The following is a 56922-nucleotide window of genomic DNA, read 5'->3' as shown; positions in this document are numbered from 1 at the left end:
CACGGTAGCGGTCGGTGTAGGGCACAGGCGAAGGGATTGAGCCGACGGTGGCAGGACCAGCGTGATCTGCCGGGCCCACCGTCCGGGTTCGAACCGTTCGGCCCGTCGACGGCGGGCCACTTCCGGCGGTACTCACAGTTTCCCCAACTGCCGTTCGACAAAGGCCCGTGAGTCACGTGCGTTGTGGGCCTGTGACCGGAGGATCCCGAAGCGCAGCTCAAGGAGGCTGATTTCTTGGGGCTTTGAGACTGGACGCCCGTTGAAGAGGCTTTCGGAACGGCCAGTTGCGGTTCCGTCGGCGAACTTCATCACCTGGAGGAGTCCCGAGGTGCCGGCGTGTTCCTCGACGTCGGTCGGCATCACCTGGAAGGACACGTTGCGCTGTTCGGACAGGTGAAGAATGTGTTTGAGCTGACGCTTCATCACTTCTCGCCCTCCATAAGGGCGTTCCAGCGTCACCTGTTCCTGGATGATGCTGAACGTCGGCGCGGGGTCTTTGCGGAAGACCTCCTGGCGGTCCAGACGGTAGGCGACCTCATGGTCGATCACGCTGTCGCTCAGGGGTGGCTTGCGCATCTCGAACAGCGTCCGGACGTACTCCGGGGTCTGCAACAACCCGTGGATGTTGTGGGTGCAGTAGATGAGGAACTCGACCGCCCGCCCTTCCACCTCCTTCAGCCGCCCCCTGGCCCCCTTCCGGTACCGCGCTCTCCTCATGGGCTCCATGAAGACCCGCAGATGTCCCTGCGCGCCGAGTTCGGTGTCGGCCTTGTCCAGAAAGCCGGGCCGGGGAATCCGCCGCCCGCCCTCCAGCTTGCGGATCATGTCCTCGCCGTACCTCATGACGCCCGCGAACTCGACGACACTCATCCCCGCGCTCTCCCGGCAGAACTTCAGCAGCAACCCCACTGCCTGCACCATGGGTTCAACCTCGTCACCCACCTCGACGAACCAACCGGCCTCGTCGAAATCCTCGTTGCACTCGTAACTCTGGTCGCTCATGTCAGCCTCCGAGGCCCACCCCTACCCGCGCGAACCCGTCAACAGCCGGGCCCCGACGGGACAAAACCCGGACAGCGCCCCGACTCCGCAGACCCCGGACCACCCTCGACGCTCTCAGCCGAGCATCACCGCCGTCCACATCACCACCCCGACCGGCACGGGAAGAGCAAGCAGCCCCAACACCAACATCCGCACGGGGAGGGCGAGTCGACGGAGCGGCGGGATGAGGGCGAGGCCCGCCAGGACCGCGACGCCGGCGGCGAAGTACGCCACGTACGAAAGACCGTCCACCACTCCCATCAGCACCCCCAGCCCCACCACAAGGGTCATCCAGGCCACCGAGACCAGAGTGGGCATCCACACCGCGAACGCCGCCAGAGCCATGCCGGAGTACCCCGGCTCAGGGCGGGATGGACGCCAGGGCCCGTAAAGCCTCGCGTACGTCTCCGGCTGCACAGCAACTCCTGCGGGTAGGACCCAAATTCGCGGCACTGTCGATCTTCGGCGCCTTCAACCCCGTACACATGAGCGCTCGTACTCAGACCGACCGAGCCACCCGGAACCCCACATCGTCCACCGCATACGTCGGATGGCTCCGCCGCCGCGCCGACGCCCGGCAGCTCCAGTGTTTGTCGAACCACCCCCCGCCCCGCAGCACCCGATACGTCCCGTAGACCTCGGGGTCGTAGAGATCCCAGCACCACTCCCACACGTTCCCCAACAGGTCATGGAACCCCCAGGAGTTGGGCGCCCGGGTCCCCACTTCTCGTATCCGCTCACCGGAGTTGCCACGATGCCAGGCGATGTCGTCGAGGACGCCGTAGCGAGGACCCGCCGTACCTGCCCGGCACGCGAACTCCCACTCCGCCTCCGTGGGAAGGCGGTACCCGGTGGACGCCGCGAGGAGTTCCACGTCGCCGTCCTCGCGGAAGCGGTACGCCGGGCGTGAACCCTCCGCCAGGGAAAGGGTGTTGCAGTACCGAACGGCGTCGAGCCAGGAGACGTCCACCACAGGGAGGTCGGGATCGACAAGCGCCTCGCCGGTCACCTCCGCATAGTCCGCCTGCGTCACCGGACACGCCGACAACGCGTAGGAATCCACCTTGACCGTCCAACTCCGCGCCGTACGCCGGTCGTTGAGTACGACTTCGCCCGCGCCGACCGTGATCATCTGTAACCGCATGGACAGATGATCGCAGCGACGCGGGCGATTTGGTGCCGGTGAGGGCTCCCCGTCCCCACGGACCCTCACCGGCGGCTTGTCGCGGAACCGGTTACGCGCGCACCAGTTCCTTGTCCTTCGCGGCGCGGTCCGCGTCGGTGCGCAGCCCCTCGCCCTCGACATCGACGTTGGGAAGCGCGCGGTCGAGCCACTTCGGCAGCCACCAGGCCCGCTTGCCGAGCAGCGCGAGGACGGCCGGCACGATCGCCATACGGACCACGAACGCATCGAAGAAGACGGCGATGGCGAGCCCGAACCCGATCATCTTGATCATCGACTCGGAGGACCCGATGAACCCGGCGAAGACGGCCATCATGATGACGGCGGCGGCGGAGACGACACGCGCCCCGTGCTTGAAACCGGTTACCACCGCTTGCGAGGGCGCCTCCCCGTGGACGTACGCCTCACGCATCCGGGTCACGAGGAACACCTCGTAGTCCATGGCGAGTCCGAAGACCACGCCGACCATGAAGATCGGCATCATCGACATGACGGGCCCGGTCTCCTCGACGCCCAACAGCCCTGCCAGCCAACCCCATTGGAAGACGGCGACGACCGCGCCGAGCGCTGCCATGACGGAGAGGAGGAACCCGAGGGCGGCCTTGAGGGGCACGAGGATGGAGCGGAAGACGACGATCAGGAGGAGGAACGCGAGCCCGACGACGAGCACCAGGTACGGGATCAGCGCGTCGTTCAGCTTCTGCGAGACGTCGATGTTCATCGCCGTCACCCCGGTCACCAGCACGGTCGCGTCGGTGTCGGCCTTGATCTCCGTCCCCTTGTCGCGAATCGCGTGAACAAGGTCCTCGGTCTTCACGGACGACGGCTTGGAGCCCGGAATGACGGTGATCGTCGCGGTGTCACCGGCCTTGTTGGGCGCGGCCGGCGTGACGGTCGTGACGTCCTTCAACTTCTTGATCTCGTCGCCGACTTGGCGGAACGCGGCGTCGGCGTCCTTGCTGCCCTTCGCGTCGACGACGATCATCAGCGGCCCGTTGAACCCGGGCCCGAACCCGTCGGAGAGCGTGTCGTAGGCGCGGCGCTGCGTGGTGGACGTCGGCTGCGATCCGTCGTCGGGCAGCCCGAGTTCGAGCGAGGCGGCCGGGACGGCGACGGCCCCGAGGCCGACAACTCCCAGTACCAGTACGGCAATCGGCCGCCGGACGACGAACTGCGCCCACCGCGTACCCATGTTGGGCTTGCCGGCCTTCTCCGGCTTGTTGCCGCCGAGCATCCGGCTCTTCGCCCCGGCCGGCAGAATCCGCTTCCCGGCGTACCCGAGGAGCGCGGGGATCATGGTCAGCGCGATGAGTACGGCGATGGCGACCGTGCCGGCGGCGGCGATGCCCATCTTCGTCAGCATCGGGATGTTGACGACGGCGAGGCCCGCGAGCGCGATGACGACGGTGAGTCCGGCGAAGACGACCGCCGACCCCGCCGTACCGGTCGCGCGTCCGGCGGCCTCCTCGCGGTCGCGTCCCTCGGCGAGTTCGGCGCGGTAGCGGGAGACGATGAACAACGCGTAGTCGATGCCGACCGCGAGGCCGATCATCAGCGCGAGGGTGGACGTCGTCGAGCCGAGGTCAAGTGCGCTGGCCAGGGCGGTGATTGAGGCGACGCCGATGCCGACGCCGATGATCGCGGTGAGCAGCGGGAGCCCGGCGGCGATCAGCGAGCCGAAGGTGATGACGAGGACGACGGCCGCGATGCCGATGCCGATGATCTCGGTGGCGCCGGTGTGCGGGGTGGCCTGGAGGGCGTCGCCGCCGATCTCGACGGTCAGGCCCGCGCTCCTGGCATGGTCGCCGGCCTCTTCGAGGGCGTCGCGCGAGGAGTCCTTCAACTCCATGCCGGAGACCTTGTACTTGACCGACGCGTAGGCGACCGTACCGTCCTTGCTGACGGCCTTGCCGGTGTACGGGTCGGCGACGGAGACGACCTCGGAGCCGGACTTCAGCTCGGCGACGGCCTCCTCGACGGTCGCCTTGTTCGCGGCGTCGTTCATCGTCTGCCCGGCGGGCGCCTTGAAGACGACATGGGCGGTGGCGCCGTCGGCGCTCATCCCGGGGAAGCGCTGTTCCAGCAGGTCGAAGGCTTTCTGGGCCTCGGTGCCGGGGATCGAGAAGGAGGTCGTGCCCGCAGCGGGGGCACTGGCGGCGCCGACGCCCGCGAGCGTCAGCAGGGCTATCCAGAGCAGGGCGACGAAATGCCGTCGCCGGAAGGCGAGCCGGCCCAGCTTGTAGAGGAACGTGGCCACGGAGGCGTACTCCCGGTCAGTCGTGGGGTTTTCATGGGCAGGGGTGATCGACCGCAGGGCGGGGAGCGCGCGGTGGGATGCGCGAGGGCGGCGTCGATCGGCCCGACGACGTGAGCGGTGACGTCAGTTGGGGTGTGGGCGTACTGCGGGGAAGGTCAACTCCGAGGCAGGACCCTGGAGTTGGGATTCAGTCAGGCTCTGGGATCGATGCCGAGTGCGGGGAGCACCACGGCGTCCAGGTACGAGATGAGGAAGGCCTGGGTGGGCGGCTGGTCGTCGAGCAGCATCCGGGTGGCGAATCCGCCGACCATCATGTGCACCATGAACTCCAGTGCGGGGCAGTCGGCTTGGACCTCGCCCCGGTCGACGGCCCGCTGGATCACCCTTTTGAAATCGGAGAGTTCGGGGTCGATCAGCTGCGCCTTGAACGCCGTGCGCAGGTCCTCGTTGTTGTGCATCGCCATCGCGATGCCGCGCATCAGCGCCGAGTTCTGCGCGTGGACGCAGTCGTCCTCCAGCAGGATCACCGCGTGCAGGTCACCCCGCAGACTGCCGGTGTCGACGTCGTCCGGAGGGGCCGGCTTGCTGTACCGGATGGCCTTGACGACGAGTTCGGCCTTGCCGCCCCACTGGCGGTAGAGCGTGGCCTTGCTGGAGCGGGTGCGGGCGGCGATGGCGTCCATGGTGAGAGCGTCGTAGCCGACCTCGCGGAGCAGGTCGAGGACGGCGTCGTACAGCTCCGCCTCGCGTTCGGGAGTGATCCGACTGCGACGCGCCGTTGCGACCTCAGCCATGACGCCCCTCCGTGCTCTCCGCGTTTCTTCCTACCTCCATGAAGATACCCCGAACAGCAAGCGAAACGAAACGGTTTCGTACGTGGTCTGGGTCACGTGTGTGTGAAACGTGTAAGTGATCGCCCGAGTCCTTCACTCCCCGGCGTCTGAGTTGCTGGCTCTCCGGTGCCGGAAAAGCATAGAAACCGTGAGCTACCTGCGCCTTCCGCACCTCAGCGGTGACCTGCTGTGCTTCGTTGCCGAGGACGACCTCTGGCTGGCCCCCCTCGACGGGCCCGGCCGCGCCTGGCGCCTGACCGTCGACCGTACGAAGACCGGCCAGCCCCGCTTCTCCCCGGACGGCTCGGTCATCGCCTGCACGACCTGGCGCAGCCTCGTCCCCGAGATCCACGTAGTACCCGTGTACGGCGGAAGGACCAGGCAGCTCACCTACTGGGGCAGCGCCGACACCCGCGTCTGCGGCTGGACCCCCGAGGGCCACATCCTCGCCGTCGCCTCCCACAACCAGCCCTTCTCCTACTTCACGTGGGCCTACGACGTACCTCTCAGTGGTGACCCCGGCGGCCCCCTCCCCTGGGGGCCGGTGAGCGACCTCCAGGTCGCCGACCTCGACGGGGAACGCAAAACCCTCCTGCTCACCGGTACGCCGCCGCACGAGCCGGCCGCCTGGAAGCGGTACCGGGGCGGTGCGACGGGCCGCCTCTGGCTCCATGGCCGGCGTCTCCTCCCCGAGGTGGAGGGCCACCTCTCCACCCCCCTCTTCGTCGCCGGGCGCATCGCGTTCCTCTCCGACCACGAGGGCGTCGGCAACCTCTACTCCTGCGCGTACGACGGCTCCGACCTGCGCCGGCACACCGACCACGACGCGTTCTACGCCCGCAACGCCTCGACCGACGGCACCCGGGTGGTCTACCAGTGCGCGGGTGACCTGTGGCTCGTCGAGGACCTGGACGCCGGCTCGCGGCCACGCCGCCTCGACGTACGGCTCGAAGGTCCTCGCGCGGGGCGACGGCCGTATCAGATCCCCGCCGCGCAGCACGTGGACGGCGTCTCGGTGGACGAGACCGGGCGGGCCAGCGCCGTAGTCGTACGCGGCAGTCTCTACTGGCTGACCCACCGGGACGGGCCCGCGCGGACGATCGCCGATACCCCAGGGGTACGGGTACGGCTCCCGGAGATGCTGGGTTCCGGGGGCCGGATCGCGTACGTCACCGATGCGGAGGGGGAGGACGCGGTCGAGATCGCGTACCTCCCCAGAGCCAGTGGGGAACGTCCCCCTCGGAGGCTGGCGTCCGGGGAAGTGGGGCGGGTGCTGGAGATGGTGTCCGATCCGGAGGGGAAGCGGCTGGCTATCGCTTCGCACGACGGGAGGGTGCTGCTGCTGGGTACCTCTGAGGTAGTAGCCGGGGACGACTCCGGGGGTAGCTCTGAGGGTGGGGACGGCGGGCTCGTCGAGCTGATCCGGTCCGTGAACGGTCCCGTGCGGGACCTCGCGTTCTCCCCGGACGGGGCCTGGCTCGCCTGGTCGCACCCCGGGATCGGACGCTCGCTGCGGCAGATCAAGCTGGCCCGGATGAAGGACCGCCTGATCGTGGACGTCACCAACGGCCGCTTCGCCGACGAGAATCCGGTCTTCACCCGCGACGGCCGCTACCTCGCGTTCCTGTCCTGGCGCGGCTTCGACCCGGTCTACGACGTCCACACCGGCGACCTCTCCTTCCCCCTGGGCTGCCGCCCCTACCTGGTCCCCCTCTCCTCGGCGACCCCCTCCCCGTTCGCCCTGAGCCCGGACGGCCGTCCGGCGGCGGGCGGGCTCGACCCCGTGGAGACCGAGGACGGCGGCGCGGTGACCGTCGAGGTGGAGGGGCTGGAGAGCAGGGTCACGCCGTTCCCCGTACCCGCCTCGAAGTACTCCGCGCTGTACCCGGTCGCCGGGGGCGGGGTGGTGTGGTTGCGGTGGCCGATCTCCGGCGCGCTGGGCGAGACCTTCGCGAACCCGGACGACACCAGCGAGCGCCCGACCCTCGAACACTTCACCATCACCAAGGCGAAGAAGTCCGAACTCGTCGACCACCTCGACTGGTTCGCGCTCAGCGGCGACGGCACCCGCCTGGTCGTCGTCGACGAGGGCGAGCTACGGGCCGTCCCCTCAACGGAGTTGGGCGACAGCGACACAACTGTCTGGATCGACCTCCGCCGCATCCTCCACGAGGTCGACCCCGGCGCGGAGTGGCAGCAGTCGTACGAGGAGGCCGGCCGGCTGATCCGCTCCTACTTCTGGGACCCCGGCATGTGCGGCATCGACTGGAACTCGGTGCTGGACCAGTACCGTCCCCTGGTCCAACGCGTCGCCTCCCCCGACGAGTTCGCGGACCTCCTGCGCGAGGTCGTCGGCGAGTTGGGAACCTCGCATGCGTACGTCGCCTCCGCGCGCCGCAACGAGGGGCCACCGCACTATCAGCGGCTCCAGGGCCTCCTGGGCGCCAACTTCGTGCGCAGGGACAGCAGTTGGGTGTTGTCCCGCATCCTGCCCGGCGACTCGTCCGACTCCAAGGCGCGTTCTCCCCTCGCCGGTACGGGAATTCGGGAGGGGGCGGTGCTGACTCACGTGGACGGCCGGGTAGTCGACCCGGTGACCGGCCCCTTTCCGCTGCTCGCGGGGGCGGGCGGTACGACGGTGGAGCTGACGTTCGTGGAGGGCGAGCGGCCTCCGCGCCGGGTGGCTGTCGTGCCGTTGGTCGACGAGCGGCCCTTGCGCTACCAGGACTGGGTGGCCAAACGGCGTGACGTCGTACGGGAGTTGAGCGGGGGGCGGTGCGGGTACCTGCACATCCCGGACATGGGCGGGTCGGGGTGGGCGCAGTTCAACCGGGACCTGCGGATGGAGGTGTCGCGGCCGGCGCTCATCGTCGACGTCCGGGGCAACGCGGGTGGCCACATCAGCGAGTTGGTCGTCGAGAAGCTGTCCCGCACGATCCTCGGGTGGGACCTCACGCGCAACGCCCAGCCGGTGTCGTACGCGTCAAACGCCCCTCGGGGACCGGTGGTTGCCCTCGCCGACGAGGCGACCTCCTCCGACGGCGACATGATCACCGCCGCGTTCAAGCTGCTCAAGATCGGGCCGGTGGTGGGGCAGCGGACGTGGGGCGGAGTGGTGGGGATGACCGGGCGGCACGAGCTGGGCGACGGCACGGTCATCACCGTGCCGATGAACGCGGCCTGGTTCGACGCGTACGGCTGGTCGGTGGAGAACCGGGGCGTCGACCCCGACATGGAGGCACTGCGCACACCGCTGGACTGGGCCGAGGGACGGCACGCGCAGTTGGACGACGCGGTGGGGCTGGCGCTGGAACTGCTGGAGCGGGGGACGGTGGCGAGTCCGCCGGATCATCGGGGGGTACCGGACCGGTCCCGCCCTAAGCTGCCGCCTCGGGAGGGTGGCTCCGGGGAGGTAGGGCGGTAGCTTCGGGGAGGTAGGGGTCAGCTCCCGGAGGTTGGGGTCAGCTCCCGGAGGTTGGGGGGTAGCTCCGGAGAGGTAGCGGGGTAGTACCCGCGTTCCCCTCACTCCCCGTGCGCCAGCACCCGTTCCAGCGTCCGGCGTCCCGCCCTACCCCACGTCGGCTGGCCGCCCGGCAGGCCCTTCTCCCATGCCTGGCCGATGCTGAGCAGGCCGAACGCCGAGAGCACGGCCCAGCCCTGGGCGCGGTGGATCATCGCCTCGTCGGCGACGCCGTAGGCCCGCAGGAAGGGGTCCGCCGCGCCCTCGGGGAGCAGCTTCCACGCGGCGGCGATGTCGGCGGCCGGGTCGCCGGCGCCCATGTCGCCGAAGTCGATGATCCCGGAGAGGACACCGTCCGTGACAACGGCGTTGGCAGGGTGGAGATCCACGTGCACCCAGACCGGCGGACCGTCCCAACTCGGCGCGGCGACAGCCCTGTTCCACACCTCGCGGATCCGGGGGACGTCGACGATGTCCACCAGCCTTTCGAGCCCCGCCTCGAACCCGTCCTTGAGCGGGGCGAGTTCACCGCAGCGGCTGGGATTGAGGGGTGCGTCCTGGGGCGCCGGTTGGTGCAGCGCGCGGAGGAACTCGGCGAGGGCTTCCGCCGAGCGCTGGCCGTCGGTGATCTCGACGCCGTCCGCCGGCTCTCCCGGGACCCACGTCACGACCGTCCACGGCTTGGGAAAAAGGTCGCTCGGCTCGCTGAACCGCAGTGGGATCGGCACGGGCAGCGGGAGCCGCTCGGCGAGTTCCGGCAGCCAGCGAAACTCCTGGGCGAGGAGCACGGGAGCGTCGTCCGTCATCGGCAGCCGTACCGCCAAGTCCTCGCCCACCCGCCAGAGTTGGTTGCCCCAGCCGCCCGCGACGGGGCGGATGGGGAGGTCGGCGAGGTCGGGCTGCTGATCGCGGAGGAGACTGCGGACGAGGGCTTCGTCGGTGTCAGTGCGCTGCATGGTCCGCAGCGTACGTGCTCCCCGTAAAACCTCCGGGGGACCACCCTTCCTCATACCTCCGAGCTACCTCCCAGGTACCGCTGGGCTACACCTCCGAGGGACTCCCCCGGCGTTCACCCCTTCCCCGCCCCCGCTCTGGCCGTCTCGTCGGCGGTCCCGCCCGCCCCCACCAGCCCCGTACTCATCCCGGACAGCCGAGGTGCGACCCGGCGCATCTCGCGTGCGCCGACCGAGCCGATCACTCCGGGGAGGTACCCGCGTACACCCTGCATACCGCGCAGCCACCACTGGCCGTAGACGTGGCTGGACCGGCGCTCTATCCCGTCGGCTATGCGCTCGACGGCGGGGCCGAGGGGGTACGTCTTGTTGGCGGGCCACGGCAGGCGCTGGCGCAGTTCGCGCATGACGTCGTCCTGGTCGGCGCCGCGCACCATGTCGGTGTCGGTCCAGGAGAGGTAGCCGACGCCGACGCGGACCCCCCGGTAGCCGACCTCGGCGCGCAGGCTGTGCGCGTACGCCTCGACGCCCGACTTGGAGGCGCAGTACGCGCTCATCATCGGCGCCGGGGTGAGCGCGGCGAGGGAGGCGATCTGGAGGAGGTAGCCGCGGCTCTCGATGAGGACCGGCAGGAAGGCGCGGGCGGTGACGGCGGAGCCGATGAGGTTGACCTCGATGACGCGCCGCCACGCGTCGGGGTCGGAGTCGAGGAAGGTGCCCCCGGCGGCGACCCCGGCGTTCGCGACGACGATGTCGATCTTCCCGAAGCGTTCCTTCACCTCTTCGGCGACCCGGTTCATGCCGTCCTGGTCGGTGACGTCGGCGTACCAGTAACCGCTCTCGCCGTGCAGCCGTTCGGAGACCTCCTTGAGCGCCTCGGGTTCGAGGCCGACGAGGGCGACGGTCGCGCCGCGCGCGGAGAGTTTCCGCGCGAGCAGCTCGCCGACGCCGCGCGCGGCCCCGGTGATGACGGCGACCTGTCCGTCGAGGCTCACCTTGCTCATGCGCCCTCCTTCAACTGGCTGTAGGTGGTGGTCAGTTCGCGTATCCGCGCGCTCACGAGGTCCGGCGCCTCGACGGGGGTCATGTGGCCGATGCCGTACAGCTCGGTGAGGCCGAGGCAGTTGGGGAGCGCGGCGGCGAGGGCCCGGGCGTGGACGGGTGGGGTGAGGCGGTCGGCGGTGCCGGTGACGATGGCGGTGGGGATGGTCAACTGGCCGAGCTGGTCGCCGAGTTCGAGTGATTCGAGGACCCGCGACCAGGCGTACCGCACCTTCCGGGGGCACGCGTGCACGATCCGCGCGCACTTCTCGACCACCTCGGGGGTCGAACCGGGGCCCATCGTCGCGTACTTGAGGATCTTCTTGCCGACGGGGGTGACCGGGCCAAGCGGCGCCTTCGACCCGATGATCTTCCCGGTGAGCCAGGTCCGCGCCCGCCCGGCCTTGAGGGGGACGACCGTCGACTCGGCGACCAGTCGCGAACTCCCCGTGCTGCACAGGAGACTTGCGGCGACGTGCTCCCTGAACGCCGGTCGGGTCGCGGCGGCCATCACCGTCATGCCGCCCATCGAGTGACCGGCGACCACCACCTTCTCGCCCGGCGCGAGGGTGGCGAGCAGCACCGCTTCGAGGTCGTCGGCCAGGGCTGTCGTACTGACGGCCGGGCTCGCGGGGGTACTGCCGTGGCCGCGCAAGTCGTAGGCGATGACGCGGTGATCGCGGGAGAGGTCGTCGATCTGCGCTTGCCAGAAGGCTGTTGAGCAGGTCCAGCCGTGCACGAGGACGACGGCGGGGGCGGTGTCGGGGCCGTGGATCTCGACGTGCAGGGGTGAGCCGTCCTGGGAGGTGGCCGTGAGGGTCCTCATGCGGTCACCTCGGCGGTGTCGTAACTGCCGCTGTCCTTGGCCGAGTTGGGTTCCTTCGGCTTCTTGGGCCGCCTGAGCACCTCGTACTCGGCCAGGTCGACGCGGCGGGTCGCGCGGCGGAACTCGCTCGTCGTGCCCGGCCACACGGTCGTGTTGCGGCCCTGCGCGTCGAGGTACCAGCTCACGCAGCCGCCGGTGTTCCAGACGGTCCGCTCCATGCGGTCCTGCACGCGCCGGTTCCAGCGGTGCACGGCGCTGGGGCGGGCGTCGAGCGCCACCTCCCCGCCCAGGACGTCGAGTTGGCGCAGATAGTCGGCCATGTAGTTGAGCTGCGACTCGATCATCAGGATCATCGAGGAGTTGCCGAGGCCGGTGTTGGGTCCGATGACCGTCATCCAGTTCGGGAACCCGGCGACCGAAGCGCCGCGCAGCGCCTCCATGCCGTTGACTCCCCAACTCTCCCCGAGAGTACGGCCGTCGGTGCCGACGACGCGGTCAGCGATCGGCATGTCGGTGACGTGGAAGCCGGTGCTGAAGACGATCGCGTCGACCTCCGCCGTACTGCCGTCGGCGGCGACCAGCGTGTTGCCGCGGATCTCGGCGAGGCCGCTCGCGACGACGTCCACGTTGGGCTGCGCGAGCGCCGGGTAGTAGGCGCTGGACAGCAGGATGCGCTTGCAGCCGATGCGGTAGTCGGGGGTCAACTTGGCCCGTAGTTCCGGGTCCTTGACGGCCCTGGCGATGTTCCGCTTGGCCAACTGCTCGACGAAACCGAGTTCATTGGGGTGCTTCGTGAACGCCTGGACCTGCAACTCCCTCATGCCCCACAGGAGTCCGCGCCGCGCCTTTGTCGTGAACGGGAGTGCGCGGTGCAGGGCGCGTTCGGCGCCGCTGATCGCGCGGTCGACGCGCGGCATGACCCAGGCCGGGGTCCGCTGGAACAACGTCAGTTCGGAGACGAGGGGTTGGATCGCCGGGACGATCTGGATCGCCGACGCGCCCGTGCCGATCACCGCGACGCGCTTGCCGCGCAGGTCGTAGCCGTGGTTCCAGCGCGCGGAGTGGAAGACCTCGCCCGGGAACGTCTCCAGTCCGGGGACGTCCGGCATCTTCGGGTCGGAGAGCGGGCCGGTCGCCGAGACGACCATGTCGGCGGAGAGTTCACCGGACGCGGTCTCGATGTCCCAGCACAGGCGCTCCGTGTTCCACGCCATCCGCTTGACCTCGGAGCCGAACCGCAGGTGCGGCCGGATCCCGAAGACGTCCGCGACCTTCTCCAGGTAGGCGCGGATGTGGCCCTGGCCCGAAAAGGTGCGCGGCCACTCGGCGTTGGGCGCGAAGGAGAAGGAGTACAGGTGCGACGGAACGTCGCAGGCGCACCCCGGATAGGTGTTGTCCCGCCAGGCACCGCCCACACTGTCCGCACGCTCCAGGACCACGAAGTCCGTGATCCCCTCCCGCCGCAACCGCACCGCGGCCCCGAGCCCGCCGAACCCGGACCCGACGACCGCCACCCGCACATGCTCGCGTCCGGCCATGGGGACGCCCTCCTTCGCGCGACCGCGCCAGTAATCACTGGCACAGTCGGACTGTAGAGCAGCTCCATACCGATGGGTAGGGGTCACACGGAGGAAAGTTACCGACGGTACGACATAAGGTCTGGGCGTGGCGGACAGGCAGGACGAGAACTCGGCGAAGCGTGAATACCGCATGGAGGAGCTGGCGTCCCTGGCCGGCATCACCGTGCGGACCCTGCGTTTCTACCGCGAACGCAAGCTCCTCGCGCCGCCCCGCCGCGAGGGCCGCATCGCCTGGTACGACGACCACCACCTCGCCCGCCTGCGCACGATCGCGGCGCTCCTCGAACGCGGCCACACCCTCACCGGCATCGCCGAACTCGCCGAGGCCCTCGACCACGGCCGCGACATCACCGACATCCTGGGCCTCGCCCCCACGGAGGAGGAACCGGTCCGCCTCACCCCCGAGGAACTCGCGGCCCGCTTCGAGGGCCAGACCACCCCGGAGAACCTCGCCGCCGCCCTCTCCCTCGGCTACCTCGGCACCGACGGCGACGAGATCGTCCACATCAGCCGCCGCCTCCTGGACGTCTCCTCCACCCTCGTCCACGAGGGCATCCCCCTCGCGGACATCCTCGCGGCGGCCCACGAGGTCCGCGCCCACACGGACGCCCTGGCCGACCTCTTCACCACCACCCTCCTCCAGCACCTCCCCCCCGAACACCTCCCCCGCCTGCGCCCCCTGGCCAAGGCGATCTTCGACGCGGAACTGTCCCTGTCCCTGGACCGGCGGCTGCGCGAGGCGGAGTGAGGGCCGGGGGGTGACGGCGTTACCGCCTCACAGCGTCCCGGCCGTCCCTCACAGCTCGTACACCACGGTCACCGGCGCATGGTCCGACCACCGCTCCGCGTGCGTCGCCGCCCGCTCGACGTACCCCTTCGTCGCCTTCCCGGCGAGCCCCGGCGTCGCGACGTGGTAGTCGATGCGCCACCCCGTGTCGTTGTCGAAGGCGCGCCCCCGGTAGGACCACCAGGTGTACGGCCCCTCGACGTCGGGGTGCAGGGTCCGCATGACGTCGACGTACCCCCCGTTCCCCTCGCCGAAGACCTCGCCCAGCCACTCCCGCTCCTCCGGGAGGAAGCCGGAGTTCTTGGTGTTGCCGCGCCAGTTCTTGAGGTCGGCCTGCTGGTGGGCGATGTTCCAGTCGCCGCAGACGAGAACCTCGCGCCCCTCGGCGGCGGCCCGCACCCGCAGCTCCTTGAGGTGCGCGAGGAACTCGTCCATGAACCGGACCTTCTCGTCCTGCCGCTCCGTCCCGACCTCACCGGAGGGCAGGTAGAGGGAGACGACGGTCACACCGGGAAGGTCGGCCTCGACGTACCGCCCGCTGCCGTCGAACTCCTCCGACCCGAACCCGACCCGCACCGCGTCGGGCTCACGCCGCGTGTAGAGGGAGACCCCGGCCCGCCCCTTCGCGGCGGCCGGCGCGTGCACGACGAACCACCCCTCCGGTGCCCGCACCTCCTCCGGGAGCTGCTTCTCCTCGGCCCGCACCTCCTGGAGGCACAGCACGTCGGCGGAGGTCTCCGCAAGCCACTCCACGAAGCCCTTCTTCGCGGCGGCCCGCAGCCCGTTCACGTTCACGGTGGTCACGGTGAACACAACACTCGCCTCTCGCATCGCGGCCCCGTGACACCTTCACCCTGGTCACCGTCGGCCCGCGGGAACGATACCGGCACACTGGACCAAGCCCGGATAACCATCCACCTCCCTTTCTGCATAGAAGTACAGTGATTCGCATGAACATACGCCGCCTCTCCTTCGACCACCCCGACGCCGTCAAGCTCAACGACGAGGTCCAGGCCGAGTACCACGAGCGCTACGGCGACGGCGGCGACGCCACCCACCTGGACCCTGCCGACTTCCAGCCGCCCCGGGGCCTCTACCTCATCGCCTACGACGACTCCGACCGCCCCGTCGCCACCGGCGGCTGGCGCAGCCAGGACGAGAACGACGAGGGGTACTCGGACGGCGACGCCGAGCTGAAGCGCATGTTCGTCATCCGCGAGATGCGCGGACTCGGCCTCGCCCGCCGCATCCTCGCCACCCTGGAGGACGACGCCCGCGCCGCCGGCCGCACCCGCATGGTCCTGGAGACCGGCACCGAGCAGCCCGAGGCCATCGCCCTCTACGTCTCCAGCGGCTACGAGCCCTGCCCGAAGTTCGGCTACTACCGCGACTTCGATTCGAGCCGCTGCTACGCGAAGACTCTGTAGCCGACGCTCGGGCTGCCGCCGACGGCACCGGCCCGACCGGACCGCCGCCTCACCCGGCGGTCCACTGCCGCTCTCGCCCTCATCCCGACCTCACCGCTCCCCGCATCTCCCTCACCGGCTCCTCCTCTTCCCTTCCGCTCCCTTTTCCGCTCCCGGTTTCCGGCCTGTACCCCTTCATCGTTCCGACCCCGCCGCCCGGTTCACGGATCCACGGATTCCCCCGAACTTTTTTCCGCGCACCCCCTCACCCCCTTATCCCCGCAAGAACGCCAGCACCGCCAGCACCCTCCGATGCCCGTCCTCCGCCGGCGGCAGATCCAGCTTCGCGAGGATGGACCCGATGTGCTTCCCCACCGCCGCCTCGGAGACCACCAGCTCCCGGGCGACCGCCGCGTTGGACCGCCCCTCGGCGACCAGCGCCAGCACCTCCTTCTCCCGCGCGGTCAGGCGCGCGAGCGGATCCCGGCGGCGGCGCAGCAACTGCCGTACGACTTCGGGATCGACGACCGTCCCGCCGCCCGCGACCTCGGTGAGCGCGGCGACGAACTCCTCGACCTGTCCGACGCGGTCCTTGAGGAGGTAGCCGACGCCGGTGCCGTCCCCGGAGTCGAGGAGGTCGGCCGCGTAGGCGTGCTGGACGTACTGGCTGAGCACGAGCACCGGCAGCCCGGGCCGCTCCGCGCGCAGCAGGACGGCGGCGCGCAGCCCCTCGTCCTGGAAGCCGGGCGGCATCCGTACGTCGGTGACGACGACGTCGGGCGTGTGTTCCCGCGCCGCCACGAGCAGTCTGTCCGCGTCCCCGACGGCCGCGACGACCTCGTGCCCGAACCGCGCGAGCAGGGCGCCCAGCCCGTCGCGCAGCAGAACGCTGTCCTCGGCCAGGACGACCCTCAGCCCCACCGGCGTGTCCCCTCCCCCGTCAACACCCGGCGGCGCAGGGCATCTCCGCCCGCAGCACGGTCGGCCCGCCCGCCGGACTGGTGAGCGCCAGTCTCCCACCGACCACCGACACCCGGTCGGCGAGCCCGGTGATCCCGGTCCCGCCGGAGCTGTCCGCCCCGCCGCGCCCGTCGTCGCCGACCTCCACCACGAGCCGCCCGCCCCGCTGTTCGACCCGTATCCAGGCCCGCCCGGCGCCACTGTGCTTGGCGACGTTGGCGAGCGCCTCCCGGACGACGAAGTACGCGGTGGCCTCGACGGCGTCGGGAAGCCGCCCGGGGAGCGCACAGTGCGTGTCGACGGGTACGGGTGAGCGGTCGGCGACGTCGGCGACGGCCACCGGCAGCCCGTGGTCGACGAGGACCCGGGGGTGGATGCCCTGGATCAGCTCGCGCAGTTCGGCGAGGGCCGCACCCGCCTCCTCGTGCGCCCGCGCGAGCTGTGCGGCGAGGGGGCTGCCGGGCGATGCGTCGAGGCGGGCGAGTCCGAGGGCCATGGAGAGGGCGACGAGCCGCTGCTGGGCGCCGTCGTGCAGGTCGCGTTCGATGCGCCGGCGCTCGGCCTCGAAGGCGTCGACCAACCGGGCCCGGGAGCGGGTGAGTTCGACGACCCGTGCGCCGAGGTCGCCCGCGCGCGGGGTGACGAGCAGCCGGGTCAGCGCCCCGCGCGCACCCGCCGCGACGCCGATGACGTAGAGCCCGGCAGCCAGCAGCACGACGCCGCCCAGGCAGGCGGCGAACGCTGCGGGCCAGCCGGTGACCGTCCACACCTTGAGCACCTTGGTCTCGCGCCCGCCCCCGACCGTGCCGAACAGCACCGGCGCCGCGATCATCGTCAGGGGCCCGCCCAGCGCGAGGGCGAGCAGCACCGCTTCGGCCGGCCACCACAGGCAGGCCGTCAGCAGGGTGTGCCCCAGCTCCCGCCAGGTGGCCCGCTCCCGCGCGCGTACGGCCAGCCAGCCCCGCAGCCCCGGCACGGCGGGCTCGGCATGCGCCCCGGACGCCTCCTCCCGGTCGACGAGCCGCAGCCGGCGCCGCTCCAGCGCGGCGACGGGCAGTCCCGCGAAGGCGAGGCAGCCGAGCAGCGGCAGTCCGACGAGGACGACGGCGAGAACACTCCCCGCCACCGCCAGCAGGACCAGCCCCACCAGCACGAAGGCCCCGGTCACCGCGCCCGTCAGCAGATACAGCACCGCCCGCCACGGCCACGGGGACAGCAGGTACCCCCGCCCGGCCAGGCCCTCCCACACATCGCGCGCACGCTCGTCCCGCCCCATGCGGATCACCGTAGAAGCGCCGCGCCGCCCCGGCCATACGGCGGAACCGACCCTCGGGGGTATGCCTGGCCCTACCCCAGGTCTCGCCCCTGCCCCAGCGACCGCGCGCGGGTCGCGGCGGTTTCGTGGAGCCATGACCTCGACGACTCCGCATCGGGACGGCGCCGCGCCCCGCCCCGCCGTCCAGCTGACCTCCGTGACCAGGTGGTACGGCGCCGGCGTGACGGCCCTCGACGACCTCTCCCTCACGCTTCCCGCCGGGTCCTTCACGGCCGTCATGGGGCCGTCCGGCTCGGGCAAGTCGACGCTGCTCCAGTGCGCGGCGGGGCTGGACCGGCCGACGTCGGGTTCGGTGCGGATCGACGGCACCGAGCTGACCGGCCTCGGCGAGCGGCGGCTCACGCTGCTGCGGCGCGCGCACATCGGCTTCGTGTTCCAGTCGTTCAACCTGCTGCCGTCCCTGACGGCCGCGCAGAACGTGGCCCTGCCGCTGCGGCTGGCCGGGCGGCGTCCGTCGTCCGCGCGGGTGCGCGAGGTGCTCGCCCGGGTCGGCCTCGCCGACCGCGCGGGCCACCGCCCCGGCGAGTTGTCGGGCGGCCAGCAGCAACGCGTCGCCCTCGCCCGGGCGTTGATCACCCGCCCGCGCGTGCTGTTCGGCGACGAACCGACCGGCGCCCTGGACTCGACGACCGGCCGCGAGGTGCTGCGCCTGCTGCGCGGGATGGTCGACACCGAGGGCCAGACGGTCGTCATGGTGACCCACGATCCGCTGGCCGCGTCGTACGCGGACCGGGTGCTGTTCCTGGTCGACGGCCGCGTGCACGGCGAGCTGACGGGCGCGGGGGCGGAGACGATCGCGGCACGGATGGCGGGGCTGACGGCGGGGGCGCGTCCGGGGTCCCGGCGCACAGCGCCTGATCCCCACGGCCCACCTGGTCCCGACAGCGCGCGACCGGGCCCTCAAGACGGCCCCGGAGCCCGCCAGGAGGCCCTCCCGTGCTGAGCCTCACCCTCTCCGGCCTGCGCACACGCTGGATGACCTTCCTCGGCGCCTTCATCGCCCTCACCCCCGCCGTAGCCCTCCTTGTCGTCATGGGACAGGCGCTGGCCGCCACCCTCCAGGCGCCCGCGCCCGTCCCCGAGCGCTTCGCGTCCGCGCCCGTGGTGGTCCGCGCCCAGGACACCCTGCGCGTCCCCACGCCGACCGGTGTCCGCACCGCCGAACTCGCCACCCCGCACCCTCTCTCCGCCGAAACCCTCACCGCCCTGCGCACCGTCGGCCGCGTCACCGAGGACCGCTCCTTCCCGGTCCCCGTCACCGGCGGCCCCACCGACCTCGTCGGCCACCCCTGGCCGACGGCGCGTTTCGCCTCGTACCGCCTCAACGAGGGGCATCCACCGCAAAGTTCCCGCGAAGTCGTGGCAACCGGCGGCTGGACTGCTCTGGGCTCCCAACTCCGCACACCCCACGGCTCGTTCAAGGTCGTCGGAATCGCGGAAGACCTCGGTTTCGAGCGCGCGGTCTTCTTCACGGATACCCAGGCAACCGCCCTCGCCCCGCAGACCGTCCAAGCGGTCGTCGAGGCCGACGCGACAGCCGTGCGCGCCGCGCTCGCGGGCACGGATGTCCAAGTCCTGACCGGCGCCGCGCGGGCCGAAGCCGACCCGGACGCCGACCGGCAGGCGGAGCAACTGACGGGACTGAACGCCCTGTTCGGGACGGCGGGCGGGGTCACGGCGTTCGTGTCGGTCTTCGTCGTGGCTTCCACGTTCGCCTTCACGGTCGCCCAACGCCGCCGTGAGTTCGGCCTGTTGCGCATGGCGGGCGCGACACCGGGCCAGGTCCGGCGGACGGTCCTCGCGGAGGCCCTGCTGATCGGCGCCCTGGCGTCGGCGGCGGGCTGCGCGCTCGGCGCGTACGCGGCACCGTACGCGGGCGCCTTGGTGGTCGACGCCGGTCTCGCCCCCGCGTGGTTCGCCGTGGGAGGCCGGACCTGGCCGTACCACGTGGCGTTCTGGACGGGCCTGACGGTCGCTCTGAGCGGCGCCGTCGCCGCGTCCTGGCGCGCGGGCCGCACCGCCCCGTCGCAGGCCCTGCGCGAGGCGTCCGTCGACACGGACACCCTGCCCCGGGGACGCCGGCTCTGCGGGGCGGCCCTGCTGCTGACGGCGGTCGCGACCCTCGCGTACGCGCTGCTGACCGATCCGGGCGACCTGCTGCACCGCAAGACGTACATCAGCCGCCCCATGCTCCTGATCACGGCGGTGGCCCTGCTGTCCCCCGCGCTGATCCGCCCCCTGGTCCGGCTGCTCTCCTGGCCGGCGACCCGCTTCCGGGGCGTTGTGGGCCTCCTCGCGCGTGAGAACGCGTCCACCGCGCTGCGCCGCACCGCCTCCCTCGCGGCGCCCGTCCTGGTCGCCGTCGCCCTGTCGGGCTCCCTCCTGGGCGCGCCCGCGACCCTCGCGGAGGCCCGCGCGCGTGAGGCGCGCCAGCAGACGGCCGCCGACTTCGTGGCCCTGCCCTCGGACCCGGCCTCCGTCGCGCGCCTGAGGGACGTCCCGGGAGCCGACGTGTCCGCTTCCTCCCCCACGGTCCTGCACACCCTGGAGGACGGCGTCGCCCTGGTGAAGTCCGAGGCCCGCGCGGTCGATCCGGCCCTGCTGTCCGCCACCGCGCGCCTGCCGGTGACCGCCGGGCGGATCACCGACCTCGACGACCGCTCGATCGTCGTCACCGAGGAGTGGGCCCGCCACAGGGTCGGCGACGAGGTCCGCGTATGGCTCGCGGACGGCACGCCCCGGACCCTGCGGATCGCTGCCGTCCTGGCCGTCGGCACGGGCGCGGGCGGCGCGTACGTCACCCCGGCGAACGCCCCTGGGGCGAAGACCGACCGCGTCGACGTACGCGTGCGCGCGGGGGCCGACCGTGCGGTGGTGGAGTCGGCGCTGCGCGCGGTGGACGGCGTACGGCTGCTCACCAAGGACCAGTGGGTGACGGCCAGTCGCCCGGCCTCGAACCGTGCCGCGCGCGTGGGGGTCTTCCTCGTCCTGGGGATCGCCGTGCTCTACACGGCCGTCGCTCTGGTCAACACCCTGTTGATGGCCGCCTCCGACCGGGGCCGCGAGCTGAGGTCCCTGCGGCTGACCGGCGCGACGCGCGCCCAACTCCTGCGCCTCACCGCCCTGGAGGCCCTGATCGTCGTCATCGCGGGGGCGTTCCTGGGCCTCCTGGTGACACTCGTCGACCTCTCCGGGATGAGCGCCGCGCTCGGCCTGCTCTCCGCCCCGCCGGCCCTGTCCCCGCCCTGGACGGCACTCGGCGCGACCACCGCCGTCTGCGCGCTGCTCGCGGTCGCCGCGTCGACGGCGGCGTTGGCCGCGCGGTCGGACCAGAAGCCGTGACGGGCCGGCGAGCGCGACAAGCCGTGCCCGGACGGATGCCCTCGCAGGTCGGGGCGGAACCCGTGCAACGCCGGGCGAGCCGAGACCGGAACCGCACGGGCCCTTCAGGCGCCCTCAGCAGCCGTCTGAGCCCCCGCCGACGGCTCCGCCAGGGCCGCACGCCTCAAATGATCCGCAAGGGCCGTGACAGCCGCCTGCGGCCCGTCCTTGACGCCCCAGGCCAGCAGATGATGCCGACGGGCCCAGGGATCCTGGAGTTCGCACACGTCCAGCGACCGGCCCGGATCGAGAGCCCGGCGCGGAACGACCGCGAGGCCGACACCACCGGCGGCGAGCGCCACTTGGACGTTCAGGCTCGCGACAGTCGTCCGGTACCGCACCACCGGTGCGCGCTCCCCGAGGCGCCGTTCGATCCAGCGGCGCAGCGACGAACTCTCGTCGAGCCCGACGAGCGGATGCTCGGCGACCTCGCCGTACGACAGGGCCGTACGCCCGGCGAGAATCCCTCCGGCCCGGCCGATCACGACGAGGGAGTCGTCGCCCAGCGGCTCGGTCCGCAGCCCGCAGTCGCGGGCCTCGGCGTCCAGGACGACCCCCAGGTCCGCCTGTCCGTCGGCGAGCCTGCGCACGGTCCCCGGGGTGGGGCTCTCGCAGACCGTGACGTCGACGTCCGGGTGCGCGCGCAGGAACGTCACCAGGGCGCGCGGCACGAGCCGGTGCATGGCCGAGCCGCCGCCCAGCAGGACCAGCGGGGCCGTGGGTGAACGGCTGTAGCTGGCGACGGCGCTCTCCAGGCGCGCGGTCCGGTCGAGGACGTCGCGCGCGTGCCGGGCGAGCGTCGTGCCCGCCGGGGTGGGCCGTACGCCGCGCCGTTCGCGCACCAGGAGCGGCACGCCGGCCTGCCGCTCCAACGCGCGTACGCGCGCGCTGGCCGACGGGAGGCTCAGGTGCATCCGCCGGGCGCCTGCCGTGATCGACCCTTCCGTCACGGTGTGGAGGAAGAGCCGCAGGTCGTCCAGGTCGTAGCGCACGGCTCTGAGCCTATGGCCGTGCCTGAGGCAGGATGAGTCGATCACGCATTGTGGGCGCGCCGGTCGTACGGGGATGCTCGTCGAATGTCCGAGTTGCTGCTCGTCCTGCTGGCCGGTGTCGCCTCCGGCGCCCTGAACGCCATAGGGGGCGGCGGTACGTTCGTCGCGCTGCCCGCCCTCGTCGCCCTCGGCGTGCCGCCGGTCACCGCGAACGCGGTGTCCCGGGTCGCGCTCGTCCCCGGCTCGGTGGCGAGCGCGTGGGTGTACCGGCGGGAGATCGAGCAGGTCAAAGGGGTCGCCACGCGGACGCTGACGGCGATCAGCGTCGTCGGCGGCCTGGTCGGCGCGGGTCTCCTGCTGGCGCTCCCGGCCTCGTCCTTCGACGCGGCGGTGCCCTGGCTGCTGGCCTTCGCGACGGTGACCCTGGCCTGCGGCCCGCGCCTCTCCCGGGCCCTCGCCGCCTCGCGCGGGCGCACGGCCCTGCTGTCCCCGCCCGCCCTGCTGACGGGCCAGTTCCTGCTCGGTGTGTACGGCGGATACTTCGGCGGAGCCGTAGGCATCATGATGATGGCCCTGTGGAGCGTCGGTACGGGCCTCGACGCGGCGACCGGCAATCCGATGCGTACGGCGCAGGTGACGGCCGTCTACCTGAGCGCGACGGTCCTGTTCCTCACCGCCTCCGACGCGCTGAGCGCCCCACGCCACCTGACGGCCCTCCTCGCGGGCGCGGTGATCGGCGGCTTCGCCGGTGCGCATCTGGGCCGCCGTATGCCGTCCCGGCTGCTCCAGGGCGTCGTCCTGACCACAGCGGCGGCCATGACAGTCCTGTACTTCCTGCGCGGGTGACGGGGCCGGCCCGATGACCAACTACGGCGCCCTGAAGCCCTCGACGCACCCTGGACGCCCCAACTCCCGTCCTACGGCCTCCGGCACCCCGTCAGCCGGGGCCGTCCGGGCAAAACAGAAGACCCCATCCGATTGGATGGGGTCTTCTCAACTGCTCTCGCGTAGCGAGCAGTTGTTGCGGGTGGACCTGTGGGGATTTGAACCCCAGACCCCCTCGATGCGAACGAGGTGCGCTACCAGACTGCGCCACAGGCCCTTGCAACGAGTAAAACTCTAGCACCCTCATCGCCCTGCTCAAAAATCCGTCCCCCAGGGGAAGCCGGGGCCCGGTCGCAGGTCACGGGGTGGACGGTCATTCGTTGGCCGCGCGCGGGCGGTCGCCGTCCTCGTACTGGTCGAACAGGGGCGTGCGCCCGCGTTCGCGGGAGCGGCGGGCCGAGGCGGCGCGGCGGGCGTCGGAGCGTTCGCCGTCGTCCGCGCGCGCGGGATCGTCGTCGGCCGACGACTCGGAGGGGGCCGTCCCGTCCTCCGCCTCGTGGTCCGGGGCGACCGCGCTGGAGCGGGCGGAGCTCCAGGTGTCCGGGGCGCCTAGGTCGACGTCGGACGTCGCGCGCGGGGCGACGGGAGCGGTGACGTACGTCGGCAGGGGCACGGGTACGGGGTCCCAGCTGTCGCCGTGCTCGGGACGGCGCTGGCGCTCGCGCTGCTGGTCGACCCACTCGGCGTGGTCGGTCTGCTCGACGAGCGCGCGGCGGTCGGCGGCCAGGGCGAGCAGGCCGGGGTCATCGGGCTCGGCCGCCGGTTCGGGCTCCTCTGCGGGGACGTCGAACGCCTCCGTGGACACCGAGGCGGACGCGCGGCGGTGCGGCTGGCGGACGCGCTCCTTGAGGCGCTGCGCGGCGACCTCCGCGCGCTGGCGGTCCATCTGGACGGCGAAGCGGCGGTGCTCCTGGGAGCGCAGGTAGGCGATGTACGCGCTGAGCAGCACGGCGGGCACACCCGGCGCCCAGAGGAACGCGAGTCCCCCCACGGCGGCGACGACCGCGCCGAAGGTGAAGGCGAGGAAGAGCAGGACCGTGGTGCGGCGGCGGCGCGCGAGGGCCTTCGAGCGCTGCGCGCGCTCGGTCGTCCGGCTGTCGGCGCGCGCGGAGGGCGTGCGCCGGGCGCCGGGTACGCGCTGCTGAGCGGGGGCGGCGTGCCCCTCATGGGAGTCCCGCTCACGAGACTCCCGCTCACGAGCGTCCCGGACGTCCCGGGAATCCCGCGAAACGTTCACCTCACGCGCGGGATGCGCCTCCCGTGCGGCGCTCACCTCGCGCGCGTCCCGCGCCGGATTCTCCCGCCCGTGGTACGCCTCGCGCGCGTGCGCGCCGTCGGTGTCCTGCGCAAAGTGCCCCTGCGGGCGCCCCGGAGGCATGGCGAAGGCCCGGACGTCCACCGGTTCGGTGGCGACGTCCAGGGCGTCGTCGTCGGGCTCCCCCGCCTCGGCGGAGCGGGCCCTCAGGTCCCGGGCGTACCGGCGCTCCATCCCCGCCCGGCCGGACAGCAACCGGATGGCTGTGCTGAAGCGTTCCGTCGGACGGGCCTCGTTCAGCTCGTCCTGCCTACGGAGCCACATCGGCACCAAGTAGGCGGCCCAGGCCCCGACAATGACTGCGTAGATGAGGCCGCTGCTGCTCACGCTTCACACCGTAGAGGGATTTGCTTGAGGCCATCCGCCAATTGGGCCGGTGTGTCGCACGATCCGGCTGATATTTCGAGCTTTTTTTGTGACCGATGCGATCAGCGGACCGCATCGGACCGGAACTTCAGCGTTTCGAGGTGGTCATCGCCCGATCATTTTCGAACACATATTCAATTTCCCGGTCCGGTGTGATGGCCGGGCGCGCGGTGCCGGTCGTACGAGCGGCGCCAGCGGTTCAGGAGCCCTTCGGGTACTTCTTCGGAGGTGAGTGCGAACACGAGGTGGTCGCGCCAGGCGCCGTCGATGTGCAGATAACGAGGCCGGAGGCCCTCCTCCCGGAATCCGAGTTTCTCCACCACGCGGCGGCTCGGGCCGTTCTCGGGGCGAATGCAGACCTCGATGCGGTGCAGTCCGACGGTGCGGAAACAGTGGTCGACGACGAGCGCGACGGACGTCGGCATGACCCCGCGCCCGGCCACGGACTCGTCGACCCAGTACCCGACGTGCCCGGAGCACATGGAGCCCCAGGTGATGCCGGCGACCGTCAACTGGCCGACCAGGCGCCCCTGGTACTCGATGACGAACGGCAGCATGCGGCCCGCGTTCGCCTCGGAGCGCAGGTGGCGGACCATCTGGCGGTAGGTCGGCCGGTGCGCGAGAGGGCCGTTCGGCGCGGGCGGCGGGATCGTCGCCTCCCAGGGGCGCAGCCAGTCGCGGTTGCGCCGGTTGACCTCGCGCCAGGCGTTCTGGTCGCGGACCTTTATCGGCCGCAGGACGATGTCGCCGTCCACCAGCCGTGCGGGCCAGGTTGCGCTGTTCAGCTCGCACCCCCGGCTCTGGGGTGGTCGCCGCCGCGGACCTGGTCGACGGCGTGGACCAGGAGGGGTTCCAGGACGGCGAGTCCGTCCTTCACCCCGCCGGTGGAGCCCGGCAGGTTGACGACGAGCGTCCCGCGCGCGAGGCCGGCGAGTCCGCGGGAGAGCGCGGCGGTGGGGACCTTGTCGCGGCCGTACGCGCGGATGGCCTCGGCGATGCCGGGGACCTCGCGGTCGAGGACCGCGCGGGTCGCCTCGGGGGTGCGGTCGGTGGGCGAGACGCCGGTGCCGCCGGTGGTGACGATGACGTCGTACCCGGCGTCCACGCCCGCGCGCAGGACCGTCTCCACGGGGTCGCCGTCGGGGACGATCTGAGGGCCGTCCACGGCGAATCCGAGGGCGCGCAGGCCCTCGGCGACCAGCGGGCCGCCCTTGTCCTCGTAGACGCCCGCGGAGGCCCGGTTGGAGGCCGTCACGACCAGCGCGGAGTACGGCGCGAGCAGCGCGCCGCCGACGGACGGGTCGAGTGTCATGTCCTGCTCCAGTCGCCCGACTTGCCGCCCGTCTTCTGCTCCACGCGCACGTCCGTGATGACCGCTCCCTTGTCGACCGCCTTGACCATGTCGATCACGGTGAGCGCGGCGACGGAGACCGCGGTGAGGGCCTCCATCTCGACGCCCGTGCGGTCCGCCGTGCGGACCGTGGCGAGGATCTCCACGGCGTCGTCCGCGACCGACAGATCCAGTGTCACACCGGACAGCGACAGCGGGTGGCACAGCGGGATCAGGTCCGGGGTGCGTTTGGCGCCCATGATGCCCGCGATGCGCGCCACGGCGAGCGCGTCGCCCTTGGGGACGCCCTCGCCGCGCAACAGCTCGACCACGCGCGGGGAGACGAGGACGCGGCCGGACGCGCGCGCGGTGCGGGCCGTCACGTCCTTGCCGGTCACGTCGACCATCCGGGCGGCGCCCGCCTCGTCGATATGCGTCAGTCGGTCCTGCGTGCTCATGCTGTGTGGCGCTCCCGGTCCGGGCCTGTTGTGCGCGACACGGTACTCCCCGGCCGGCGGGGACGACGGAACGGGACCGTCCTGCGGGCTGGCGCACCCGCGCGGGCGCCTCAGCCGAGGAGGACGACCTCGACGTCGGTGCCCGGCTCGACGTGGTCGACGCCCTCGGGGACGACGATCAGCGCGTCCGCGTGCGCGAGGGCGGCGACCAGGTGGGAGCCGGCGCCGCCGACGGGGCTGACGGTGCCGTCGGCGCAGGTGGCGCGCAGGTACTGGCGGCGGCCCGCCGGGGACTTGAGGGGCCTGTCGGCGGTGAGCTTCGCGCGCGTGGTGGGCCGGTGGAGGTCCGTGAGGCCCATCAGGGCGCGGATGGCGGGCCGGACGAACAGCTCGAAGGAGACGTACGAGGAGACCGGGTTGCCGGGCAGGGCCAGCAGGGGCGTGTGGTCGGGGCCGACCGTGCCGAAGCCCTGGGGTTTGCCGGGCTGCATGGCGAGCGTGCGGAAGTCGACGCCCGCGCCCTCCTCGTCCTCGTCGGCGACGGACGACAGCGCCTCCTTGACGACGTCGTACGCGCCGACGCTGACGCCGCCGGTGGTCACCATCAGGTCGGCGCGGACCAGTTGGTCCTCGATGGTGGAGCGCAGCGTCTCGGGGTCGTCGGCGACCGCGCCCACGCGGTAGGCGATCGCTCCGGCGTCGCGGGCGGCGGCGGTGAGGGCGAAGCTGTTGGAGTCGAAGATCTGCCCGTCGGCCAACTCCTCGCCGGGCTGGATCAGTTCGCTGCCGGTGGACAGGACGACCACGCGCGGGCGCGGGCGTACGCGGACGGTGCCCCGGCCGATCGCGGCGAGCAGGGCGATCTGCGGCGGCCCGAGGACCGTACCGGCGCTCAGCGCGCGGTCGCCCGCGCGGACGTCGCTGCCCTGCGCGCGTACGTGCGCGCGGGCCTCGGCGGGCCGGTACACGCGGACGTGCCCGAAGGCGCCCTCCGGGGCGAGGCTGTGCGCGCGCATGGAGCCGACCGGGCCCTCGCCGAGCCCGCCGTCGGTCCACTCGACGGGGACGACGGTCTCGGCGCCGGGCGGCAGGGGGGCGCCGGTCATGATGCGGGCGGCCTGGCCGGGGCCCACGTGCAGGAGGGCCGCCTGCGCTCCCGCCGCGACGTCCCCGACGACCTCCAGGGCGGCCGGGAACTCCTCGCTCGCGCCCGCGACGTCCGCGACCCGTACCGCGTACCCGTCCATGGAGCTGTTGTCGAACGGCGGCAGGGAGACCGCGACCGTGACGTCCTCGACGAGGACGCAGCCCTGGGCGTCGAGGAGTTGCAGCTCGATGGGTTCGAGGGGGCGGACGGTCGCGAGGACGTCCTCAAGGTGCTCGTCCACGGACCAGGTGCGGTCCGGGGCGGCGGGGCGCGGTGCGGCGGTGCTCAACGCGGCTGCAACTCCTCGGTGACGTAACGGTGGAGCCAGGTCCGGAAGTCCGGTCCCAGGTCTTCACGTTCGCACGCGAGTCTGACAATGGCACGCAGGTAGTCGCCGCGGTCGCCGGTGTCATAGCGGCGGCCCTTGAAGACGACGCCGTGCACGGGGCCGCCGGCCGACTCGTCCTGGGCGAGCTGCTGGAGGGCGTCGGTGAGCTGGATCTCGCCCCCGCGCCCGGGTGCGGTGGTGCGCAGGATGCCGAAGACGGCGGGGTCGAGGACGTAGCGGCCGATGATCGCGTAGGCGGACGGGGCGTCCGCGGGGTCCGGCTTCTCGACGAGGCCTGTCACCTCGACGACGTCGGCGTCGGCGGTGGGCCGTACGGCCGCGCACCCGTAGAGGTGGATCTGCTCGGGCGCGACCTCCATGAGGGCGACGACGCTGCCGCCGTGCCGCTCCCGGACCTCGATCATGCGCTGGAGCAGGGGGTCGCGCGGGTCGATCAGGTCGTCGCCCAGGAGGACGGCGAAGGGCTCCTGGCCGACGTGCGGGGCCGCGCACAGCACCGCGTGGCCGAGGCCCTTGGGGTCGCCCTGGCGGACGTAGTGCATGGTCGCGAGGTCGCTGGACTCCTGGACCTTGGAGAGCCGGGCGGCGTCGCCCTTCTTCTGGAGCGCTGACTCGAGCTCGTAGTTGCGGTCGAAGTGGTCCTCAAGGGGCCGCTTGTTGCGGCCGGTGACCATGAGGACGTCGTCGAGACCGGCGGACACGGCCTCCTCGACCACGTACTGGATCGCGGGCTTGTCCACGACCGGCAGCATCTCCTTGGGCGTCGCCTTCGTCGCCGGCAGGAACCGGGTTCCGAGGCCGGCCGCGGGGATGACAGCCTTGCTGATCCTGGGGTGGGACTGAGTCATGGCGGTCACCCTATCCGGTGCTCTTGAGCGGAATCCGTGACACCGGACCATGGATGCTCATATGAGCGCATTCGAGACAGTGCGGAGTGGTGCATGAGCCTGACCGACGGCCCGGCGGCGTCCGGGAAGCGGGAGCTGCGACGGCAACTCCTCGCCGTACGCGCCGGGTTGACCCCCGACGACCTGCGGGTATCGGCCGCCGCCCTGGCCGAACGCGCGCTGGAGCTGCCGGAGTTGGCGCACGCGCGCGCGGTGGCGGCGTACGTCTCCGTAGGGAGCGAGCCGGGCACGCTCGCGCTCCTGGACGCGCTGCGCGCGCGGGGCGTGCGCGTCCTGCTGCCCGCGCTGCTGCCGGACAACGACCTGGACTGGGGCCTGTACGACGGTGAGGGCTCCCTCGCGAGCGTCCGGCACGGCGGGCGGATGGCCCTCCTGGAGCCCGTCGGCAAGCGGCTCGGCCCGGACACCGTGACGGGCGCCGACGTCGTCCTGCTGCCCGGCCTCGCGGTCGACGCGCGCGGGATGCGGCTGGGGCGCGGAGGGGGGTCGTACGACCGGGTGCTGGCGCGGCTGGAGCGGGCGGGGTCGAGGGCGGCTCTGGTGGTGCTCCTGTACGACGGTGAGGTGGTCGAGCGGGTGCCGGCGGAGGAGCACGACCGGCCGGTGCACGCGGTGGTGACGCCGTCGGGGGTACGTCGGTACGGCACTGTTTCGTCGTAACGCCTGTCGGAAGCGGGGGAACGAGAAGGGGCCCTCCGCGTGGAGGGCCCCTTCTCGTCGTCAGTCGCGCGTGCGCGTCACGGCTTCAGCGTGAGGGTGTCGCTCGTGCTGTCGTCGACGGACTTCGGCGTGAAGGACCAGTCGAGGAGTTCGCCGTCGGCCCACTTGCCGGTCTGGTCGGTGTAGTGGGCGCTGAAGGCGTGTCCGGAGGCGCCGGAGAGGTTGATCCACCTCGACTTGTCGAAGTCGTCGAGGTTGACGACCATCCGCATCGAGGGGACCCAGACGACGCCGTAGCCGCCGGCCGCGTTCCAGCCGGTCGCGTTGACCGCGGCCTCGCCGCCGCTGAGCTTCCAGGGGCCGCGGTTGAGGATGTACCGCAGGAAGTCGGGGCCTTCGGTGCCGAGGGTCTGGTTCTTCAGGAACAGCCGGTGCAGGCGGCCCCAGCTCCAGGTGTCCATGTCCTTGCCGAGCTTGGCGGTCAGCTCCCAGCGGGCGTCGATCAGCGCGCGCTTGAAGAGGCCGTCGCGGTCGACGGCTCCCGGGCGCGTGCCGGAGCGGGGCGTCGTCCACCAGGCGCTCTTGGGCTTGTCCATCAGGTCGCGCACGACCTCGAACCAGCGGTCGCCGCCGTCGGGCTGCGCCTGGTCGGCGTCGCGCATGCCGCACTCGCGGACCTTCTGCGTGTCGTCGACAGGGCCGGTGGAGTTGACCGGATCGACCCACAGGCACTGTCCCTCGACGCGCAGTTCCTTGGGGAGCTTGTTGCCGAAGGCGAGCTTGAGGATGTTGCGCCACACGGCGTTGAAGTACGCGGCTGCGGCGGAGTCGGCGTCCTGGGTGTAGTCCCAGCCCTGGAGGAGCTTCTGGGCCTCGCGGACGTCCGGGTCGGCGAGGTCGATCTTCAGGAGCCTCGGCACGAGCAGCTTGGCGATCTCGCTGCTGCTGTCGAGCTGCATCTGGCGCATGTCGTCGGTGGAGATCTTGCCGCCGCCCTCGATCTTCTGCTTGATCAGGTCGGTGATGCGCTGGCTGCGGGTGCCGTAGCCCCAGTCGGTGGTGAGCGTGTACGGGTAGTCGTCGGGGTCGACGACGGCCTGGTTGGCGGTGACGATGTAGCCGCGCTCGGGGTTGTACTCGTTGGGCAGCTGGTCGAACTTCAGGTAGCCCGTCCACGCGTACTTGGAGTCCCAGCCGGGGGCGGGGATGGAGCCGTCGTGGTTCTTCCCGCGCGTGGGGATCTTCCCCGGCAGCTGGTAGCCGATGTCGTTCTTGGTGTCGGCGTAGATCAAGTTCTGCGAGGGGACGTCGAAGAGCTTGGCGGCGTCGCGGAAGCTCTCCCAGCCGGTCGCCCTGTTCAGCGCGAAGACGGCGTCCATGGTGGTGCCGGGTTCGAGGGCGGTCCACTTCAGGGCGACGCCGTAGCCGTCGCCGCGGTCCGGCGCCGAGGAGGTGACGCCGGCCTTCTTGCCGACCTCGACGAGTTCGTCGTTGCGGTCGGACAGCAGGGGCATGCCGTCCTCGGTCTGCCGTACGACGATCTTCTTGGCGTCGGAGCCGGCGACCTTGATGGTCTCCTCGCGCGTGGTGAACGGGCGGACCTTGCCGTCGTACTCGTAGCCGTCGCCGGTGATCTTCTCCAGGTAGAGGTCGGTGACGTCGACGCCGGAGTTGGTCATGCCCCAGGCGATGTTCTGGTTGTGGCCGATGACGACGCCCGGCATGCCCGCGAAGGTGTAGCCGGTGACGTCGTACTGGCAGGTCGCGGTGATGCTGCGGCAGTGCAGGCCCATCTGGTACCAGACGGAGGGCAGCGAGGCCGTCAGGTGCGGGTCGTTGGCCAGGAGCGGCTTGCCGGTGATCGTGTGCTTCCCGGCGACGACCCACGAGTTGGAGCCGATGCCGTTGCCGTTCACGCCGACGGCTTCCGGAAGGTTGTCGAGGACCCCGTTGAGGCCCGCCAGCTGGCCCTGGAGGGCCGAGGAGCCCTGGGTCGAGGTTCCGGAGCCCGAACCGGTTCCCGAGCCCGTGGAGGAGCCGCTGGAGCTTCCGGAGGAAGAGCCCGACGAGGAGGAGCCCGAGGAGCTGTCCGAGTCGCTCTTCGACCCGAACTCGCCGGTCAGTTCGTCGTACTGGCCTTCCTGGACGATCGCCTTGTTGCGGCTGTACGGATACGCGGGGTACAGGTCGGCGATCTGCTGCGGGCCGAGGCGGCTGGTCATGAGGGCGCGGTCGATCTCGTCCTTCATGTTGCCGCGCAGGTCCCAGGCCATCGCCTTGAGCCAGGACACCGAGTCGACGGGGGTCCACTCGGTCGGCTTGTAGTCGTTGGTGAAGCCGAGGGCCGCGTATTCGAGGGAGATGTCCTCGCCGGACTTGCCCTTGAGGTACGCGTTGACCCCCTTGGCGTACGCCTGGAGGTACTTCTTCGTGGCGGCCGACAGGACCTTGTCGTACTCCTCCTTGGCGACGCGGTCCCAGCCCAGCGTGCGCAGGAATTCGTCGTTCTCGACCTGGCCCTTGCCGAACATCTCCGACAGGCGGCCGGAGGTCATGTGGCGGCGTACGTCCATCTCGTAGAACCGGTCCTGCGCCTGGACGTAGCCCTGCGCCATGAACAGGTCCGCGTCGGAGGAGGCGTAGATCTGCGGAATGCCGTAGCCGTCGCGCTTCACCTCGACCGGACCGGACAGCCCGTCCAGCTTGATCTCGCCCGACGTCTGCGGGAACGAGGCCCGGACCGTGCTGACCGACCAGTACCCGCCGTAAGCGATTCCCCCGATCACCGCCAGGACCAGGACGATCACGATCAGGCGGGCTTTGCGCCCCTTTTTCCTGCCGGATTTGCCGGGCTTGTCACCCGTTGTGGCGGTGGTATTCGGGGGCATCGCTGTCCTTGCTGTCCTAACGCGAGCGGCAGGTCGGGCTGTGACTTTGAATGAACGCTGGAGCAACCATAGGCGCAGGGCCTGACGCCACTTGACTCGGAGTCGGGAACGCGGACGCGCGGGCGCCGGTCCACACCTCGACGAGCGTCAAGAAATCGTCAAGAGTTAGGTAAGGTAACGAAGTAATTGGCTGTACGGCACCGTCCTTCCTGTCCGATGTGTTCGTGCACCCCTTCGCCGGCCCTCTCTCCAGACAAGGAATCCGCCGCTGACCGTCCACCACCTCAACCAGCTCCTGCTCGTCTGCTCGCTCGTCCTGCTCGTCGCCGTCGCGGCCGTACGGATCTCCTCGCGCAGCGGGCTCCCCAGCCTGCTCGTGTACCTGGGGATCGGCGTCCTCATGGGCCAGGACGGCATCGGCGACATCCACTTCAGCAACGCCGAGATGACCCAGGTCATCGGGTACGCGGCCCTGGTCGTGATCCTCGCCGAGGGCGGCCTGGGGACGAAGTGGAAGGAGGTCGGGCCCGCGCTGCCCTCTGCCTCCGCGCTGGCGCTCGGCGGGGTCGCGGTGAGCGTCGGGGTGACGGCGACCGCCGCGCACTACCTGGTGGGCCTGGAGTGGCGGCAGGCACTGATCATCGGCGCGGTGGTGTCGTCGACGGACGCGGCGGCGGTCTTCTCCGTCCTGCGCCGCATCCCGCTGCCCGCGCGCGTGACGGGCACGCTGGAGGCCGAGTCGGGGTTCAACGACGCCCCGGTCGTCATCCTGGTGGTCGCGTTCTCGACAGCGGGTCCCGTCGAGCACTGGTACGTGCTGCTCGGTGAGATAGCCCTGGAGCTGGCCATCGGCGCGGCGATCGGCCTGGCGGTCGGCTTCGCGGGCGCGTGGGGCCTTCGGCACGTCGCGCTGCCCGCCTCCGGCCTCTACCCGATCGCCGTCATGGCCATCGCCGTCACCGCGTACGCGGGCGGCGCGCTCGCGCACGGCAGCGGCTTCCTCGGCGTCTACCTGGCCTCGATGGTGCTCGGCAACGCGAAGCTGCCGCACTGGCCCGCCACGCGCGGGTTCGCCGAAGGGCTCGGCTGGATCGCCCAGATCGGCATGTTCGTACTGCTCGGCCTGCTGGTCACGCCGCACGAGCTGGGCGACGACTTCGTGCCCGCGCTGATCATCGGGCTGGTCCTGACCATGGTCGCGCGCCCGCTGAGCGTCCTGCTGTGCCTGCTGCCGTTCCGGGTGCCCTGGCAGGAGCAGACGCTGATGTCCTGGGCGGGGCTGCGCGGCGCGGTGCCCATCATCCTGGCGACGATCCCCATGGTGAACGGCGTCGACGGCAGCCAGCGGATCTTCAACATCGTCTTCGTGCTGGTCGTCGTCTACACGCTCGTCCAGGGGCCCACACTCCCCTGGCTCGCCCGCACCCTGCGCCTGGGCGACAACAGCGAGGCGACCGACCTGGGGATCGAATCGGCGCCCCTGGAGCGGCTGCGCGGTCATCTTCTGTCCGTCGCGATCCCGGAGGGGTCGAAGATGCACGGCGTCGAGGTCGGCGAACTGCGCCTGCCCGCGGGCGCGGCGGTGACCCTCGTCGTCCGCGACGACGCCTCCTTCGTGCCGTCCCCGACGACCGTCCTGCGGTACGGCGACGAGCTGCTCGTCGTCGCCACCGACCCCGTGCGGGACGCCGCCGAGAAGCGCCTGCGCGCGGTGGGCCACGGCGGCAAGCTCGCCGGCTGGCTGGGGACGGACCGGAGACGTGAACCGCGGATGAAGCGTTAACGACAGGTTTCGCGGTGCTCATTCTCACAGGCCACGAAGGGCTGTACGCCTGTACGATGAGCGCGCACCTAGATCGAACCAACTCTGTCTGAAGCAGAGCTGGCGCGACCGTATGGCGGCCGGAACGCCCTCTTGAAGAGGGCGACGGTATCTACCGCAGCGCGCAAGAGGACAGCTCTCGGCGTCCCCGCGAGGGTCGCGCTACCAGGCGGCAGAAAGGCACGGGCCGTGGCATCCACGGTCACCAAGCAGTCGGCCGAAGGCCGTTCCGGATACGGACAGCTCCTGCGCACGCGCGGGGCATGGACCTTCCTGCTGCCGGGCTTCGCGGCACGCCAGCCGTTCGCGATGCTCACCATTTCCATCGTGCTCCTCGTCCAGCACACCACCGGCTCGTACGGCGCGGCAGGTGCCGCGGCGGCCGTCACCGGTGTCTCCCTGGCCCTGTTCTCGCCCCTCAGCGGCCGTCTCGCCGACCGGTACGGGCAGCGGGCGGTCCTGCTGCCCGGCGTCGTCGTGCACACGCTGGCGGGCCTCACGTTCACCGCCCTCGCGCTGGCCGACGCCCCCCTGTGGGCGCTGTTCGTGGCGGCCGTCCCGACGGGCGCCTCGGTGCCGCAGGTCGGGCCCATGGTGCGCGCGCGGTGGGGCGTGACGCTGAAGGACTCACCCCTGATGCCGACGGCGGCGGCCTTCGAGTCCGTCACCGACGAGCTGACGTTCGTCGTCGGTCCGCTGCTGGCGACCGCCCTGTGCACCGCCGTCCACCCGGCTGCCGGGCTCGTCACGGAAGCCGCCCTGACGCTGGTCGGCGGGCTGCTGTTCGCCGCGCAGAAGAGCACCCAGCCGCCGGTCTCCGCCATCGGGCACGCGCGCGTGGAGCACGCCTCCGCGCTGCGGATCCCCGGCGTGCGCGTGCTGATCGTCGCGTTCCTCGGCATCGGTTCCGTCTTCGGCGGCATGCAGGTGTCGCTGGCCGCGTTCAGCGAGTCGATCGGCGAACCCGGGCTGAACGGCGTCCTGTACGGCACGTTCGCCGCCGGCAACATGCTGTCGGGCGTCGTCTGCGGCGCGATCGTCTGGAAGGTCGCCCCGAGGCGCCGGCTGCTCGTCGCGTACGGCGCGCTCGCGCTGGTCGCCTCCGGGCTGTGGGCCGCGCACTCGGTGTTCCTGCTCGCTGGGCTCGGGCTGCTGGTCGGTGTGTGCATCGCGCCCGCGCTGATCACCGGTTACACCCTGGTCGATGAGCTGGTCCCGGCGGGCGCGCGCACGGAGGCGTTCACGTGGATGACCGGTGCGGTCGCGCTGGGGCAGGCGGCGGCCGTCACGGTCGCCGGACAGCTGGAGGACCGCCTCTGGGGCGGCTCCGGGTTCCTCGTGCCCCTGGGCGGCACGCTGCTGGCCCTGGTGACCGTCCTGGCGCTGCGTTCGCGGCTGACGTCGCCCTCGCGCGGGCGCACGGTGGCACGTGGCGTCGGTCACCGAGTGCCGGTGGCAGTGGACTGATCCCCGGGAATACGTCAGTATGGACCCCCGTTAGCACTCATCGAGTGAGAGTGCCAGGAGGAAGACAGTGCCGACCTACCAGTACCAGTGCACCGAGTGCGGCGAGGGCCTTGAGGCGGTGCAGAAGTTCACCGACGACGCCCTGACCGAGTGCCCCAGTTGCGGTGGCCGCCTGAAGAAGGTGTTCTCCGCCGTCGGCATCGTCTTCAAGGGCTCCGGCTTCTACCGCAACGACAGCCGCGGCTCGTCGTCGAGCAGCTCGCCCGCGTCGGCCAAGTCGTCGTCCTCCTCGTCCAGCACGGACGCGAAGCCGTCGTCCGACGCGAAGCCCGCCTCGGACTCCAAGTCCAAGCCGTCCGCCGGCACCACCGCCGCCTGACGCACCTCGCTTCCGAAGGCCCCGCCGTCCCCTCGACGGCGGGGCCTTCGTCGTCAGCCGCTACTGTTCCGTGCATGACGAACGCAGAGATCGGCGTGATCGGCGGCTCCGGCTTCTACTCGTTCCTCGACGACGTCACCGAGATACAGGTCGACACTCCGTACGGGGCGCCCAGTGACTCCCTCTTCCTCGGCGAGGTCGCCGGACGGCGGGTCGCGTTCCTGCCCCGGCACGGGCGCGGGCACCATCTGCCGCCCCACCGGATCAACTACCGGGCCAACCTCTGGGCGTTGCGGTCCGTCGGGGCGCGGCAGGTGCTCGGGCCGTGCGCGGTGGGCGGGCTGCGGCCCGAGTACGGGCCCGGGACGCTGCTGGTCCCCGACCAGCTGGTGGACCGTACGAAGTCCCGGGCGAACACGTACTTCGACGGGCTGCCGCTGCCCGACGGGACCGTGCCGAACGTCGTGCACGTCTCGCTGGCCGACCCGTACTGCCCGGCCGGGCGCGCGGTCGCGCTGAAGGCCGCCCGGGGGCGGGACTGGGAGGCCGTGGACGGCGGGACGCTGGCCGTGATCGAGGGGCCGCGGTTCTCGACGCGTGCCGAGTCGTTGTGGCATCAGGCCCAGGGGTGGTCGGTCGTGGGAATGACCGGGCATCCGGAGGCGGCGCTCGCCCGTGAACTGGAGCTCTGCTACACGTCGTTGACGCTCGTCACGGATCTGGACGCGGGGGCGGAGACGGGTGAGGGGGTGTCCCACGAGGAGGTGCTCGCCGTGTTCTCGGCGAATGTGGAGCGGCTGCGGGATGTCCTGTTCGACGTGGTGGCGGGGTTGCCGGCGGCGGACGGGCGGGAGTGTCTGTGCGTGAACGCGCTGGGCGGGATGGATCCGGGGTTCGTGCTGCCCTAGCACTCCGGTGATGACGGGCTGTGGTTTTCCACAGGCCGTCGCCACGTTCGGGTGACGGGGTTTTCCACAGGGCGGGCGTTGTCCACAGGCCGCTGCGGAGGGTTGCGGGGCAGGTCATCGTGGATCTCGCAGGCCGGATGTGCGGCCTGTGCGGTCCGCCGGGGGTGCCGGGCGGCCGTCCCTTCGTCGCCGGTGGTGATCCCCATGACCGTTCCGCCTTTTCCCTCCTCGTCCGACGTCTGCCCGGCCGGTGCGGACACTCCGGCCACCTGCGAGGTGCCGCACTTCTCGCCCGTGCGGGTGCGGGGTGCGGGGCATCTGCTGCGGCGGCTCGGGCGGCAGCGCCGGCGGGCGCTGGCGCTGGGGCTCGCGGTCACCGCCGCGGCGCTCGTGGCGGCGGGGGCCCGGGGCGGCGGCCAGGACGCCGCCGAGCGGGCCCGGGGCCGTCCTCATGCCGCCCCTCCTCGCGCCGCCGCCCCGCCCGGCAGGCCTGTCGCCGCCGAGACCGTGTCGGCGCCGGTGCGGATCGCCGACGCGGAGACGGTGCGGCTGCTGCGGCCCGGCGACCGGGTCGACGTGATCGCCTCCGCGCAGACCGCGACGGACGGGGGCGAGGCCCGGGTCGTGGCGCGCGGGGCGCTGGTGTCGAAGGTGCCCGAGCCGCTGGGCGCGGGCGTGGACGGCGGGGCCCTGGTCGTCCTCTCCGTTCCTCGCGAGGCCGCCGCGCGGCTGGCCGGCGCGGGGGTCACGCAGCGGCTGGCGGTGACGCTGTGGTGAGCGACTTCGTCCGATATGTGTACGGTCTGCCGTCGTCAAGTCCCTCGTTCGAGCTACCGAATTGGACAGGCACGCCTCGCTCTGGCGTAGGTTGCGGAGCTGTTCGTTCCGTAGTCGGAGCAAGTGAGGAGTGTCACCGAGGTGAGCGAGAAGAAGGGGGCCGGTGTCTGGGACGGCTTCAAGGCCTTCCTGACGCGTGGCAACGTCGTCGATCTGGCAGTCGCGGTGGTCATCGGCGCCGCCTTCACGAACATCGTCAACTCGGTGGTGAAGGGCGTCATCAACCCGCTGGTGGGTGCGATCGGCACGAAGAACCTGGACAGCTACAGCACGTGTCTGAAGGAGCCGTGCAAGCTGGCGGCCGACGGCTCGCTGGAGAGCGGCGTCCTCATCCAGTGGGGGTCGGTGCTCGGGGCGACACTGAGCTTCGTGATCACGGCCGCGGTCGTGTACTTCCTGATGGTGCTGCCGATGTCGAAGTACCTGGCACGGCAGACCGCCCGGCAGAAGGCCAAGGAGGGCGCGCAGGAGGTCATCGAGGTCTCCGAGCTGGAGGTCCTCAAGGAGATCCGGGACGCTCTGGTCGCCCAGCGCGGTTCGGGGCACGACGGGCGGTAGGCGCGTTCCCCTCGGCCCTGCGGGCGGCGTCCGGCCGTGCCCGCGGGGCCGTTCGGCTTTTCCGTGGGGTCTCAGATGTGGTGGGGCGGCTTCTCGTCGAGGAAGCGCTTGAGGTCGGCCGCCGCGTCGCCGGTCGTCGTGGTGGACTCGCCCCAGCCGCGGTCCGTGTCGTCCGAGGACTGGCGGTCCAGAGGGTCGTCGAAGACCAGCGCGGCCTTCGGGTCACGGGGTTCGGCGGCGGAGGGGGTGCTCATCCCTCCAGGGTACGGGTCTCGGAGGAGACGGTGGGGGTCTGTCGTGCGGGGGAAAGCGGGGTCTGCTGTGCTGGTGGGCATGACGACCAGTTCAGCTCCTTCGGGTGCTTCCTCCGGGCCCTCAGGTGTCTCCCCCGGCTCGCCTCTTGCGGGGCGGCCCGTACGGCGGCTCACCGCGCGCGGGCGCGACGAGGCGCACCGGGTGGCTTCGCCGCTGGAGCTGTTCTTCGACCTGTGCTTCGTGGTGGCGGTCGCGCAGGCGGGCGTCGGGCTGGTGCACGCCGTGGCGGAGGGACACGCGGGGCAGGGGGTCCTGCACTACGCGATGGTGTTCTTCTCCGTGTGGTGGGCCTGGATGAACTTCTCGTGGTTCGCCTCCGCGTACGACAACGACGACGTGCCGTACCGGGTCGTGACGCTCGTCCAGATCGCGGGCGTGCTGGTGCTGGCGGCGGGGGTGTCGCGGGCCTTCGACGGGCGGGACTTCCTGGTCGTGTGGCTCGGGTACCTGATCATGCGGCTGGCGATGGTCGCGCAGTGGCTGAGGGCGGCAGCGTCGACGGCCGGCGCGGAGCGGGCCGTGGCGCTGCGGTACGCCCTGGGGGTGCTGGCGTGCCAGGTGGGGTGGCTGGGGCTGCTCGTGTTCCCCGAGGGCGCGCGGACGTGGGTGTTCCTCGTGATGGTGGTCGCCGAGCTGGGCGTGCCGGTGTTCGCGGAGCGGGACTTCCAGACCTCGTGGCATCCGCATCACATCGCCGAGCGGTACGGGCTGTTCACGATCATCGTGCTGGGCGAGACGATCGCGGCAGCGACGGTCGCGGTGAAGTCTGCGGTCGACGAGCACGATGCGCTGGGCGAGTTGCTGCCGATCGCCGGCGGTGGGCTGCTGATCGTGTTCGCCGCGTGGTGGATCTACTTCGTGGTGCCCGTCCATGGGCGTCTGCGCTCCAATTGGCAGGCGTTTCTGTGGGGGTACGGCCATTACCTCGTCTTCGCGTCGGCCGCGGCGATCGGGGCGGGGCTCGAAGTGGGGGTGGAGGAGGCGGTTGGGAAGGCGCATATTTCCGCTGTGGCGGCAGCGGCGGCCGTGACTGTGCCGACTGCGCTGTATCTGGTGACCGTGTGGGGGTTGCACTCTCGGTACTTCAAGGTGGGGCTTGTGCAGCAGGCGGTGTTGCCGGGGGCTGCGGTGCTGGTGTTGTGCTGCACGGTTCTGGGGCGGTGGGGGGTGTTTGCGGCTGGGGTGGTGGCGGGGCTTGCTGTGGTGGTGGGGACGGTGCTGACCTCGCGGATGGTGGGGCGGGAGGGGGTGGTGGGTTGAGGGGGTTGGGGGTGCCGGGAGGGTTGGCTCGGCGTCCTGCCTGTCGCCCTGCGGGCGCGCGGGAGGTTTGTGGGTGGGTCGGGGGTGCCGGGGGTGCGGCGAGCCCGTCGCGGACGGTGTTGGCCAGTGGGGTAGACCGAGCCGTGGGCTGCTGTCTTCGTAAGCGACGGGCTGCGCCGCACCCCCGGCACCCCGCTCCCCGCCGTTTGCGGCCCACCCGCCGTACGGGACAGGCCAAGGCCAGCCCGCCGGGGGCGGCTCACCCGCCGTTTTTTTGGGGGGGGGGAGGCAGGGGCGGGCCCGCCGATTACGGCTCTCCCGCCGTCCGGGTCAGGCGGGGCGGGCTCGCTGGTTGCGGGGCTCCTGCCGTGCGGGGGCGGTGGGGGTGGGCTCGCCGATTGTGGGGCTCCCGCCGTGCCTGGGGGGTGGAGGCTCGTGGTTGCGGCTGTGGGGGTAGGCGCAGGAGGTGGGGCGGGAGGAAGAGGGGCTGTTGTGGTGTGTGGGGTGGGGACGGGTGAAGGGAGACTGGGCTTATGACAGTTGACGCTTTGACTGACGTTGCTGGGATTCGGGTTGGGCATGCCACTCGGGTCGGGGGTGGGTGGTTGACCGGGACGACTGTTGTGCTTGCGCCTGAGGGGGGTGCTGTGGGGGCTGTTGATGTGCGTGGGGGTGGGCCGGGGACTAAGGAAACCGATGCGCTCGATCCTCGGAACGTGGTGCGGCGGGTTGAGGCGGTCGTGCTTACCGGGGGGAGCGCGTATGGGCTTGACTCCGCGTCCGGGGTGATGGGGTGGCTGGAGGAGCGGGGGCGGGGGGTTCGGGTGGGGCCCGAGGTGGGGCATGTGGTGCCTGTTGTGCCTGCCGCGTGTGTGTTTGATCTGGGGCGGGGTGGGGATTTTCGGGCTCGGCCCGATGCGGGGATGGGGCGGGCCGCGGTTGAGGCCGCCGCCGTGAGTGGGGTGGGGGCGCCTGTTGTCGAGGGGTGTGTCGGGGCTGGTACGGGGGCTGTTGCCGGGGTGTTGAAGGGGGGTGTCGGGACCGCTGGGGTGCGGTTGCCGTCGGGGGGCACGGTGGGGGCGTTGGTCGTGCTCAATGCGGCGGGGTCCGTTGTGGAGCCTGGGACTGGGGCGTTGTACGGGGAACTGGTGTTGGGGCGGGGGGAGTTGCCCGAAGCTCGGGTGCATGAGGCTGCGCGGGTTCGGATGGCCGAGTGTGCTGCCGCGTATGCCCCTCCGCCGCTCAACACGACGCTGGCCGTCGTCGCCACGGACCTTGCTCTGTCCAAGGCTCAGGCCCAGAAGTTGGCGGGGGTTTCCCATGACGGGATCGCTCGGGCCGTTCGTCCTGTGCATCTGCTGAACGACGGGGACACGGTGTTCGCGCTGGCCACGGGGGCTCGGGCGCTGGATGAGGGGGATCCGTTGGCGTTGAACGAGGTGTTGGAGGCGGGGGCGGATGCTGTGACTCGGGCGATCGTTAGGGCTGCGCGGGCGGCGGAGTCGGTGGAGGGGGTGGGGGGTGTGTGGCCTTCGTATCGGGAGTTGTACGGGTGAGGGGTGGGGGCGTTCGGGGTGCGGGCGTAGGTGCGGGGCGTGGGAAGGGGGTGGGTGGTGGCGGTGAGTGGGTGAGTGCGGGTTCGGTGGGGGCTGGGGTGGGGGCGTTGGCGCTCACCCGCGCTTGCGGGGTGCCGCTGCGCCCACCCGTGCCGCCCCATGGGGGCACCTCCCAGGCCCTTCGGGCACTGGGGGAGGCACGACTGCCCGCAGCTGGGTGGGGCGAGTGGAACGGGTGCGGGTCCGTGGGGGGCACGACTGCCCGCAGCTGCGGGGGCCGGGTGGAGCGGGTGCGGGTCGGTGAGGGGTGGCGCGGCTGCCCGCAGCTAGGCGAGCAGGGTGGAGCGTGTGCGGGTCCGTGGGGGTGGCGCGGCTGGCCGCAGCTACGCGGGGCGCGTGGAGCGGGTGCGGGTCGGTGAGGGGTGGCGCGGCTGCCCGCAGCTAGGCGAGCAGGGTGGAGCGTGTGCGGGTCCGTGGGGGTGGCGCGGCTGGCCGCAGGCGCGGGGGCGGGGTGGGGCGTGTGCGGGTCCGTGGGGTGTGGCGCGGTCGGCCGCCGGGCGGGTGAGGGGTGGTGGGGCTCAGTTGTGGCGGTTGGGTTGGCCGTCGTCTGCTCGGGCAAGGGTGTCGTGGGTGGTTTGGGGTGGGCAAGGCCGGTTGAGGGGTGGTACGTGCGGGTGGGGTGGGGAGTTGGGGGTGGGGTGGGGAGTTGGGGGTGGGGTGGGGTTTTCGTGGTTTGTCTGGGTGGGGGGAACTTCTTGGGGTGGGGGTGCGTTTTATTGGGTACACGTTTTGCCGTTCGCCGGGTGTGGTGTCCGGGTGAGGGGCTACCGTATGCACCCACAAGGTGACATGCAGCAACGCCGGGAGAAACCTTGAGCGTTCCGTACGAGATGGCGGCGTACGAACCATTTGAGTCGCCGGAGTCTCCGGAGGAGCACCTCGCGCGGCTCCTCGGGCGGGCCCTGAACTCCTTCGAGCTCGCCGACGAGGTGCTGAGGCAGCTCGACTGCGCGCTGGCGCACGACAGTTCGCTGCACTCCGCGCACCACAGCGCGGGGCTGCACCGGGAGACGTACCGGCACACGTGGCTGCTCGCGGACGGTACGGCGCTCACGCTGTGGGAGCTGGTGCACAACATCACGGCCGGCGGGGAGTCGCAGCACGAGGTGTACGCCGAGCCGGAGGAGCTGCGGGAGGCGACCTCGCGGCTGCCGTTACCCCTGGACTCGCCGGAGTTCGAGCTGCCGGTGTCCGTGCAGCTGGCGGCCATGCCGGTGCCTCGGCACATGTACGTGCGGGGGGATTCCGCCGATCACGTACGGCGGTTGCTGCGGCGGGCGGAGAACTCCGACCGGCCGGGGCGGGAGTTGGTGGAGCGGGTCTCCGCGGCGTCGGCGTACGAGATCACCCAGGCGTTCGGGCGGCCCTGCCGGGCGGGACGGGCGGGGATCGGGTTCGCGCTGTACGAGCACGCGTTCCTGCTGGCCGACGGCGAGGAGGTGTCGCTGTGGGAGGTGGAGCACACGGTGACGCCGGACGGGCGGCACATGTGTGAGGTGTACGCGACGGAGGAGGAGGCTCGGGCGGGGATGGAGCGGCGGGCCGCGCAACTGTCGTAGCGGTGTTGGGGGTTGGGGTGGCAGCGGGAGGGATTGCGCGGGGGCGTGGCTTGCCTCGCTGAGCGGCGGGCCGGCAGCGCCGAAGCCGTGGCGCCGGCGGGCAGGGCGCGGAAGCCGTGGGCGCCGGTGGGTGGGTGGTGCACGAGGTGGGGCTCCCCAGTGGTCGTTGCCCTTCAGCGGTCGCCGCTCCCCAACGGTCGTCGCTCCTCAGCTCTCGTCCGCCAGGCGGCGGACCAGCGTCGCGAAAGCGTGCTCCTCCGCCGGTGTGAGGGGGGCCGATTCCACGGCAGGGCCCGTGCGGCGTTGGTGTGGGAGCGCGGGGAGGCCGTCGGGGCGGCGGACCAGCGGGGTGGTGCGCAGGAGGGGGCCGTACGGCTGGTGCGGGCGGGGGCGGCGCAGGGTGCGGGTCAGGACGGTCAACCAGGCCAGGGCCGCGAGGGTGAGGGTGGTCAGCGCTGCCAGTTGGGGGAGGGTGAGGTTCGCGGGCATGGGAACCAGTAGACACCACGAATCGTTACCTTTGTGGCGGATCGTGATGGATCTCGCAGGGCTCGTGGGGGGTATTGAATGCGCGTGTGGGGCTTGGGAGTTGTGAAGGGCGCGTGGGGCGGTCGGGGGGCGTGCGAAGGGGCGCGGGCGGGCGCGGGTGAGCCAGGAAAAGCCTCGGCCGCGGCCCGATTCGGGGGGCCGCGGCCGAGGAGTGGGGTGGGGCTACGCCGCTATCGGGTGCTTGCGGTCGGTGGTGGGCTGGGTGAGGGGTTCCTCGGGCTGAGGGGCCGTCGGGGTCGCTTTGCGGAGGCCCTTCAGGAGGATCACCAGGGTGGTGGTGATGGCCACGCCCGCCGCCAGGGCGATCAGGTAGAGGAAGGGGTTGCCGATCAGGGGGACCACGAAGATGCCTCCGTGCGGGGCGCGGAGTGTCGCGTCGAAGGCCATCGACAGGGCGCCCGTCGCCGCGCCGCCCACCATCGAGGCGGGGATGACGCGCAGGGGGTCGGCCGCCGCGAACGGGATCGCGCCCTCCGAGATGAACGACGCGCCCAGTACCCACGCCGCCTTGCCGTTCTCGCGCTCCGTCTCCGTGAAGAGCTTCGCGCGCAGCGTCGTCGCGAGGGCCATCGCCAGCGGCGGGACCATGCCGGCGGCCATCACCGCGGCCATGACCTTCATCGCCGAGTCGCTGGGGTCGGTGACGGCGATGCCGGCCGTGGCGAAGGTGTACGCGACCTTGTTGACCGGCCCGCCGAGGTCGAAGCACATCATCAGACCGAGGAGCGCGCCGAGCAGGATCGCGTTGGAGCCGGTGAGGCCGTTCAGCCAGTCGGTCATGCCCTTCTGCGCGGACGCGATCGGCTTGCCGATCACCACGAACATCAGGAACCCGACGATCGCCGTGGAGATCAGCGGGATCACCACCACCGGCATGATGCCGCGCAGCGCCGTAGGGATCTTCACCTTCTGGATGCCGATCACCACGCCGCCCGCGATGAGGCCCGCCGCGAGGCCGCCGAGGAAGCCGGCGTTGATGGTGGAGGCGATCATGCCGCCGACGAAGCCGGGGACGAGGCCGGGGCGGTCCGCCATGCCGTACGCGATGTACCCCGCGAGGACCGGGACCAGGAAGCCGAAGGAGACGGCGCCGACCTGGAACAGCAGCGCCGCCCAGCTGTCGGCCTGGGTCCACAGGAAGTGGTCCATCACCGACGGCGCCTTGTTGATCTTGTAGCCGCCGATCGCGAAGCCGAGGGCGATCAGGAGACCGCCCGCCGCGACGAAGGGGACCATGTAACTCACGCCGGACATCAGCCACTTGCGCAGCTTCGTGCCGTAGCCCTCCGTGGAGTCGCCCGCGCGCTCCACCGGGGTCGGCGCGGAGCCCGTCGTCACCACTCCCCTGGCCGCCTTGTCCTTGACCTCGGCGATCAGCTCCGACGGGCGGTTGATGCCGGCCTTCACGCCGACGTCGACCGTCGGCTTGCCGGCGAAGCGGTCCTTGTCGCGGACCGGAACGTCGTGCGCGAAGATCACGCCGTCCGCGTCCGCGATGAGCTGCGGGTCGAGGCGGGTGAAACCGGCGGAGCCCTGCGTCTCGACGGTGAGCTGTACGCCCGCCTCGCGGGCCGCGTTCTCCAGGGACTCGGCGGCCATGTACGTGTGGGCGATGCCGGTGGGGCAGGAGGTGACGGCGACGATGCGGAAGGGCGCGGCGGGTTCTGCCGCTGCGGCACCGGTGGAGGCCGCCACCGGTGCCGCAGCGGAGTCTTCGGCGACGGCCAGGTCCTGCGGGGACCGGTCGCCGCGGATCAGGGCCGCCGCCGTCTCCGGGTCCGCGACCGCGCGCAGCGCGTCCGTGAACTCCGTGTTCATCAGCTGGCGGGCCAGCGCGGAGAGGATCGTGAGGTGGGCGTCGTCCGCGCCCGCCGGGGCGGCGATCAGGAAGATCAGGTCGGCGGGGCCGTCGGGGGCGCCGAAGTCGATGCCGGGGGTGGCCCGGCCGAAGGCCAGCGTGGGTTCCGTGACGTGGGCGCTGCGGCAGTGCGGGATGCCGATGCCGCCGTCCAGGCCGGTCGGCATCTGCGCCTCCCGCGCGGCGACGTCCGCGAGGAAGCCGTCCAGGTCGGTCACGCGGCCCTGGGTCACCATGCGGACGGCGAGAGATCGCGCCGCCGCTTCCTTGTTCTCGGCGGACAGGTCGAGGTCGACCAGGTCCGCGGTGATCATGTCGCTCATCGCGGGCTCCTTCGCACGCGTATCGCCAGTGGGGCGGGGGTGGAGTCGGGGACGGGGGTGGCGAGGGCCGCGGTTAACGACGGGCTCTGCCGCGTGGGGGCGAGGTGATCGAGGGGGAGGCGTACCGGCCTCATGACGTCGGCTCTCTCAGTTCGCGGTCCACCGGGACCGTCGACGTCAAGGTCACCGCTGTGGGGTTCAGGTCGGACGGCGTCGGCATGACGCTGCCCGGGAGCTGGACGGCTGCCGCGCCGTGGGCCACCGCCGAGGCGAGGGCGGCCGGGCCGGTGCCGCCCGCGATCAGGAAGCCGGCCAGGGAGGAGTCGCCCGCGCCTACGTTGCTGCGGACCGACGTGACCTGGGCCGTCGCGTGGTACGTGCCCGTCGCGTCCAGCAGGAGCTGGCCGTCGGCGCCCAGGCTGGCCAGGACCGCTCGGGCGCCCATGTCGCGGAGTTGTTCCGCCGCCTTGAGGGCGTCGCCGATCGTCCGCAGGGGGCGGCCCACCGCCTCCGACAGTTCCTCCGCGTTCGGCTTGACCACGTCCGGGCCCGCGCGCAGGGCCTCCAGGAGCGCCGGGCCGGAGGTGTCCAGGGCGATGCGGACGCCCGCCTCGTGGGCCCGGGTGACCAGCTCGGCGTACCAGGACGGGGACAGGCCCCTCGGGAGGCTGCCGCAGCAGGCGATCCAGTCCGCGTGGGCCGAGTGCTCGCGGACCGTCTCCAGGAGGAGTTCCTGTTCGGCGGGCGAGAGTTCGGGGCCGGGCGCGTTGATCTTCGTGAGGACGCCGTCCGACTCCGCGAGCGCGATGTTGGAGCGGGTCGCGCCGGCGACGGGGACGGGGGCGACCTCGATGCCCTGTGCGTCGAGGAGGTCCGCGACGAGGGCGCCGGGGGCGCCGCCGAGGGGCAGGACCGCGACCGTACGGCGTCCCGCCGCCGCGACCGCGCGCGACACGTTGACGCCCTTGCCGCCGGGGTCCATGCGTTCGCCGGTGGCGCGGATGACCTCGCCCCGGTCGAGGGAGGGGACCTCGTAGGTGCGGTCGAGGGACGGGTTGGGGGTGACGGTGAGGATCATGCCGCTCTTGCCGGTCGTACGGATGGTGTCTCGGGTGGGGTGGAGGGCGTTCCGGGTGTTCATGCCCTCACCACCTCCGTCCCCGCGTTCTCGATCTCCGCCGTCTCCTCGTCGCCCAGAGCCTGGTCCGTGATCAGGAGGTCGACGTCCGTGAGGTCGCCGAAGCGGGCGAAGTGTTCCTGGGCGTGTTTGGCGGAGTCGGCGAGGAGGACGACGCGGCGGGCGGCGGCGATGGCCGCGCGCTTGACCGCGGATTCCGCGAGGTCGGGGGTGGTGAGGCCGTGCGCCGGGGAGAAGCCGTTCGCGGCGACGAAGAGGACGTCGGCGCGGATCTCGCCGTACGCCCGCAGGGCCCACGCGTCGACGGCCGCTCGTGTGCGGTGGCGGACCCGGCCGCCGACCAGGTGGAGCTGGATGCCGGGGTGGTCCGCGAGGCGCGCGGCGATGGGGAGGCTGTGGGTGACGACCGTGAGCGTGGCGTCGAGGGGGATCGCGGCGGCGAGGCGGGCGACCGTCGTACCGGCGTCCAGGATCAGCGTGCCGTCCGTGGGGAGTTCGGCGAGGGCCGCCTTCGCGATGCGGTCCTTCTCGTCTGCGGAGGTGTACTCGCGTTCCGCCAGGTCCGGTTCGAAGTCCAGGCGGCCCACCGGTATCGCGCCGCCGTGCACCCTGCGGACGAGGCCGGCGCGGTCCAGGGACTTCAGGTCCCTGCGGATCGTCTCCGCCGTGACCTGGAACTCCTCGGCGAGCGAGAGGACGTCCACACGGCCGCCGTCGCGGGCGAGGCGCAGGATCTCCTGCTGCCGTTCCGGTGCGTACATCGCTTCGCCTCCGAGGGTCCGGTCCACGTCCGGTCGTGTCCGTCTGATGCCCGGACTTGTGGTTTCGATGGGAGGCTACGCCCAGATTTCCGGAAAGTAAACAGGTTCGGACTTCAATCGGGCATGATCGGGCTTTTGGGTGGCTCGGTTTCCGTCTAGGTCAAGTCCTGGCCTAGACGTGCGGCATCCTTCCGGGCATGACCACTGACACGCCTGCGCGGCTGCTTCAGCTGTTGTCGTTGCTCCAGACGCCCCGGGAGTGGCCCGGGGGTGAGCTGGCCGAGCGGCTCAGGGTGTCCCGGCGGACCGTTCGGCGGGACATCGACCGGCTGCGGGAGCTGGGGTATCCCGTGCAGGCGACGATGGGGGCCGACGGGGGGTACCGGCTGGTCGCCGGGAAGGCTATGCCGCCGCTCGTCCTCGACGACGAGGAGGCTGTCGCCATCGCCGTGGGGTTGCGGGCGGGGGCCGGGCACGCGGTCGCGGGGGTCGACGAGGCGTCCGTGCGGGCTCTGGCGAAACTGGAGCAGGTGTTGCCGGCTCGGTTGCGGCGGCGGGTGGCCACGTTGCAGGCCGCCACCGCGCCGCTCACCGGTGGGGACGTTGATCGGATTCCGCCGGAGACGCTGACCGCTATCGCCTCCGCCGTTGCCGGGAGCGAGCGGTTGCGGTTCGCGTACAGCGCGCGGGACGGGGTGGGCAGTCGGCGGCTTGTCGAGCCGTATCGGCTCGTGTCCACCGGGCAGCGGTGGTATCTCGTCGCGTACGACCTCGATCGGGGGGACTGGCGGACGTTTCGCGTCGATCGGGTGAGTGAGCCGTTCGCCACCGGTGCGCGGTTCGCTCCGCGGGAGTTGCCGGAGGGGGGTGCGGTGGAGTTGGTGCGGCGGGCGCTTTCCGGGCGGCGGGATACGTATGAGTTCTCGGTCGTTTTTGCCGGGAGCGCGGAGGAGGTGGGGGCTCGGGTGCCGGGGTGGTTGGGGGCTGTGGTGGGGGAAGTGGATGGGGGGTGCAGGGTGCGGGGGGTGATCGGGGGGCCTGTGGAGTGGCTGGCTGTGCATCTGGCGTTGGTGGGGGTGGAGTTCGTGGTGGAGGGGCCGGGGGAACTGGGGCGGTGTGTGCGGGAGTTGGGGGAGCGGTTGGGGAGGGCTGGTGGGGGTGGGTGAGGTGGGGGTGGGGGCGCCGGGGGGTTGGCTCGGCGCCCTGCCTGTCGCCCTGCGGGCGCGCGGGAGGTTCGTGGGTGGGGTCGGGGGTGCCGGGGGTGCGGCGAGCCCGTCGCGGGTGGTGTTGGCCAGTGGGGTAGACCGAGCCGTGCGCTGCTGTCTTCGTAAGCGACGGGCTGCGCCGCACCCCCGACACCCCACTCCCCGCCGTACGCGACCCACCCGCCGTGCCGGTGCGGCGGGGGCGGACTCGCCGTTCGCGGCTCTCCCGCCATGCCGGTCAGGCGGGGCGGGCTCGCCGGTTGCGGCTTACCCGCCGTCCGGAGGGGGAGGCAGGGGCAGGCTCGCCAGTTGCGGGTCTCCCGCCGTACGGGGGCGGTGGGGGTGGGCCCGCCGGTTGCGGGTCTCCCGCCGTACGAGGGAGGCGGGGCGGGCGCGCTGTTTGCGGGTCTCCCGCCGTACGGGTCAGGCAGGGGCGGGCCCGCCGGTTGCGGGTCTCCCGCCGTCTGGGGGCGGTGGGGGTGGGCCCGCCGGTTGCGGGTCTCCCGCCGTACGAGGGAGGCGGGGCGGGCGCGCTGTTTGCGGCTCTCCCGCCGCACGAGGGCGGTGGGGGTGGGCTCGCCGGTTGCGGGTCTCCCGCCGTACGAGGGAGGCGGGGGCGAGTGCGGCGCGGCTGCGCGGGCCAAGTGGGCGGGGGCGGGACGGCCAGTAGTGCGGCGCGGGCTGCCGCGGCTGCGCGGGCCAGGTGGGCGGGTGCGGGCGGCTGGACGCAGCTACGCAAGCCGGGTGGGCGAGGGCGAGGAGGCGGGTGGGTGCAGTACTACTGCCCGCAGCGGGGTGGGAGGCGGTGAGTGGTGGGGCCGTAGCCTGTCGCGGTTGCGCGAGCCAGATGGGCGAGTGCGGAGTGGCTCGTGGTGCGGCGCGGCTGCGTGAGCCGGAGAGCGGGTGCGGGGTGGCTCGTGGTGCGGTGGTGGGTGGGCTCAGGTGCGGGCGGTGAGTGCTGTGGGTGCGGGCGGTTTGCCGAGGGGTGGGCTGTGGCACAATCTGGGGTTTGGGTGGGCCACCCCGGGGTTCAGGTTCGGGGTGGCTCGCCCTTCTTCTTGTGCCTGCCATGGAGGAAAGAAGAGCCGGGCTTCGGCACCCGGGGGGGGAGGGTGCCGAAGCCCGGCTGGGGTGGTCCCGGCGCCGGGGGGAGTGCGTCGGGACGTGGTCTCTGTTGGGGGGTCAACGGGTTCGGGGGGTGCGAGGTTTCTTGTGCGTGGGGGTGAACTCCCGTTCCCTGGAGACTTGTTCCCTTGGAATCGGTGGTTGAAGCCGGGGAGGGGCAATGTTCGCCAGGGGCGAGCAAGGTGTGGCCTGAAACCCAACTCCGGCTTCACGCACGGGCGTTCACTAAGCCGCCGCCTCGAACCCCGTGTCCCGCGCGAGCTTCTTCAGTTCGAGCAGCGCGTGCTTCTCGATCTGGCGGATGCGCTCGCGTGTGAGCCCGTGCTCCTTGCCCACCTCGGTCAGCGTGCGTTCCCGGCCGTCCTCGATGCCGTACCGCATCTTGATGATGGAGGCGGTGCGGGGGTCGAGGCGGTCGATGAGGCCGTCCAGTTCCTCGCTGCGCAGCAGGGTCAGGACGGACTGCTCGGGGCTCACCGCCGACGTGTCCTCCAGGAGGTCGCCGAACTGCGTCTCCCCCTCGTCGTCCACGGCCATGTTGAGCGAGACCGGGTCACGGGCCCAGTCGAGGACGTCGACGACGCGCGCCGGGTTGGAGCCCAGCTCCTTCGCGATCTCGGCGGGCTCGGGATCGCGCCCGTGCTCGCGGTTGAACTCGCGCTGGACCCGGCGGATGCGGCCCAGTTCCTCGACCAGGTGGACAGGGAGCCGGATCGTACGGGACTGGTCGGCTATGGAGCGCGTGATGGCCTGGCGGATCCACCACGTCGCGTACGTCGAGAACTTGAAGCCCTTGCGGTAGTCGAACTTCTCGACCGCGCGCACCAGGCCCGCGTTGCCCTCCTGGATCAGGTCGAGCAGGGGCAGGCCGCTGCGCGGGTAGCGGCGCGCGACGGCGACGACGAGGCGGAGGTTGGAGCGGATGAAGACGTCCTTCGCGCGCTCGCTCGCGGCGACCAGGGCCTCCAGCTCCTCGCGCGTGGCGCCGGAGGGGGACTCCTCGAAGCCGTCGAGAAGCTGCTGGGCGAACACACCCGCCTCGATGATCTGCGACAGCTCGACTTCCTTGGCGGCGTCGAGCAGGGGGGTACGCGCGATCTCGTCGAGGTACATGCCGACCAGATCGCGGTCGGCGATCTCCCCGCCGGTGGCGCGAACGCTGCGGGCCACGGCGCCTGTCTCGCCGCTGGCGGACTGACGACGGGCGACGGCACGGGTTGCCATGCGAGCTCCCTTGCGATGGTGGCTGTCGGGTGGTCCTGTCCGGGTCCCGCGGATCCGGTCTTCTACCCCGGGTCCCTCAGATCCGTTCGAAGGAAACAACGACTGGAATCAGGACAGAATTCCCAACCAGTGCCACCAATTTTCTGATCTTGCAGTATCCTGCGCGGCCACGCGGAGGAGGCGAATGGTGTCGGAACCCACAGAGGTGCAGGTCAGGCCAGGAGTCGAGGCGGATCTCGCCGCGCTCACCGAGCTGTACAACCACTACGTCCGTGAGACGCCCATCACATTCGACACCGCGGTTTTCACGGTGGAAGAACGCCGTCCTTGGCTGCTCTCCCACCCTGAAGACGGCCCGCACCGGCTGATGGTTGCCACGGACACGGACTCTCAGGAGATTCTGGGGTACGCCACATCCAGCCCTTACCGCCCGAAGGCGGCGTACTCCACGTCCGTGGAGGTCACGGTGTACGTCGCGCCGGGCGCGGGCGGCCGAGGCGTGGGCACGCTCCTGTACGAGGCCCTCTTCGCCGCCCTGGAGAAAGAGGACCTCCACCGCGCGTACGCGGGCATCGCGCAGCCCAACGAGGCGTCGACCCGGCTCCACGAGCGCTTCGGGTTCCAGTACCTCGGGACGTACCGCGAGGTGGGACGGAAGTTCGGCCGCTACTGGGACGTCGCCTGGTACGAGAAAGCCCTCTAGAACAACCTCACCCGAACTGCACCGACCTCTTCGCCAGCCCCAGCCAGAACCCGTCGATCACCGACCGCTGCGAGTCCAGCTCCCCCACCGCGTCCGCGACCCCCATCGTCACGAACAACGGCGCGAAGTGCTCCGTACGCGGGTGCGCGTAGCGGCCGGCCGGCGCCTTCTCCAGGAAGTCCAGCAGCCCGTCCCAGTCGTGGGACTCCAGCGCCCGCCGCCCCCACTCGTCGAACTCGACGGACCAGGACGGCACCCCGGAGCCCCGCAGGGCCGCGAGGTTGTGGGTGAAGAAGCCGGAGCCGACGATCAGCACGCCCTCGTCGCGCAGGGGCGCGAGCTTGCGGCCGATGTCCATCAGTCTCACCGGATCGAGGGTGGGCATCGAGATCTGGAGGACAGGGACGTCCGCGTCCGGGAACATCTCCACCAGCGGGACGTAGGCGCCGTGGTCCAGACCGCGGTCCGGGATGTCCTGCACGGGAATGCCGGGGGCGCGCAGCAGCTTGCGCACGCTCTCCGCGAGCTCCGGTGCGCCCGGGGCGTCGTACGTGACCCGGTAGTAGTGCTCGGGGAAGCCCCAGAAGTCGTAGACAAGGGGGACGGGGTTGACGGCACCGAGAGCGAGGGGGGCCTCCTCCCAGTGCGCCGAGACGATGAGGATCGCCTTGGGCCGCGGCAGGTCCGCCGACCACGCGGCGAGCTGGCCGGGCCAGAGGGGATCGTCGGCGAGCGGCGGCGCCCCGTGGCTGAGGTACAGGGCGGGCATGCGCTGGCTGGCGGCGGACATGGCGGCGACTCTCCCTTGCTTCGGCCGACCTCGTTTCGGCAGACCTTGTCTCAATCGGCCCCGTTTCGGACCTTACTTCAAATCTGCAACATCTTCCTACATACCCTACGACCTGTTTGTTTAAAATTCAATGATGGGAGCGTTACTGTGGAGTACATGAAGGCATCCCCCTCCCCTACCCCGGAGCCGCAGTGGCTCACCGAAGAGGAGCAGTTTGTCTGGCGTGCCTACGTGCACGCGTCGACGCTCCTCGACGACTACCTCGACCGGCAGCTCCAACGCGACGCCGGCATGCCGCACATGTACTACGGACTGCTGGTCGGCCTCGGTGAGGCCCCCGGCCACCGGCTGCGGATGACCCAGCTCGCGATGAAGTCCAAGATCACCCGCTCTCGTCTCTCGCACGCCATCGCGCGGCTGGAGAAGAACGGCTGGGTCCGCAGAGAGGACTGCCCCTCCGACAAGCGGGGACAGTTCGCGGTCCTGACCGACGCGGGGCGCGACGTACTGCAACGGGTGGCCCCCGGCCACGTCGAGGCCGTACGGACCTCGTTGTTCGAACGGCTCACCCCGGAGCAGACGAAGGCCCTCGGCGAGATCCTGACGATCGTCGCCGAGGGCCTTCAGCCCAACGAAGCGGGTGCCGACCTGCCCTGGCTGCGCTGACCTCGTCCCCTAGGCCGGCGCTGGTCAGAGCGGTGGCTCAGTGGGCTACCACCGGGATCTTGACCTCGTCATCGGCACCTTCCTCCGCACCGCGGCCGAGATTCGGACGGCCGGCGTTGATCAGGGTGAAGGCGATCACCGAGGCGGCGACCAGGATCCCCACGGCGAACCAGATCGCACTGGTGTAGCCGTGGACCATGCCCTCCAGCTGAACCAGCTGCTGCTGCGGCTTGGCGGCGGCACCGGCGATGTGGTCCTTGACGTACGAAGTCGTCGCGGAAGCGGCGATCGTGTTCAGGAGGGCGGTGCCGATGGCGCCGCCCACCTGCTGCGACGTGTTGACCATCGCGGAAGCGACACCGGCGTCCCGGGGCTCGACGCCCTGGGTCGCCATCGACATGGCCGGCATGAACGCCGTACCCATGCCGAGGCCGAGCAGCACCATCGCGGGCAGCAGCAGCGCGGCGTACGACGAGTCGACCTTCATCTGGGTCAGCAGGAACATGCCGAGCGCGGCGACCAGGAAGCCGGGGCCCATGAGCAGGCGCGGGGCGACGCGGGTCATCAGGCGCGTACCGATCTGGGTGGAGCCCGTGATCATGCCCACGACCATCGGCAGGAACGCGAACCCGGTCTTGACCGGGGAGTACCCCTTGACGATCTGGAGGTAGTAGGTCAGGAAGAGGAACAGGCCGAACATGCCGATGATGGCGAGGCCCAGCGAGAGGTAGATACCGCCGCGGTTGCGCTCGGTGATGACGCGCAGGGGCAGCAGCGGGGCCTTGACCTTCGCCTCGACGACGACGAACGCGGCGAGCAGGACGACGGAGCCGACGAACATGGCGATCGTCAGGCTGTCGGACCAGCCGGCCGTCTCGGCGCGGGTGAAGCCGTAGACCAGGGCGACCAGGCCCAGCGTGGAGAGCAGGACGCCGGGGACGTCGAGGGGGTTGCGGTTGCGACCGCCCTCGGGCTCACGGACGACGAAGTAGGCACCGGCCGCCGCGATGATCGCGAACGGGATGTTGACGAAGAACGTCCAGCGCCAGTTCAGGTACTCGGTGAGGAAGCCGCCGAGGATGAGGCCGACCGCGCCGCCACCGCCGGCGATGGCGCCGTAGATGCCGAACGCCTTGGCGCGCTCCTTCGCGTCCGTGAACGTCACGGCGAGCAGGGAGAGCGCGGCGGGGGCGAGCAGGGCGCCGAAGAGGCCCTGGAGGCCGCGGGCGCCGAACATCATGGCCTGGTTGGTGGCGGCGCCGCCGAGCGCGGAGGCGAACGCGAAGCCGCCGAGGCCGACGACGAAGGTGCGCTTGCGGCCCCACAGGTCGGCGATCCGGCCGCCGAAGAGGAGGAGACCGCCGAAGGCGAGGGCGTAAGCGGTGACGATCCACTGCTTGTTGCCCTCGGAGATGCCCAGGTCCGACTGCGCGGCGGGCATCGCGATGTTCACGATGGTGGCGTCGAGGACGACCATCAGCTGGGCTATGGCGATGAACGCCAGAGCCTTCCAGCGATTGGCGTCGGGCGCCTGGGGGACTGCTTGAGACATGGGTGAACCCACTCCGGGACTTCGTTGAGAAAAACGGCGTCGTCGATCGCGGACCGGCGGCGATGAAAGGTGATCGCTACTGAGTGATCAGACTGGTGAAGGGTGCGGAACTAATCGGGTCAATGGCAGGTAGGCGCCGGGTCAGGGCCGGCGGAGCTCCTCGACGGTCATCGGACTCCCCGGCAGCGTGGAGGCTGCGGACGCGCGCAGGCCGTCGAGGAAGAGTTGCAGGTGGCGGTGGACGAACCGGTCGGAGAACACGCATCCCGTGCCCGCCGGGGGCCGGCTCAGCTGGGCCATGACGATCATCACGTCGCCGGGGCCGATGTCCTCACGGAGCTGACCGGCCGCCTTCGCCCGGTCCATGAGCTCCGTGACGATGTCCTCGACCCGGCCGCTCGCGGCGGCGAGGTCGGGGTGGTCCTCGTCGAAGGTCTCCGACAGCATCGGGCACAGGGCGCTGATGCGTTCGTCGGCGGTGACGTGCACGAAGCGCTCCAGCGCGGCGAACGGGTCGCCGCCCTCGGCGAGCGCCTCCTGCCCGGCCCGTGCCGTACGGTCCAGGACCGAGCAGACGACCTCGCGGACGAGGGCCTGGCGGTCCGGGAAGTGCCGGTACACCGTGGCGTTCCCGACACCGGCCCGGCGGGCGATCTCGTCGATCGGCACTTCCGGGCCGAACTCGGTGAGCATCTCGCGGGCGGCGGTGACGATCCGCTCCCGGTTGCGCAGGGCGTCGGCACGCGGCCGGGTCGCCTTGCGCTGCGCGGGAAGCGTGGGGGACTCCACGGTGGGCTCCTTCTGGAGGAGGGACTTGTCGATCCGGGGAGAGCATCCCCGTTTCGCTCGGACGCTGGGTTAAACGGGGATGACGTCCCCGGTTATTTCCCCGTACGAATGTGACCTGCGTCACACACGCCTGTGGCAGGCATATTTCCGTACGAGGGGGTGGGTGAGGGAGTGGGCACGGGGGTGGGCGAGGAGGTGGGTCCCCGATCGGACGCCCCCAGCGCGCGCCCCCTCGCGCCCCGGCAGAGGGTGAACGGGAGGGTGCAGCCGGTGACCGGTGGCTGCCTGGACCGAAGGGCCCCCGCATGCAGCCGCACTCGCCGCGCCGACGGATACGCCCGCACCGCAGGGCCGCGCTGGTGTCGGTGACCGCGCTGACACTGGCGGTCGGCACCTCGGCCGGACCGGCCGAGCGGCTGCGGGAGCCGGGGGCGGTCGCGGCCGGCGCGAACCCGATGACCCTCGCACGGTCCTCCGCGCTCGGGCCGTGCATGATCCGGGGCGCGACGGCGGTGCAGATGTCCGAGGGCGTGCCGACGCCCGGGGGGTACTCGAAGTCCACGGGTACGGTGCGGGCGCTGACGCTGATGGTCGACTTCCCGGACGCCAAGGGGCCCGGCAGCGCGATGGACCGGTTCGGGGAGTTCTTCCCGCAGACCTCCGAGTGGTTCCGTACCGCCTCGTACGGCCGTCTCGACTACCGCGCCGAGGCCCCCGTACCCCGCTGGCTGCGGATGCCGAAGCCGTTCGAGGCGTACGGGCTCGAACGCGGCGCCCCCTTCGACCCCGGGTACCGGGAGCTGGTCGAGGACATCGTCGCCGCCGCCGATCCCCGCGTCGACTTCCGGGACTACGACCTGCTGAACGTGCTCATCACCCCGAACGCCGGGCCCTCCGCGCTCGACACCGTCCTGTCGGTGACCTTCGCCGGGAACACCGAGGCGCCCATGGCGGACGGGGTGCCCGTCGCCAACGCGTCCTTCGTGTACTCGCGGCAGGACGACGGGTCCGGGACGTACGGCGAGACCGGCTACCGCGTGCTGCCGCACGAGAACGGGCACGTCTTCGGGCTGCCCGACCTCTATACGCAGGAGGGCGGGGGCGCCGTCGGGCACTGGGACATCATGAGCGAGGACTGGGGCGCCAACAACGACTTCCTCGGCTGGCACAAGTGGA

At 71.4% G+C, this 56922-nt stretch carries 49 protein-coding genes and 1 tRNA gene (1 of these 50 running past the window's edge); 20 read left to right on the top strand and 30 right to left on the bottom strand.

Going from position 1 to position 56922, the window contains the following annotated elements:
- Positions 1-132: 132 nt before the first annotated feature.
- From J8M50_RS06715 to J8M50_RS06695, 5 genes are all read right to left on the bottom strand, one after another.
- Complete coding sequence (locus J8M50_RS06715) at positions 133-1002, bottom strand: helix-turn-helix domain-containing protein (protein ID WP_010354956.1); 870 nt, start codon at positions 1000-1002, stop codon at positions 133-135.
- A gap of 114 nt (positions 1003-1116) precedes the next feature.
- The gene (locus tag J8M50_RS06710) at positions 1117-1386 is read right to left on the bottom strand and encodes a hypothetical protein (RefSeq protein ID WP_141655593.1); all 270 of its coding nucleotides are present in this window, start codon (positions 1384-1386) and stop codon (positions 1117-1119) included.
- Positions 1387-1540: 154 nt separating this feature from the next.
- Positions 1541-2185: a formylglycine-generating enzyme family protein gene (locus tag J8M50_RS06705; protein ID WP_040836876.1), complete on the bottom strand. Its 645-nt coding sequence runs from the start codon at positions 2183-2185 to the stop codon at positions 1541-1543.
- Between the two features lie 91 nt (positions 2186-2276).
- Complete coding sequence (locus J8M50_RS06700) at positions 2277-4481, bottom strand: MMPL family transporter (protein WP_010354959.1); 2205 nt, start codon at positions 4479-4481, stop codon at positions 2277-2279.
- A 191-nt stretch (positions 4482-4672) separates the two neighbouring features.
- The gene (locus J8M50_RS06695) at positions 4673-5275 is read right to left on the bottom strand and encodes a TetR/AcrR family transcriptional regulator (protein WP_010354960.1); all 603 of its coding nucleotides are present in this window, start codon (positions 5273-5275) and stop codon (positions 4673-4675) included.
- A 187-nt stretch (positions 5276-5462) separates the two neighbouring features.
- On the opposite strand from J8M50_RS06695, the gene J8M50_RS06690 reads away from it, so the two are divergent.
- The gene (locus tag J8M50_RS06690; RefSeq protein ID WP_010354962.1) at positions 5463-8738 is read left to right on the top strand and encodes a S41 family peptidase; all 3276 of its coding nucleotides are present in this window, start codon (positions 5463-5465) and stop codon (positions 8736-8738) included.
- 98 nt (positions 8739-8836) lie between these two features.
- Here the strand turns inward: J8M50_RS06690 and J8M50_RS06685 are convergent, their stop codons facing one another.
- The 4 genes from J8M50_RS06685 to J8M50_RS06670 all read right to left on the bottom strand — a co-directional run bounded on the left by J8M50_RS06685 (position 8837) and on the right by J8M50_RS06670 (position 13132).
- Positions 8837-9730: an aminoglycoside phosphotransferase APH(3') gene (locus tag J8M50_RS06685; protein ID WP_010354964.1), complete on the bottom strand. Its 894-nt coding sequence runs from the start codon at positions 9728-9730 to the stop codon at positions 8837-8839.
- A gap of 113 nt (positions 9731-9843) precedes the next feature.
- Positions 9844-10731 carry an SDR family oxidoreductase gene (locus J8M50_RS06680; RefSeq protein ID WP_010354966.1) on the bottom strand — a complete coding sequence of 296 codons (888 nt, stop codon included), beginning with the start codon at positions 10729-10731 and terminating at the stop codon, positions 9844-9846.
- A complete protein-coding gene (locus J8M50_RS06675; RefSeq protein ID WP_010354968.1) occupies positions 10728-11594 on the bottom strand; it encodes an alpha/beta fold hydrolase in 867 nt (288 codons plus the stop codon). Before J8M50_RS06675 ends, J8M50_RS06680 begins: the two co-directional genes overlap by 4 nt.
- A complete protein-coding gene (locus J8M50_RS06670; protein WP_010354969.1) occupies positions 11591-13132 on the bottom strand; it encodes a flavin-containing monooxygenase in 1542 nt (513 codons plus the stop codon). Before J8M50_RS06670 ends, J8M50_RS06675 begins: the two co-directional genes overlap by 4 nt.
- A gap of 172 nt (positions 13133-13304) precedes the next feature.
- Between J8M50_RS06670 and J8M50_RS06665 the strand changes: the two genes are divergently transcribed.
- Positions 13305-13922 (top strand): MerR family transcriptional regulator, encoded by a 618-nt coding sequence (locus J8M50_RS06665; RefSeq protein ID WP_040836887.1) that lies wholly within the window; start codon positions 13305-13307, stop codon positions 13920-13922.
- A 48-nt stretch (positions 13923-13970) separates the two neighbouring features.
- Here the strand turns inward: J8M50_RS06665 and J8M50_RS06660 are convergent, their stop codons facing one another.
- On the bottom strand, positions 13971-14792 hold the full coding sequence (locus J8M50_RS06660; RefSeq protein ID WP_086014013.1) for an exodeoxyribonuclease III: 822 nt from the start codon (positions 14790-14792) through the stop codon (positions 13971-13973).
- Between the two features lie 119 nt (positions 14793-14911).
- Here J8M50_RS06660 and J8M50_RS06655 point away from each other — a divergent pair, with 119 nt between their 5' ends.
- Positions 14912-15388, top strand: coding sequence for a GNAT family N-acetyltransferase (locus tag J8M50_RS06655; RefSeq protein ID WP_010354972.1), 477 nt, complete (start codon positions 14912-14914; stop codon positions 15386-15388).
- A 252-nt stretch (positions 15389-15640) separates the two neighbouring features.
- On the opposite strand, the gene J8M50_RS06650 is transcribed toward J8M50_RS06655, so the two are convergent.
- Positions 15641-16288 (bottom strand): response regulator transcription factor, encoded by a 648-nt coding sequence (locus J8M50_RS06650; RefSeq protein WP_010354974.1) that lies wholly within the window; start codon positions 16286-16288, stop codon positions 15641-15643.
- Positions 16289-16307: 19 nt separating this feature from the next.
- The gene (locus J8M50_RS06645) at positions 16308-17603 is read right to left on the bottom strand and encodes a sensor histidine kinase (protein WP_010354975.1); all 1296 of its coding nucleotides are present in this window, start codon (positions 17601-17603) and stop codon (positions 16308-16310) included.
- 133 nt (positions 17604-17736) lie between these two features.
- Between J8M50_RS06645 and J8M50_RS06640 the strand changes: the two genes are divergently transcribed.
- Together J8M50_RS06640 and J8M50_RS06635 are read left to right on the top strand one after the other, a co-directional pair.
- Positions 17737-18606 (top strand): ABC transporter ATP-binding protein, encoded by an 870-nt coding sequence (locus J8M50_RS06640; RefSeq protein ID WP_010354976.1) that lies wholly within the window; start codon positions 17737-17739, stop codon positions 18604-18606.
- Positions 18600-21005, top strand: coding sequence for an FtsX-like permease family protein (locus J8M50_RS06635; RefSeq protein ID WP_010354977.1), 2406 nt, complete (start codon positions 18600-18602; stop codon positions 21003-21005). Before J8M50_RS06640 ends, J8M50_RS06635 begins: the two co-directional genes overlap by 7 nt.
- 104 nt (positions 21006-21109) lie before the next feature.
- Here J8M50_RS06635 and J8M50_RS06630 read toward each other — a convergent pair whose 3' ends face one another.
- Positions 21110-22036, bottom strand: coding sequence for a LysR family transcriptional regulator (locus tag J8M50_RS06630; protein ID WP_010354978.1), 927 nt, complete (start codon positions 22034-22036; stop codon positions 21110-21112).
- An 84-nt stretch (positions 22037-22120) separates the two neighbouring features.
- On the opposite strand from J8M50_RS06630, the gene J8M50_RS06625 reads away from it, so the two are divergent.
- Entirely contained in the window at positions 22121-22882 is a 762-nt protein-coding gene (locus J8M50_RS06625) for a sulfite exporter TauE/SafE family protein (RefSeq protein ID WP_010354979.1), read from the top strand.
- Positions 22883-23064: 182 nt separating this feature from the next.
- Here J8M50_RS06625 and J8M50_RS06620 read toward each other — a convergent pair.
- The 7 genes from J8M50_RS06620 to galU all read right to left on the bottom strand — a co-directional run bounded on the left by J8M50_RS06620 (position 23065) and on the right by galU (position 28734).
- Positions 23065-23138: transfer RNA gene (locus J8M50_RS06620), tRNA-Ala, on the bottom strand.
- A gap of 96 nt (positions 23139-23234) precedes the next feature.
- Positions 23235-24563 carry a SepX/GlpR family protein gene (locus tag J8M50_RS06615; protein WP_010354980.1) on the bottom strand — a complete coding sequence of 443 codons (1329 nt, stop codon included), beginning with the start codon at positions 24561-24563 and terminating at the stop codon, positions 23235-23237.
- A 173-nt stretch (positions 24564-24736) separates the two neighbouring features.
- On the bottom strand, positions 24737-25357 hold the full coding sequence (locus tag J8M50_RS06610; RefSeq protein WP_010354981.1) for a GNAT family N-acetyltransferase: 621 nt from the start codon (positions 25355-25357) through the stop codon (positions 24737-24739).
- 26 nt (positions 25358-25383) lie between these two features.
- Positions 25384-25914: a MogA/MoaB family molybdenum cofactor biosynthesis protein gene (locus tag J8M50_RS06605; protein WP_010354982.1), complete on the bottom strand. Its 531-nt coding sequence runs from the start codon at positions 25912-25914 to the stop codon at positions 25384-25386.
- Entirely contained in the window at positions 25911-26390 is a 480-nt protein-coding gene (moaC, locus tag J8M50_RS06600; RefSeq protein WP_010354983.1) for a cyclic pyranopterin monophosphate synthase MoaC, read from the bottom strand. The genes J8M50_RS06605 and moaC overlap by 4 nt, the downstream gene beginning before the upstream one ends.
- Before the next feature lie 110 nt (positions 26391-26500).
- Positions 26501-27826 carry a molybdotransferase-like divisome protein Glp gene (gene glp / locus J8M50_RS06595; RefSeq protein WP_010354984.1) on the bottom strand — a complete coding sequence of 442 codons (1326 nt, stop codon included), beginning with the start codon at positions 27824-27826 and terminating at the stop codon, positions 26501-26503.
- Positions 27823-28734: a UTP--glucose-1-phosphate uridylyltransferase GalU gene (gene galU / locus J8M50_RS06590; RefSeq protein WP_010354985.1), complete on the bottom strand. Its 912-nt coding sequence runs from the start codon at positions 28732-28734 to the stop codon at positions 27823-27825. The genes glp and galU overlap by 4 nt, the downstream gene beginning before the upstream one ends.
- Before the next feature lie 93 nt (positions 28735-28827).
- On the opposite strand from galU, the gene J8M50_RS06585 reads away from it, so the two are divergent.
- The gene (locus J8M50_RS06585; protein WP_010354986.1) at positions 28828-29454 is read left to right on the top strand and encodes a 5-formyltetrahydrofolate cyclo-ligase; all 627 of its coding nucleotides are present in this window, start codon (positions 28828-28830) and stop codon (positions 29452-29454) included.
- A gap of 77 nt (positions 29455-29531) precedes the next feature.
- On the opposite strand, the gene J8M50_RS06580 is transcribed toward J8M50_RS06585, so the two are convergent.
- A complete protein-coding gene (locus J8M50_RS06580; protein ID WP_010354987.1) occupies positions 29532-32342 on the bottom strand; it encodes a penicillin acylase family protein in 2811 nt (936 codons plus the stop codon).
- A gap of 268 nt (positions 32343-32610) precedes the next feature.
- Between J8M50_RS06580 and J8M50_RS06575 the strand changes: the two genes are divergently transcribed.
- The 6 genes from J8M50_RS06575 to mscL all read left to right on the top strand — a co-directional run bounded on the left by J8M50_RS06575 (position 32611) and on the right by mscL (position 38313).
- Positions 32611-34125: a potassium/proton antiporter gene (locus J8M50_RS06575; RefSeq protein ID WP_029184033.1), complete on the top strand. Its 1515-nt coding sequence runs from the start codon at positions 32611-32613 to the stop codon at positions 34123-34125.
- 228 nt (positions 34126-34353) lie between these two features.
- The gene (locus tag J8M50_RS06570) at positions 34354-35631 is read left to right on the top strand and encodes an MFS transporter (RefSeq protein WP_010354989.1); all 1278 of its coding nucleotides are present in this window, start codon (positions 34354-34356) and stop codon (positions 35629-35631) included.
- A 67-nt stretch (positions 35632-35698) separates the two neighbouring features.
- Complete coding sequence (locus J8M50_RS06565; protein ID WP_010354990.1) at positions 35699-36010, top strand: FmdB family zinc ribbon protein; 312 nt, start codon at positions 35699-35701, stop codon at positions 36008-36010.
- A 74-nt stretch (positions 36011-36084) separates the two neighbouring features.
- Entirely contained in the window at positions 36085-36918 is an 834-nt protein-coding gene (locus J8M50_RS06560; RefSeq protein ID WP_010354991.1) for an S-methyl-5'-thioadenosine phosphorylase, read from the top strand.
- Positions 36919-37122: 204 nt separating this feature from the next.
- Complete coding sequence (locus J8M50_RS06555; protein WP_059045675.1) at positions 37123-37695, top strand: hypothetical protein; 573 nt, start codon at positions 37123-37125, stop codon at positions 37693-37695.
- Between the two features lie 141 nt (positions 37696-37836).
- The gene (gene mscL / locus J8M50_RS06550; RefSeq protein ID WP_010350104.1) at positions 37837-38313 is read left to right on the top strand and encodes a large conductance mechanosensitive channel protein MscL; all 477 of its coding nucleotides are present in this window, start codon (positions 37837-37839) and stop codon (positions 38311-38313) included.
- 71 nt (positions 38314-38384) lie between these two features.
- Here mscL and J8M50_RS06545 read toward each other — a convergent pair whose 3' ends face one another.
- Positions 38385-38567: a hypothetical protein gene (locus tag J8M50_RS06545; protein ID WP_010350103.1), complete on the bottom strand. Its 183-nt coding sequence runs from the start codon at positions 38565-38567 to the stop codon at positions 38385-38387.
- 79 nt (positions 38568-38646) lie between these two features.
- Here J8M50_RS06545 and J8M50_RS06540 point away from each other — a divergent pair, with 79 nt between their 5' ends.
- From J8M50_RS06540 to J8M50_RS06530, 3 genes are all read left to right on the top strand, one after another.
- On the top strand, positions 38647-39888 hold the full coding sequence (locus J8M50_RS06540; RefSeq protein ID WP_029183333.1) for a low temperature requirement protein A: 1242 nt from the start codon (positions 38647-38649) through the stop codon (positions 39886-39888).
- A 533-nt stretch (positions 39889-40421) separates the two neighbouring features.
- Positions 40422-41444, top strand: a complete 1023-nt coding sequence (locus J8M50_RS06535) for a P1 family peptidase (RefSeq protein WP_029183332.1) — start codon at positions 40422-40424, stop codon at positions 41442-41444.
- Between the two features lie 872 nt (positions 41445-42316).
- Entirely contained in the window at positions 42317-43063 is a 747-nt protein-coding gene (locus tag J8M50_RS06530; RefSeq protein ID WP_010350100.1) for a DUF6227 family protein, read from the top strand.
- 207 nt (positions 43064-43270) lie between these two features.
- Here the strand turns inward: J8M50_RS06530 and J8M50_RS06525 are convergent, their stop codons facing one another.
- The 4 genes from J8M50_RS06525 to J8M50_RS06510 form a co-directional block, all read right to left on the bottom strand.
- Complete coding sequence (locus J8M50_RS06525; protein WP_010350099.1) at positions 43271-43552, bottom strand: hypothetical protein; 282 nt, start codon at positions 43550-43552, stop codon at positions 43271-43273.
- Between the two features lie 222 nt (positions 43553-43774).
- A complete protein-coding gene (locus J8M50_RS06520) occupies positions 43775-45793 on the bottom strand; it encodes a PTS fructose transporter subunit IIABC (protein ID WP_010350098.1) in 2019 nt (672 codons plus the stop codon).
- Positions 45794-45923: 130 nt separating this feature from the next.
- Positions 45924-46871, bottom strand: a complete 948-nt coding sequence (gene pfkB, locus J8M50_RS06515; protein ID WP_010350097.1) for a 1-phosphofructokinase — start codon at positions 46869-46871, stop codon at positions 45924-45926.
- A gap of 59 nt (positions 46872-46930) precedes the next feature.
- Positions 46931-47692, bottom strand: a complete 762-nt coding sequence (locus J8M50_RS06510) for a DeoR/GlpR family DNA-binding transcription regulator (protein ID WP_010350096.1) — start codon at positions 47690-47692, stop codon at positions 46931-46933.
- Positions 47693-47889: 197 nt separating this feature from the next.
- Here J8M50_RS06510 and J8M50_RS06505 point away from each other — a divergent pair, with 197 nt between their 5' ends.
- Positions 47890-48858, top strand: coding sequence for a helix-turn-helix transcriptional regulator (locus J8M50_RS06505; protein ID WP_010350095.1), 969 nt, complete (start codon positions 47890-47892; stop codon positions 48856-48858).
- Positions 48859-50247: 1389 nt separating this feature from the next.
- Here J8M50_RS06505 and J8M50_RS06500 read toward each other — a convergent pair.
- The gene (locus J8M50_RS06500; protein WP_010350094.1) at positions 50248-51246 is read right to left on the bottom strand and encodes a sigma-70 family RNA polymerase sigma factor; all 999 of its coding nucleotides are present in this window, start codon (positions 51244-51246) and stop codon (positions 50248-50250) included.
- 184 nt (positions 51247-51430) lie between these two features.
- Between J8M50_RS06500 and J8M50_RS06495 the strand changes: the two genes are divergently transcribed.
- Complete coding sequence (locus J8M50_RS06495; protein ID WP_010350093.1) at positions 51431-51949, top strand: GNAT family N-acetyltransferase; 519 nt, start codon at positions 51431-51433, stop codon at positions 51947-51949.
- A 7-nt stretch (positions 51950-51956) separates the two neighbouring features.
- Here J8M50_RS06495 and J8M50_RS06490 read toward each other — a convergent pair whose 3' ends face one another.
- Positions 51957-52739 (bottom strand): dioxygenase family protein, encoded by a 783-nt coding sequence (locus tag J8M50_RS06490; protein ID WP_010350092.1) that lies wholly within the window; start codon positions 52737-52739, stop codon positions 51957-51959.
- 156 nt (positions 52740-52895) lie between these two features.
- Between J8M50_RS06490 and J8M50_RS06485 the strand changes: the two genes are divergently transcribed.
- Positions 52896-53405: a MarR family winged helix-turn-helix transcriptional regulator gene (locus J8M50_RS06485; protein WP_029183331.1), complete on the top strand. Its 510-nt coding sequence runs from the start codon at positions 52896-52898 to the stop codon at positions 53403-53405.
- Positions 53406-53442: 37 nt separating this feature from the next.
- Here J8M50_RS06485 and J8M50_RS06480 read toward each other — a convergent pair whose 3' ends face one another.
- Positions 53443-54957: an MFS transporter gene (locus tag J8M50_RS06480; RefSeq protein WP_010350090.1), complete on the bottom strand. Its 1515-nt coding sequence runs from the start codon at positions 54955-54957 to the stop codon at positions 53443-53445.
- A 141-nt stretch (positions 54958-55098) separates the two neighbouring features.
- Positions 55099-55746, bottom strand: coding sequence for a TetR/AcrR family transcriptional regulator (locus J8M50_RS06475; protein WP_010350089.1), 648 nt, complete (start codon positions 55744-55746; stop codon positions 55099-55101).
- Between the two features lie 305 nt (positions 55747-56051).
- On the opposite strand from J8M50_RS06475, the gene J8M50_RS06470 reads away from it, so the two are divergent.
- Positions 56052-56922: the 5' portion of a M6 family metalloprotease domain-containing protein gene (locus J8M50_RS06470; RefSeq protein ID WP_029183330.1), read on the top strand. It continues 422 nt past the right edge of the window; only the first 871 of its 1293 coding nucleotides appear in the window; the start codon lies at positions 56052-56054; its stop codon lies beyond the right edge, outside the window.

The sequence above is a fragment of the Streptomyces acidiscabies genome (genome assembly GCF_020010905.1).
Taxonomy (GTDB): domain Bacteria; phylum Actinomycetota; class Actinomycetes; order Streptomycetales; family Streptomycetaceae; genus Streptomyces; species Streptomyces acidiscabies.
This window is presented reverse-complemented; position numbering and strand designations above follow the sequence as displayed.

Excerpts from the sequence above, each read along its gene's own strand:
- J8M50_RS06715 (WP_010354956.1), bottom strand. The coding sequence starts at position 1,002 with ATGAGCGACCAGAGTTACGAGTGCAACGAGGATTTCGACGAGGCCGGT.
- pfkB (WP_010350097.1), bottom strand. The coding sequence starts at position 46,871 with ATGATCCTCACCGTCACCCCCAACCCGTCCCTCGACCGCACCTACGAG.
- J8M50_RS06510 (WP_010350096.1), bottom strand. The coding sequence starts at position 47,692 with ATGTACGCACCGGAACGGCAGCAGGAGATCCTGCGCCTCGCCCGCGAC.
- J8M50_RS06695 (WP_010354960.1), bottom strand. The coding sequence starts at position 5,275 with ATGGCTGAGGTCGCAACGGCGCGTCGCAGTCGGATCACTCCCGAACGC.
- J8M50_RS06490 (WP_010350092.1), bottom strand. The coding sequence starts at position 52,739 with ATGTCCGCCGCCAGCCAGCGCATGCCCGCCCTGTACCTCAGCCACGGG.
- J8M50_RS06665 (WP_040836887.1), top strand. The coding sequence starts at position 13,305 with ATGGAGGAGCTGGCGTCCCTGGCCGGCATCACCGTGCGGACCCTGCGT.
- J8M50_RS06540 (WP_029183333.1), top strand. The coding sequence starts at position 38,647 with ATGACGACCAGTTCAGCTCCTTCGGGTGCTTCCTCCGGGCCCTCAGGT.
- J8M50_RS06545 (WP_010350103.1), bottom strand. The coding sequence starts at position 38,567 with ATGAGCACCCCCTCCGCCGCCGAACCCCGTGACCCGAAGGCCGCGCTG.
- J8M50_RS06580 (WP_010354987.1), bottom strand. The coding sequence starts at position 32,342 with ATGCCCCCGAATACCACCGCCACAACGGGTGACAAGCCCGGCAAATCC.
- J8M50_RS06525 (WP_010350099.1), bottom strand. The coding sequence starts at position 43,552 with ATGCCCGCGAACCTCACCCTCCCCCAACTGGCAGCGCTGACCACCCTC.
- J8M50_RS06555 (WP_059045675.1), top strand. The coding sequence starts at position 37,123 with ATGACCGTTCCGCCTTTTCCCTCCTCGTCCGACGTCTGCCCGGCCGGT.
- J8M50_RS06505 (WP_010350095.1), top strand. The coding sequence starts at position 47,890 with ATGACCACTGACACGCCTGCGCGGCTGCTTCAGCTGTTGTCGTTGCTC.
- J8M50_RS06585 (WP_010354986.1), top strand. The coding sequence starts at position 28,828 with ATGAGCCTGACCGACGGCCCGGCGGCGTCCGGGAAGCGGGAGCTGCGA.
- galU (WP_010354985.1), bottom strand. The coding sequence starts at position 28,734 with ATGACTCAGTCCCACCCCAGGATCAGCAAGGCTGTCATCCCCGCGGCC.
- J8M50_RS06685 (WP_010354964.1), bottom strand. The coding sequence starts at position 9,730 with ATGCAGCGCACTGACACCGACGAAGCCCTCGTCCGCAGTCTCCTCCGC.
- J8M50_RS06520 (WP_010350098.1), bottom strand. The coding sequence starts at position 45,793 with ATGAGCGACATGATCACCGCGGACCTGGTCGACCTCGACCTGTCCGCC.
- J8M50_RS06640 (WP_010354976.1), top strand. The coding sequence starts at position 17,737 with ATGACCTCGACGACTCCGCATCGGGACGGCGCCGCGCCCCGCCCCGCC.
- J8M50_RS06645 (WP_010354975.1), bottom strand. The coding sequence starts at position 17,603 with ATGGGGCGGGACGAGCGTGCGCGCGATGTGTGGGAGGGCCTGGCCGGG.
- J8M50_RS06710 (WP_141655593.1), bottom strand. The coding sequence starts at position 1,386 with ATGGCTCTGGCGGCGTTCGCGGTGTGGATGCCCACTCTGGTCTCGGTG.
- J8M50_RS06480 (WP_010350090.1), bottom strand. The coding sequence starts at position 54,957 with ATGTCTCAAGCAGTCCCCCAGGCGCCCGACGCCAATCGCTGGAAGGCT.
- moaC (WP_010354983.1), bottom strand. The coding sequence starts at position 26,390 with ATGAGCACGCAGGACCGACTGACGCATATCGACGAGGCGGGCGCCGCC.
- J8M50_RS06670 (WP_010354969.1), bottom strand. The coding sequence starts at position 13,132 with ATGGCCGGACGCGAGCATGTGCGGGTGGCGGTCGTCGGGTCCGGGTTC.
- J8M50_RS06605 (WP_010354982.1), bottom strand. The coding sequence starts at position 25,914 with ATGACACTCGACCCGTCCGTCGGCGGCGCGCTGCTCGCGCCGTACTCC.
- J8M50_RS06560 (WP_010354991.1), top strand. The coding sequence starts at position 36,085 with ATGACGAACGCAGAGATCGGCGTGATCGGCGGCTCCGGCTTCTACTCG.
- J8M50_RS06680 (WP_010354966.1), bottom strand. The coding sequence starts at position 10,731 with ATGAGCAAGGTGAGCCTCGACGGACAGGTCGCCGTCATCACCGGGGCC.
- J8M50_RS06660 (WP_086014013.1), bottom strand. The coding sequence starts at position 14,792 with ATGCGAGAGGCGAGTGTTGTGTTCACCGTGACCACCGTGAACGTGAAC.
- J8M50_RS06625 (WP_010354979.1), top strand. The coding sequence starts at position 22,121 with ATGTCCGAGTTGCTGCTCGTCCTGCTGGCCGGTGTCGCCTCCGGCGCC.
- J8M50_RS06705 (WP_040836876.1), bottom strand. The coding sequence starts at position 2,185 with ATGCGGTTACAGATGATCACGGTCGGCGCGGGCGAAGTCGTACTCAAC.
- J8M50_RS06500 (WP_010350094.1), bottom strand. The coding sequence starts at position 51,246 with ATGGCAACCCGTGCCGTCGCCCGTCGTCAGTCCGCCAGCGGCGAGACA.
- J8M50_RS06535 (WP_029183332.1), top strand. The coding sequence starts at position 40,422 with ATGACAGTTGACGCTTTGACTGACGTTGCTGGGATTCGGGTTGGGCAT.
- J8M50_RS06485 (WP_029183331.1), top strand. The coding sequence starts at position 52,896 with ATGAAGGCATCCCCCTCCCCTACCCCGGAGCCGCAGTGGCTCACCGAA.
- J8M50_RS06655 (WP_010354972.1), top strand. The coding sequence starts at position 14,912 with ATGAACATACGCCGCCTCTCCTTCGACCACCCCGACGCCGTCAAGCTC.
- J8M50_RS06495 (WP_010350093.1), top strand. The coding sequence starts at position 51,431 with ATGGTGTCGGAACCCACAGAGGTGCAGGTCAGGCCAGGAGTCGAGGCG.
- J8M50_RS06675 (WP_010354968.1), bottom strand. The coding sequence starts at position 11,594 with ATGAGGACCCTCACGGCCACCTCCCAGGACGGCTCACCCCTGCACGTC.